The following is a 56,295-nucleotide window of genomic DNA, read 5'->3' as shown; positions in this document are numbered from 1 at the left end:
GTGCCGGCCTCGACGCTGTGGATCTCCTCCGGCAGCTTGGTCGCCCAGTCGGGCAGGGAGCCGTCCGCCTCACGCGGGACCTCCCAGCCGGCCTTGGCCAGCCAGCCGAGGTGGGTCTCCATGATCTGACCGATGTTCATACGACGCGGGACGCCGTGCGTGTTGAGGATGATGTCCACCGGCGTGCCGTCGGGCATGAACGGCATGTCCTCGGCGGGGAGGATCTTGCCGATGACGCCCTTGTTGCCGTGGCGGCCGGCGAGCTTGTCGCCGTCCTGGATCTTGCGCTTCTGCGCGACGTAGACGCGCACCAGCTCGTTGACACCGGGGGGCAGATCGTCGTCGTCGTCCCGCGAGAAGACGCGGACGCCGATGACCTTGCCGGACTCACCGTGGGGCACCTTGAGCGAGGTGTCGCGCACCTCGCGCGCCTTCTCACCGAAGATGGCGCGCAGCAGGCGCTCCTCCGGGGTCAGCTCGGTCTCACCCTTCGGCGTGACCTTGCCGACGAGGACGTCACCGTCACGGACCTCGGCGCCGATGCGCACGATGCCGCGGTCGTCGAGGTCCGCCAGGACCTCGTCGGAGACGTTGGGGATGTCCCGCGTGATCTCCTCGGCGCCCAGCTTGGTGTCGCGGGCGTCGATCTCGTGCTCCTCGATGTGGATGGACGTGAGCACGTCCTCCTCCACCAGGCGCTGCGAGAGGATGATCGCGTCCTCGTAGTTGTGGCCCTCCCACGGCATGATCGCGACGAGCAGGTTCTTGCCCAGCGCCATCTCGCCGTTCTCGGTGCAGGGGCCGTCGGCCAGGACCTGGCCGACCTCGACGCGGTCACCCTCGTCGACGATCGGACGCTGGTTGGAGCAGGTGCCCTGGTTCGAGCGCGCGAACTTCGACAGGCGGTAGGTCTGACGCCCGCCGTCGTCGTCCATCACGGTGATGAAGTCGGCCGAGACCTCCTCCACCATGCCCGGGGCGGTGTTGACGACCACGTCGCCGGCGTCCACGGCCGCGCGCAGCTCCATGCCGGTGCCGACGAGCGGCGCCTCGGAACGCACGAGCGGCACGGACTGCCGCTGCATGTTCGCGCCCATCAGGGCACGGTTGGCGTCATCGTGCTCGAGGAACGGGATCATCGCGGTGGCCACGGAGACCATCTGCCGCGGCGAGACGTCCATGTAGTCGACGTCGCCCGGCTCGACCATCTCGACATCACCGTGCTTCTTGCGCACGAGGATGCGGTCCTCGACGAAGCGGCCGTCGGCGTCGATCTCCGAGTTGGCCTGCGCGACGACGTAGCGGTCCTCCTCGTCGGCGGTGAGGTAGTCCACCTGATCGGTGACGACGCCCTCGTAGACGCGGCGGTACGGGGTCTCGATGAAGCCGAACGGGTTGACCCGCGCGTACACCGAGAGCGAACCGATCAGACCGATGTTCGGACCCTCGGGGGTCTCGATCGGGCACATGCGGCCGTAGTGCGAGGCGTGCACGTCACGGACCTCGAGCCCGGCGCGCTCACGCGACAGACCACCGGGGCCCAGCGCGGACAGACGACGCTTATGGGTCAGACCCGACAACGGGTTGTTCTGGTCCATGAACTGCGACATCTGGGAGGTTCCGAAGAACTCCTTGAGCGCCGCCGTGATGGGCCGGATGTTGATCAGCGACTGCGGGGTGATCGCCTCGGAGTCCTGCGTGGTCATGCGCTCGCGGACGACACGCTCCATGCGGGACAGGCCGACGCGGACCTGGTTCTGGATGAGCTCACCGACGGTACGCAGACGACGGTTGCCGAAGTGGTCGATGTCGTCGACCTCGACCGGCACCTCGCGGCCACCGGCCACCTGCATCGAGTCGTCGCCCGCGTGGAGGCGCACGAGGTACTCGATGGTGGCGGCGATGTCCTCGCGGGTGAGCGTCGTGGTGGCGTCACCCTCGGGGTCGGGCAGGCCGAGCTTGCGGTTGACCTTGTAACGACCGACGCGGGCCAGGTCGTAACGCTTCTCCTTGAAGAACAGGTTCTCCAGGAGCGCCTCCGCGGACTCGCGGGTCGGCGGCTCGCCCGGGCGCAGCTTGCGGTAGATCTCGAGCAGGGCCTGGTCGGTGTCCTCGACCGTGTCCTTCTCGAGCGTGGACATCATGATCTCGGAGAAGCCGTAACGCTCCTTGATCTCGGTGGTCGTCCACCCGAGGGCCTTGAGCAGGACGGTGACCGACTGGCGACGCTTGCGGTCGATGCGGACGCCGACGGTGTCGCGCTTGTCGACGTCGAACTCGAGCCACGCGCCACGCGACGGGATGACCTTGACGGAGTGGACGTCCCGCTCCGTGGACTTGTCACGCGAGCGATCGAAGTACACGCCCGGCGACCGGACGAGCTGGGAGACGACGACCCGCTCGGTGCCGTTGATGATGAACGTGCCCTTGTCGGTCATCATGGGGAAATCACCCATGAAGACCGTCTGGGACTTGATCTCACCGGTCTCGGTGTTCTCGAACTCGGCCGTGACGAACAGGGGCGCCTCGTAGGTGCGATCCTTTTCGCGGCAGTCCTCGAGGGACGCCTTGACCTCTTCGAAGTAGGGCTCCGAGAACGAGAGCGACATCGATCCGGAGAAGTCCTCGATCGGGGAGATCTCCTTGAGGATGGACTCCAGGCCTCCCTCGAGGTTCGTGGTACCGCGCGAGGCGGCCCTCTCTTGCCACTCCTCCGAGCCGATGAACCACTCGAACGACTCCGTCTGGAGGTCGAGCAGCCCCGGGACCGGCAACGGCTCGGAGAGTTTCGCGAACGAAACCCTCCGGGGCGCACCGGGAACGGTGGAGACTGACGTGGTCTGGCGGGAGACTGCCAAGATGGGTCCTTCCAGCACCTCACGTGATCACCACGGGCGGTGACCACAGATGTATCTGCGAGCGGTCCGCCGACGGGTATCCACCCAGGTCCGCCGCGATATCGAGGGCTCGGAAAGCACCCGGCGGAACCGGGAGTGAGCCGTCACGGACGGACGGGAGGGCAAATAGCAGCCAGCGCAACGACCTAATCTAGCGGAAGGCGGCGACAAAGTCCAGCCTGCAACGGAGTGTCCCCCGGAGGCTGGTCACATGCGTGGTCCGGCGTCCGTCTCTGCGCTGGTTGCCCTCGTGGCTCTCGCCTCATCGGCCCCCGGTCGGGACGTCGCACCCGGACCGTGTCGCACTCAACCTCTACGGCACTCGCCCGATGCCCCTAAAGGGTGACGGGTGAAAGCACTTTCGTCAAGGATCTGGCACGGTCGGTTGCCGGATCGGTTCCCGACCAGTCCTCGTCAGGAGGGCAGATCCGGGATCCTCGACAGTTTCCACACGCCGTCGATCTTGTCCAGACCGACGAGATAGGTGCCGCTGGTACTTCCCGCAGCCGCGCCGTCCCTGGTCATCGACACATCCTGGACCAGCAACACCTCGGCCTTGTCGCCCTGCAGGTAGGCGAGACCGGCCTCGCGGACCTCTGCGTCGACGCTCGTCGCGGACTGCTCGTAGCTGTCACGCAACGCGGGCCAGTTCTCGTCCAACTCGTTGACGAGCTTCGGGGTGAGGAATTCCCCCAGGGAGTCGTGATACTCGTCGAGGGTCTCGTGATCGATCGCCACGAGCCGCTGGACGTTGGTCGTCGCTGCCGAGAGGACCTCCTCGGTGGCCTCCCGGTCAACGAACGCCCTGTTGTCCACGTCGACCCCGGGTTCCGTCGCCAGGAACGCCCCGATGGCCCCGGCGGCCAGCCCCGTCGCGATGGCGGAGTACGCGATCGTGCGACCACCGGGCCGACGGCCGGCACGCCGTTCCCCGCGACCCGCCCCGGTTCCGTCGCCGCCCACCTCGTCGTCTCGTGCGTCCCACGACGTGGGGCCCGCGGCGTTCCCGCCCTCGGGTCGGGTCTGTCCGGCGTGTCCGGCCAGCCGCCTACGGGGCGCCGGATTGACCGACTTCTGGGTTCTCTTGATCGGTGGCATCAGCGACTGTCGTCCTTCGTCATCGTCCGGCGGAGGTGGTCGGCGCGGGGGTCGACTCCTCCTCGGTGGCCGGGTCGTCCTGTTCCTCCGGAGCGTCGAGCTCCTCCACGGACCGACCGGACTCGCCTACCGGGACCGTCACACCCACCTGGTTGACCGCGTCGGCCTTCCAGGTGCCGTCCTCTCGCGTCAGGTCCACGCGCATCGCCTGACGGCCTGTGATGTCGTCCTGGCCCTCCCGCTCGGAGTGGGCGGTGAACACCACGAGGACGGCCGCGTCGCCGGCCTCGAGATCCAGGGTCTCGACAGCGGTGTGCGAGACCGTCGCCGTGGTGACCGCCTTCTGCTCCACCACGCGCGTTCGCACGTCGTCGGCCCACTGCTCCTGCTCGGCGAGGAACTCACCGGCCGAGGCCTCCGCCAACTGCTCGAGCGATTCGTCGACGTTCCGGTGGTCGAAACTGAAGGCGTTGATTATCACCTGCGCGGCGACGTCGGATGCCGCCTCGCGCTCGGTCGCCACCTCCTGGGCCGCCCGCGCCTGGGTGTACCGCACCCCGAACACCACCAGCGTTGCCAGCCCCGCCACGAGGATACTCACCGCGAGGACCACCAGCCATCTCGGCACGGTCCCCGTCCCCCCGGGGCGGCGCGCATCCCCGTCCGTTACCTGCGAACCCATGGCGGCGACACTACCGGACCCACCGTCCGCCGAGTCGCCGCCCCGCCGCACGGTCACCGGGGGATCAACCCCTGCAACACCGCGAGCTGCGTGGCCGCCACGGACAGGTTGGCCCTGTCGGGGTCGATCTTGGGCTTGGCGTCCCAGGGCTGCGGCACGTCCGGGTGCGCGTACTCCACCCGGTCGGCACCGCGGACGGCGGTGGGGCTGCCGAAGGGCACGGTGCACTGCGCGTCGTAGTTGGGCGGGAAGTTCTGTTCCTGCCAGTCGAAGGACGGGTCCTGCGCCTTCATCTGGTCGATGATCTCCCACGTACCTTCGTATCCTTGCGTACACGCTGGTGGGTTGTTCGTCTCGAGGGACAGACCGAAGTGGATTGTCCCGTCCCCCGGGGCGACGGACATCCCGCCGGCGGCCAGTGCCGGCAACAGCTGCAGCAGCAACTTGAACGACGGCGCCAGTGGATCGATCGTCTTCATCGTGGCCGCCAGGTTCCGCACGGTTCCGGAGAGCGGGGCGCCGGAGTTCTCCACCAGATAGCGGGCCTCGTCGGCGAACTCCGGTCCCGTGGTGATCAGCCGTTCCAGGTCGGAGTCCGAGTCACGCAACGCCTCGGTGACCGTCCTGAGATCGCGGGAGAAACTGACGATCTCACCGGACTGGTCGGCCTGCGTCTCCAGGACGGTCGCCCCGTCGCGGATCAGCGTCTGCAACTGCGGCATGGTGCGGATACCGGACTCGGAAATCCGGATGAGGGAGTCCGAGAGTCGCTCCAGTTGGGGTCCCCGGCCCTGGAACGCCTTGCCGAGTTCATCGACGGTCACCTCGAGATCGTCCAAGGGGACCGATCGGGAAAGGTCGTCGACGGAGGCCAACAGGTTCTCGACGGGTACCGGCAACGCCTCACGTCCGGCGGAGACGACGTCCCCGTCCTCGAGATACGGCGCCGAGCTGCTGTTGGGTCGCAAGTCCACGTACTGCTCTCCGATGGCGGAGCGGTTGGCGACCACGGCCTCGGTGTCCGCCGGGACGTCGGGGGCGCTCGAGTCGAGGTCGAGCTCGACTCGCACACCGTCGTCGGTGAGCGAGAGCTCGCCCACCCGTCCGATCGCCGTGCCGCGGTAGTTGACGGCCGCGTTGGTGAACACCCCGCCGGTCTCGGGTAGGTCCAGATAGACCTGGTACTGGCCGATCCCGAACAGCGAAGGTAAGCGAACGTAGTTGGCACCTACATAGGTGATCCCGACCGCGGCGATCACACAGAAGGCGATGAGCTGGGTGCGGAGTGTCTTGCTCATCGGTTTCCTGGCTCTCCTGGTTCGGGCAGGTAGTTCTCGGAGAACTCCGAGACTCCTGGTGCGGGCTTGGGCACCACCGCCCGGTCCATGACCGGCGGGACCGGCAGGAGCGGCAGCACGATGGTCGTCCGCCGGTCCGGGCCGTTGTCGCCGACCCACGGGTTCTGCGGGTCCACGACGTAGGGCCCGCTCGTGGTGTTCGGACGGCGAACCACCGGTTCGCCCTGATTCGCCCCCAGATTCCGGAGCGTCTCAGAGATCGTCGCGTCCACGGAGAGAAAGATGTTGGCCGCGCCGCCGACGGTCGCCGGGATAGACGAGTCCGGGAACGGGAAGGTGGGGACGAAACCGATCAGTTCGATGAGCTCCGGAGTCGACTCGCCGAGGGACTGCAGCACAGGGCGCAGCGCCCGCAGGTCGGCGATGAGGTCCTCCCTGCTGGTGAGCAGGACTTCCGAGCCGACCTGGCCCAGTGTGTCGACCCGGCGCAGCATCTCCACGAACTGCGAGCGCTGCTCCTCGAGCACCGCCACCCCGGCGGGCAGCTCGTCGAGCGCCGCCTCGATCTGCTGGCGCTGATCGTTGGCACGCGACGTCATGAGGTTCACGCCCTCGAGGGCTTCGGTGATGCTGTCGCGCTGCCGGTTCAGGCCCCCGATGAGCTCCTCCGCCGATCGCAGGGTCCGGGTGAGATCCTCCTCGCGGCCGTCGGTGGCCTTGCGCAGTTCGGCCACGATCGGTTGCAGTTGGTCCACGCCGCCGCCGTTGAGCAACAGCGACAGCGCGCCGAGAACCTGCTCGATGTCGGTAGCCGTGCGGGTGTCCGAACTGGCGATGACGTCACCGCCGGACAGCTCTCCGGTGGGCGGCTCGTCCTCCGGCGGGCTGAGCTGCACGAACTTCTCGCCAAGGAGATTGGTCTGCTGGATCGAGGCCTCGACGTTGGCGGGGAGCTCCATGTCGCCGCGGAGGACGATGTCCACCTCTGCGGTCCACCCGTCCTCCGCCAGCGAGATACCGGACACGCGACCGGCGTCAAGACCATTGACCTTGACCGACGACTGCAGGACCAGGTCCAACACATCGTCGAAGCGGACGGCCACGTGCATGGGGTCCTCACCCAGGTCCGCGCCACCCGGCAGAGTGTAGTCCTCCAGATTCAACGAGCACCCCGCCGCGACGGCGGCCACGAGCGCGCTGGCACCGACCGCGCGGACGGCGCGACCGAGGATGGGCGTGGTCGGCCGGATCATCCCCGTCCCCCTTCCGAGGCGGGCGTCATCGGCCACCCGCGATTGCCCTGGACCGTCCCGGGAACCGGGACAGACTGATTCATCTCGCCAGCGAGGATGCCCAACGGCAGATCCGGGTTCGACGCTTGTAGATCGGCGTTGCGCTGCGGCGCGAGAGCCTCGCAGGCCTCGATATCTGCGCGCCGGAGGTTGTCGAGTTCGGCCAGCATCTGGTCCCCGGGGTTCAGGCGGCCAAGTGTCATGAGCTGGCACAGGACGCCGGCCGGGTCCTGCAACTCCGGGATGCCGAGACGTAAGGACAACAGCCCGGCCTCGGGGTCGTAGGCGCCGAGGAGGTTGGACAGAGCCAACGGAGCAGTCTTGAGGATCTCCTCGATGTCGCCCCTCTGGTCCGCGGTGATCTGACTGAGTCTCACCAAACGGTCCGCATTGCTGCGGATCACGTCCTGGTTGTCCCGCACGACACGCGCGACGTCCGCGAGGGCGTAGCTCAGTTCGGCGAGGGCGCCCTGGAGGTCCTCGCGCTGACCAGCGACAGTCTGGTTGAAGGTCGACATCTGGGAGTTGAACTGCCTCACCTGGGCATCGTTCTGCGCGAGCATCGTGACGAACGACTGCAGATTGACCACGGTCTCGCTGATGTCCTGACTCGAATCCGCCAGCGTCGTCGCGGCCTGCGACAACTCGTCGATCGACCGCCCGAGTGCGGCACCGTTGCCTCCGAGCGTGTCCGCGGACGCGGTGACGAACCGGTCGAGAGCGCCGTCCTTGTTGGCACCCTCCGGGCCGAGAGCATCGGTCAGTTCCTCCACCGAGGCGTAGAGCTTGTCCACCTCGACCGGTGTCGCGGTCCGCTCGAGGGGGATGTGCGCGCCCGATTCCATCTTGGGGCCGCCTGAGTAGGCGGGCAGTAGTTGGACGTTACGGTCAGGGACGACCGAGGGCGTCACCTGGACCGCCTTGGCGTCCGCCGGGACGTCCACGCCCCGGCGGACGTGGAACTCGACCTCGACGGTCTCCCCCATCGGGGTCACCTTGTCGACGGAACCCACCGTGACCCCCAGGATCCGGACATCGGAGCCCTCCGATATTCCGACGGCTGTCGGGAAGGTGGCGGTGATGCTGGTGCGTCCGAACCCCGTGACGGCGAGGAAAATCACAGTCACGGCGGCCACGACGACGACGAGCAGCAGCCCGACGAACGAGTACGGCATCTTCTTGTGCATCAGTTGATCCCACTCTGTCTGGCCGGCGCGCGGGCGCCGGGATAGAAGGGCGGCTCAGGAATACCCGGCGGGACGAGGTTGGTGACCACGGTGTCGAACCATCTGCCCGAGCCCAGAATGTTGGAGTACAGCCGATAGAAGGGCCCGAGGTTGTGGATGGATGCCCTCAGCTCTTCCTCGTGGTCGGTCAACACCGCCAGGGCGGAGTCGAGACTATCCAGGGTCGGCTTGAACTCGGCCTCGTTCTCCGCGACGAACCGGCGGAGTTCGATCGACAGTCCGCGCGTGGAGGCCAACACCAGCTTGAGACTCTCGGCGCGGTCGTTGAGTTCGCCCAACAACTGTCCGGTGCCGATGATCAGGCGCCGGAAGTCGTCATTACGGTCCGCCACGATCTGGGAGCTCGTACGCGTGGCCTCGAGTAGGTTCCGCAATTCGGCGTCCCGGCTGGACACGGTCTGCGACAGACGCGCCATGCCGTCGACCGCGCCCCGGAACTCCTCGGGCGACGCCTGCATCGCATCGGTGAGTGTGTCCAGGCTCGCTGCCAATTTGGCGTCATCGATCTCGTCGAGCGTCTCCGCTGCGGAGGAGAAAGCTGTGACCACGTCGTACGGGGCCACCGTCCGCTCAAGCGGGATCGGCTCCGACGTGTCGAGTTCCCCGGTTCCCGCCGGCGTGAGCGCGAGGTACTTCTGGCCGAGCACGGTCTTGAGCTGGATGCTCGCCCGGGTGTCGTCACCCAGCCAGGCGTCCTTGGCCCGGAAGCCCACGGCCACCTTGTCGCCTTCGAGCGCCACGTCGGTCACGACGCCAACCTTGACGCCGGCCACGCGGACCTCGCTACCGTCCGCTAGCCCGGCGGCCTCGGAAAAGTAGGCTGTGTATTTGGGTCCCGCCCCGACGATCGGTAGCGCGTCGAGTCTGAACGACACGGCGGTCAGGGCGAGGATCACCAGGACCCCGATCGCTCCGATGGTGGCGTTGCTGAACCTCGGCTCGTTCGCACTGCGCTTGCTCATGGGATTCCCCCTGCGTGGCACCGGGGCGCGACGTTCGTGTACACCGGCTGATTGATCGTGGGACCGCCGCTCGGAAGAAGGTTGGGCACGTTGGTGCCTGGGCCGTGCACCACGTCGAGTCCACAGAGATAGAACTGGAGCCAGGACCCGAACGAACCCATCCTGATGAGGTTGTCGGTCTTGCGCGGCAGGTTGATGAGAACCTCGCTGAGCGTGTCGCGGTTCGTCGTGATCTGGTCGGTGACCACCTTGAGGTGGTCGAGCGAATCCGTCACGGCGGGCCGCGTGGCGGTGACGATGTTCTCCGCCGACGAGGTCAGATCCGCCATCGAGTCGAGCGAACTGCCGATAGCGTCGCGCTCGTCGGCGAGTCCCTCGACGAGTTGCCTGGTGGTCACCACGAGCTGCTGGAACTGCACGTCCCGCTCGTTGATGGTCTCGAGGACCCGGGTGAGGTTGTCGATGACTTCGCCGATCACCTGATCCCGATCGGCCAGGTGGTTGGTCAGCTCACCAGTCTGGCGGACCAGGCTCGTCACGGTGCCGCCCTCCCCTTGCAGTACCCGCACCAGCGAGTCGGCGAGCGCGTTGACGTCCTCCGGCTGCAGGGTCGTGAAGAGCGGGCGGAAACCGTTGAACAGCGCCGTGAGATCGACCGCGGGCGAGGTCTTCTCGATTCCGATCGTGCTCCCTTCCTCCAGGGCCGATTGGACGGGTCCGGGCTCCCGGGAGATGTTCAGGTACCGCTGGCCGATCATGTTCCGGAACCGCAGTGCCAGGTGCACGTTGGCCGGCAGCGTGCGGTCGCCGGCCAGGGTGAAGTCCACCTTAGCCAGGTCGCGTTCGTGGATCTCCATCCCGGTGATGTTGCCCACCACGACGCCGGCTATCCGGACGTCGTCGCCCTCCTCCAGCATGGTCACGTCGGAGAAGATCGCAGAGTACTCCGTACCTTCCGCCCGGGTGCCGCCCCTGATGGTCACGGCGAGGACCGAACTGAGCAGCACTGTGACCACGATGAAGACCACCAGTTTGACGAATGACCCCAGCAGGCCGCCACGGAATAGGGCCTTCAGTTTGGCGTTCATCGGAAACCGACCTCCGTTCCGCGAAGCGCCGGGGCGCCGATCTGGCCGATCCAGGCAGGGATCTCCTGCGCGCCGCGCGAGGACGCGACCCCCAGGACGGTTCGGACGGTGTCGGTCTCCAGCGGCGAGCCGGCGTAGGCCATAGCCACCACGTCGGTGTCCTGACCCGCGGTCACGGTTGACGGAAACGGCATATTGGGCTGCTCGGGCACCGCCCGCCCGGGAGCCGGGGGAACCGAGCCACGGTTACGGAGTGCCGGAACCGGCCCGTCCCGGAGAAGCGGATTGGGCAGAGTCGGGATGAACGCGGGCCCCGGATTGCGGGTGGGGATCTGGTAGCTCCCGTCGGCGATCGCCCCGCCGGGGGCCCCACCGAAGTAGAACGGCTCCTGCGCCGGGTCGTAACAGCGGGGACCGCGGGTGTCGAAGAACCGCGGCTCGTCCTGGTTGGGCACGTAACGCCCTCTGGGATTGACGAGCTCGAGCGTCACCCGGATGGCGGGGTGCTCGGTGCCCACGCCCAGGATGGCATCGGACCGGTCCAGAAGTGTCATGAAATTCCCCACCGAGCACGGCAGTGCTGGCGAATACTCAGCCAGGTACTCCAGGGAGGTGCGCGAGTCCACCGCCAGGGAGATGAGGTCGTTGCGGTTAGCGGCGAGGAAACCGGTGAGGACCTCGGACGATTCGCTGATCCGCCGCAGTCCGTCGGCGATGTCGGGGCGGCGCTGGACCACCGTGTCGCCGGTGGTGCGCAGAGCGTCCAGAGCGTTGATGAGATCAGGCAGCGCCTCGGAATAGGTCTGGGAGAATGTCGCCAGATCCTCCAGCCCGGATTCCAGAGCGGGCAACTCCTGGTTGATGCCGTCGAACACCTGTCCGATCTCGACCAGGCTGGCGCCGATCTCGTCCCCACGGCCTGACAACGCCTGGTTGATCGCGCCGAGCGTGCCCGCCAGTTTCTCCGGCGGGACCGCCTCGAGAACGGGGAGTAGCCCGTCCAGGACGCGCCCCAACTCGATCGCGTTGCCGCGGGTGTCCTGCTCGATGGTCGCTCCCGGTTCGAGCGTCCCCACGGGCTGATCGGGGAACCCCAGGTCGACGAACCGCTCACCGAACAACGTCTTGGGGAGCAGGCGGCCACGGACGTTGGCCGGCAGTTGTTCGATGAGCGCCGGGTCGAACTCCATGTTGACCTGCACGCGGTCCCCGTCGGGTTCGACACCGGAGACGCGGCCCACGAGGACACCGCGCGCCTTGACGTCGGCGTCGTTCGGCAGCGCGAACGCCATGTCGTCGGTGTACAGGGTGACGCCGTCCGAGTCGGTGAAGGCGCGGTTGTAGATCGCGATGGTGGTCCCGACGAACGCCAGGACGATAATGATGAAAAGGGCGGCCAGCAACCGCTTGGAGAGTACGGAGAGCTCGTTCATCCCGCCACCCGCACCGTCGTGGTCGTGCCCCAAAGTGCCAGTCCGACGAAGAAGTTCAGGATCGCCACCACGACGATCGTGGTGCGGACAGCGCGCCCCACCGCCACGCCGACGCCGGCCGGGCCCCCGGACGCGGTGTAGCCGTAGTAGCAGTGGATCATCACCAGCACGAAGGCGAAGATGATCACCTTGATGAAGGAGTAGATCACGTCTTCCGGAGGCAGGAACAGATGGAAGTAGTGGTCGAACGACCCTGTGGACTGTCCTTGAATCATGGTGTTGACTCCCCGCGTGGCGAGGTATGACGAGAGCAGACCCACGACGTAGAGCGGAATGACGGCGATGAACCCGGCGATGACCCGAGTGGTGACGAGGTACGGCACGCTCGGAATCGCCATGACCTCCAAGGCGTCGATCTCCTCGGAGATCCGCATGGCACCGAGCTGGGCGGTGAAACCGCAGCCGACGGTGGCGGACAGGGCGAGCGACGCCACGACGGGCGCGACCTCACGGGTGTTGACGTAGGCGGACAGGAAGCCGGTGAGGACCGAGCTGCCGATTTGGTCGAGGGCTGCGTACCCCTGCAGGCCGACGACGACCCCGGTGAACCCGCTCATCATGACGATGACGCCGATGGTTCCGCCCAGGACCGCCAGTGTGCCGACTCCGAAGGTCACCTCCGCGATCAGACGCAGCACCTCGTGCCGGTAGTGGACGATCGTCTGGGGGATCCAGCGAATCGCGCGCAGGTGGAACGCGAGCTGGTCTCCCAGGGAGTCGAACGAGCTGATCGGGCCGCGGACGAGGGCTCTCAGCCGGGCCCTCGTGGGTCCGACATCAGTATGGATCGCCATTACGACCCCTTCGGGGGAACGATCTGCAGGTACATCGCCGTGAGGATGAGGTTGGCGAAGAACAGCAGGAGGAATGTGAGGACCACGCCCAGGTTGACGGCGTCGCCAACCCCCTTGGGTCCGCCCTTGGGATTCATGCCGCAGTACGAGGCGACGACGCCGGCGATCAGTCCGAAGATCAGCGCTTTGATCGAGGACATGATGAAATCGGGCAACTGGGCGAGGGCCCCGAAGGACATCAGATAGGCACCCGGGGTGCCGCCCTGCAACATGATGTTGAACACGTAACCACCGGAGATCCCGACGATGGAGACGAGCCCGTTCAGGAGCACCGCGACGAGCATCATGCCGAGCACCCGGGGGACGACGAGTCGTTGGATGGGGTCGATCCCCAGGACGCGCATCGCGTCGAGTTCCTCGCGGATGGAGCGGGCGCCCAGATCAGCGGCCACCGCCGACCCGGCGGCGCCCGCGATAAGCAGCGAGGTCACCAGCGGCGCGCCCTGCTGCACGACGGCGAGGACGCCGGTCGCTCCCGTATAGGCCTCAGCCCCGAGCTGCTGGACCAGCGAGCCCGTCTGCATCGCCACGACCGCCCCGAAGGGGATCGCGACCAGTGCCGACGGCAGGATCGTCACGGACGCGATGAACCACGACTGCTCGATGAACTCTCGGAACTGGAACGGCCTCCTGAAGACCCCTCTGAACACCTCGAGGAACAGTCGGAAGACCGCACCGGCGCCGCCCACCGCAGTCCGGACACCTCCGCCGACATCTGCTGGCGACACACCGGCCTTCACCGCGGGTTGCTGGTTCACGCCCTCCGCCATGCCTTTCCTCCGATCTCTCCGGCGTCCTCGGACCCATTAGGACCCGTAGTGGTCGTCGACAGCCGCTGACTGCCGCCACCCGCAGCGCCCGTGGTGGCGTCGACCGGCGCCGACGCTGTGACCCTACTGTTACCGTGGCCGCGGGCCGCCCACTCCTCGCGGATGGCGGTCTGGGCGCCCTCGGGGAGGGTGTCCAGCATCTCGGCCACACGCTTCTCACGGCGGATCTCACCCCGGCGCTCGGGGCCGCCCGGGGTGGGCTGCATCTGTGGCGGGACACCCGTGACCTCGTCGGCTCCCGGGGACCCGTCGTTGTGGCCGGCGTCCGCCTGTGCCTGCTCCTCGCGCATCTGCGCGTCGTCCTTCTCCTCGGACATCCCGATCGGTCCCAGCTTGGAACCGCGCAGGAACTGGCGGACCGAGGGCTCCTCGCTCGTGAGCAGCACCTCGCGGGGACCGAACATCACGAGCTTCTTGCGGTAGAGCATGCCCAGGTTGTCCGGGACGGTCCGGGCGAGGTTGATGTTGTGCGTCACGATGAGGATGGTGGCGTCGATTTGCGCGTTGATGTCGATGAGCGACTGCGCCAGGTACGTGGTGCGGACCGGATCGAGCCCCGAGTCCGGCTCGTCCACCAGGATGATCTCCGGGTCCAGGACCAGCGCACGGGCCAGGCCGGCGCGTTTGCGCATCCCTCCGGAGATCTCGGCGGGGAGCTTGCCCTCGGCCCCTGTGAGGCCGGTGAGCTCGAGCTTCTCCATGACGATGCTACGGATCTCGGACTCGGACTTGCGGGTGTGCTCACGCAACGGGAACGCCACGTTGTCGTAGAGGTCCATGGAGCCGAACAGCGCCCCGTCCTGGAACAGGACGCCGAAGAGCTTGCGGATCTCGTAGAGCTCCTTGACGGTGCACTGGAGGATGTCCGTGCCGTCGATGATGATCTTGCCGCGCTCTGGACGGAGCAGGCCGATCAACGACTTGAGGAAAACCGACTTTCCTGTGCCCGACGGACCCAGGAGCGCGCTGACCTCTCCCACGGGAAGGGTGAACGAGACGTCCTCCCAGATCGCCTGCGTTCCGAAGGACTTGGTCAGACCTTCGACGGATACCTCTGCGCCCACGACACCACTCCTCACTGCAGCCATCATCTGTGGCCACGGTCACTATAAACTACCGCTCCGGAGGCATGCTTTGTTACATCCCGTGGAAAAGTGTTTCGTTTTCGCGGCCAGAGGGCAGGCGGGCGTGAGGAAACGGGCGAGTGGAACGCAAATAGGACAGGGACGGCCCGGCGATATCGCCGGGCCGTCCCTGGTGAAGCGGTGGTGCGTCAGATCACTTGAGGGTGACCGTCGCGCCGGCCTCCTCGAGCTTGGTCTTGGCGGCCTCGGCGGCCTCCTTGTCGACCTTCTCGACGATCGCCTTGGGGGCGGACTCGACGAGATCCTTGGCCTCCTTGAGGCCCAGGCCCGACACGAGCTCGCGCACGACCTTGATGACGCCGATCTTCTTGTCGCCGGCCGACTCGAGGACGACGTCGAACTCGTCCTGCTCGGCGGCGGCCTCGCCACCGGCAGCCGGGGCGCCGGCAGCGGCGACGGCGACCGGAGCGGCCGCGGTGACCTCGAAGGTGTCTTCGAACAGCTTCACGAACTCGGAGAGCTCCAGAAGAGTCATCTCCTTGAAGGCCTCGAGCAGCTCGTCGTTGCTGAGCTTCGCCATGGTGGCGTCCTTTCTGTTGGTCCCGGTGCCGTCAGACGGCCCGGAAGCATGTGGGGTTAGTTTTTCTTGTCCTCGAGCGCCGCGAACAGACGTGCCAGCTGCGAAGCGGGCGCGTTGAACAGGCCGGCGGCCTTGGTCTGGTTACCCTTGAGGGCACCGGCCATCTTCGCGAGCAGGACCTCGCGGGACTCGAGATCGGCGATCTTGTCGAGTTCGGTGGCGGACAGCGGTGAGCCGTCCATGACACCGCCCTTGATGACGAGCGCCTTGTTGTCCTTGGCGAAGTTCTTGAGCGCCTTGGCGGCGTCCACGACCTCACCGGTGACGAACGCGATGGCGGTGGGACCGGACAGGAGGTCATCGAGACCCTCGACTCCGGCTTCCTCAGCCGCACGCTTGACCAGGGTGTTCTTGGCCACGGTGTACGTGGCCGCGTCACCCAGCGTCTTGCGCAGTTCGGTGACCTGCGGGACGGAGAGTCCGCGGTACTCGGTGACCACGGCGGTCGTGGAGTTCTGGAAGTGCTGCTTGATCTCCTCGACGGCCTGGACCTTTGCGGGCTTTGCCATGTTTCGCCTCCTTTCTGCATCATCTCGCCCGAGAAAACACGAACGCCCCGTGCGCAGGTGGCACGGGGCGTGGAGGAGCTGGCACGGGCCCCTGGGGACCCACGGCACATCCGACGCTGACCGGTGTTCTCCTGCGCGGGCCGTCCGGGCGCTCCCGGACCCTTCGACCACCCCCGGCGGGAGCGGCGACCTGCGGTCTTCGGTGAAACTTGATCAGGTGCCCGAGAGCAGAGCTCCCAGGCGTTCAAACTTCGGACCCAAGGATATAGGCGGCCGCCGTCGCATACCAAATCCGCCCGGGGGCGACGAATGGCGGGCCGGTCGGCTTTCTGACACATTGGTGCGGTGTCCCCAGCCCCGTCTCGCCTCGCCGTCGTCTACAACCCCACCAAGGTCGGAATCGACGAGGTCCGCCGCCTCGCCGAGGGGCGGGCGTCCAGGCACGGGTGGACGGATCCCGTCTTCTACGAGACCACCGAGGAGGACCCGGGCACCGGTCAGGCGGCACGGGCGGCCGCCGACGGTGTCGGACTGGTGATCGCGTGCGGCGGCGACGGCACCGTACGGTCGGTGGCGCAGGGCCTGCTCGGCACCTCGGTGCCGATGGGAGTCGTCCCCCTGGGAACCGGGAACCTGCTCGCCCGCAACCTCGGCGTCCCGTTGGACGATGTCGACCGTGCGTTGCGTGTCGCCATGAGCGGTCGGAGCCGCGCGATCGACCTCGGCGAGGTCCACTACACCGACGGCGACGGCGTGTCCCACGATGACGTGTTCCTCGTGATGCTCGGCGCCGGGATGGACGCCGACATGATCGCGGGCACCGACGACAAACTGAAGGCACGGGTGGGCTGGCTCGCGTACGTCGGCGCGTTCGCCAACACGCTGTTGCGCGGCCACCGGATCCGGGTCGAGTACGCCCTCGACGACGGATCGCCGATCCAGACCCGCGCGCGCACCCTCCTGGTGGCCAACTGCGGGATGCTGCAGGCGGGGATGGTGCTGTTGCCCGACGCCGTCATCGACGACGGACTCCTGGACGTTCTCGCTCTGCGCGCCAAGGGCCCTCTCGGGTGGGCGCAGGCGGGTGCGGTGCTGGCCCATCACACGTTCCAGCACCGGCTCAAGCCGATACTGCGGAGGAACTCCACCCAGGAGAGCGGGAAAGAAGAGCATCGGACCCGGCCACTGGATTTCCGCCAGGGCGTGGGGATCACCGCCCGCGTGTTGGAGAAACCGGCCGCGTTCCAGATCGACGGCGAGGACTGCGGCACCGTGACCGAGTTCTCGGCGCGGATCAAGCGGAGGGGGCTCACGGTCCGGGTGGCGGTCTGACCCGCGCTCCCCGACCTGCCCCCGGAGGTCAGGTCTCGGGCTTCACCAGCAGCGCCAGCACGTCGTGGATCTCCTCCACGGTGGGCACGGGCAGCGCTGAGCGCCCGTAGACGAACCCGATGCCGGCGTACACCAAGACGCCGGCGCGGATCCTCGCCCCCCGTTCGGAGAACCCGAGTTCGACGAACGCGTCGTGGACCACCCGCAGGATGCGTTGGTCCAGTTCGGCAACCGCCTCGGCGACGGTCTCGTCCGCCCTGGCCCATTCGCGGATCGCGGCCTCCCCCTCCCAGGCGCGGGATTCCACGAGCATCGCGCTCATGGTCTCCAGCCGTGCGTCGGGTGGCATCTCCTCCATGGTGACCAGACCACGGGCGGCGTCCATCTCCTGCGAGAAGTAGAGCCTGGCGATGGCGGCCATGAGCGCGTCGAAGTCGGCGAAATGCCAGTAGAAGCTGCCCTTCGTGACGCCGAAGTCGGCGCAGAGTCTGCTGATCTTGACCGCGGACCTGCCCTCGGTCATGAGCAGGTCCAGCCCGGCGCGGGCCCAGTCCTCCGCCGAGAGGCGCCCCGTGCGCGGACCGCTCGGCCGGGCGGACCATGTCGACCCCCGGGTCATCGGCCCGCGGCACCGTGTCGTGTCGTCATCGTCGTCACCCTACGTCGGACCGAGGGCCTCCATGACCAGAGCGCGCGAGTCCGGGTCGCGCCCGGGTTCGCCGTGCCACACGGGCCGGCTGCCCGCGAACGGCCGGACGACCCGCACCTCTGTGCCGGGCGGGGACTGTTCCAGCGGTGGGTGCACGAGCAGGTCGACCGTCGAGACGATGTCGGTGTAGACCACCCCGCGCGCCCAGAGGCCGTCCGCGTGGAGCCGGACGAGCAGGTCCGAGCCACGTACGGCCTCCCGAAACCCCTCGCAGATCGGGTCCATCCAGGCGGGTTCCCACGCGAGGATCGTGTCGTGGGTCCTCAGCCCGCGGCTGGGGTTCTCGACGTCGCCGACCCCCTTGGCCACCACCGCCAAGGCACCTGCGACGGCGCGGTGGCGATCCCGGGGACGGGCACGGCCGCGCCTGCATCCGCTTCGGCACTCGCGGATATCCAACCCCCGTGACCCCACGCGAAGCAGTGCCACGCCCACGGCTCTCACCCTCGGGAGTCGGCTCATGTCCCGTCGGGCCATCTCTCCCCCGGTCACTCGGTGATCCCCACCTCCGAACCATACCGTAGGGTACTGTGACTCGTGTCATAGCAGCGGGAGCTCTCATGGTCGGGTTCGGTGGCGGCGCTCGCGGGCCCGTGGTGACGATGCGAAGACTCCTCGGCACGGTGGCCGGTGTGGCGGGCATGGGACTCGTCGGCGCGTCCGCCACCCGCGCACAGGTCGGCCCGGGATCGCTTGGTCCGAGCCCGCTGTTGTTCCACTCCCCCGTCCTCGAGCCCTACGTGGACGAACTCCCGCGTCCGGACGTCCTGCCCGGAGAGTCCCTGGAACTGTCCGCGCGGACGGGCACCCACCGGTTCCACCGCGGCCTCCCCGGGACGATGACCTTGGGTTACGGCGCGGCCAGTTACCTGGGTCCGGTGATCGCACGCCGGAGTGCGGACGACGCTGACCTACCGCAATGAGATCTCAGTCCACCCACACGCCGCGGACATCGACACGAGCCTGCACGGACTGTCGGAGTCGGTGCGTACCCGGGTACCCACGTCGCTACACCTGCACGGCGGGGTCACCGAGCCCGCCAGCGATGGCCACCCGGAGCAGTCGTCCTTCCTCGGGCAGGGCCACCTCCACCACTTCGACAACCGGCAGGAGGCGGCCGGGCTCTGGCACCACGACCACGCCATGGCCATCACCCGCCTCAACGTCTACGGCGGTCTCGCGGGCGGCTACCTCCCACGCGACCGGTTCGACACCGGACGTCCCGACAATCCGTTGGGACTGCCCGCCGGCGAGTTCGAGATCCCGCTAGTCCTGCAGGAGAAGATCGTCCGCCCCGACGGCGCGGCGTCCATGCGCTCCACCCCGATCGTCCCGGAAGGCCATTGGGAAGGCGGGGCGGTGGGCGACGTCGGACTGGTCAACGGGGTGGGGCGGGTACGCCCAGGATGGTGTCGAGCAACGCTAGCGACCCCTCGAACGGTGTGCCGATGAGCAGCGCGGTGTCCAGGACCGGCAGCCGAAGGTCGAGGATGACCGTGCCGTTGGCGTAGTCCCCGCGCACCGCGTTGCGGTAGGTGTCCAGCGGGAACGGGAAGGTGGCCAGGTAGCGCAGTGACTCGGTGAGCGAGCCCCCGAATCCGCCAGTCCCTGCAGGACGGGGTCGAGGGACTCCAGACCGGCACGGAGGTCACCGCCGGAGGCCTCGACGACACGGCCCGCGGTCGCGGTGACGGTGTCCACCGCGCGGGTGGCCTCGACGAGCCGCTGCCGCCGCTGCGCGAGGACCTGGAGTGCGGGCCCGAGGTCGGCGACCCCGCCCTCCACCTCGTCGCTGCGGATCGCGAGTTCGGTCGAGAGCCTCTCCAGTGACTCCAACGCCACCACGATGTCCTCCTTCTGCGCCTCGAGCCCGGTGAGCAACTCGCTGAGGCGTCCCGCCACCGCCCGGACCTCGTCGGTGCGGCCGGTCATCGCGACGTCGAGTTCCCCGAAGACCTCCGCCGCCTGGGCCAGGCCGCTGCCGCCGAGGGCCGCCGCGAGCGTGGCCAGCGTCTGCTCCGTGGTGGGGTACCCGCCGCTGCGTTCCACCGGGACGAGGTCGCCGTCGGACAGCGTGCCCTCGGCGGGTTCGCCCGGAGGTGCCGACAGCTCGAGGTGGGACGCACCGAGGAGACTGCTCTGCCCCACCCGGGCCGTGGCGTTGCGCGGCAGGCGGACCTCCCCGTCGGGGTCGACCGTCACCTCGGCGAACCCCGGGCCGAGGCGGATGTCGGCGATGCGGCCAACCGTCACGTCGCCGACCCGGACACGGGCATTGCGGTCCAGGGTGGTGACGTCGGCGAGCTGCACCGTCACCGAGTAGCCGTCCGGCCCGCCCCCGGCCGTCCCGGGCAGCGGGAGACTGTTGGGCCCCTTCCAGTCGCAACCGCTCATCGTCGTCGTCGACACGACCAGCAGCGCCGCGCCCACGGCGCGCCGCCCGGTCACCGGACGCCCTCGGTGAGCAGGTCGGTCACGCCGACGCGACCGTCCGCCGGGCCGGCGGGGGTCGGGGACGCGTCGGCAGGGGTCGCGAGGGCGGGAGCCGGCCGCAGGTGGTCGTGGGTGTAGTCGAGCTGGTGCGGCAGCGCCCCGACGCCGCGGCTGGGATTGATCGCCACGGGCGGGTAGTCCACCGCCAGCGCGGTGAGCGTGGGGCCGAGCAGTCGCACGCACTCCTCGGAGGCGGTGTGCACGTCTGTCTCCTCTGCAGCGGCCAGGTCGGAGCAGATGAACTGCATCGGGTTCGCGAAGTCGGTCAGCGCGAGGGACGAGATCACCGCGTTCTGCGACGGCTGGTAGATCCCCTGCAGGTTCGACAGCGCGGTGGGTGCGACGTGCAGGATCTGGGCGATGTCGTCGCGCTGCTCGGCCAGCACCGTCAGCAGGTCGGTGGTCGTCCGGACGGTCTCGATGCCCACCTGCCGGTTGTCGCGGACGAAGTCGCGGACCTCGTCGACTGCCAGGTCGAGCTCGGTGAGCGCCGGGCCGATCTCCCCCCGGCCGCGCGACACCGAGACGGTCACCGCCGCCATCACCTCGTTGAAGGTGGTGATCTGCTCGCCGGAACCCTCCATCGCGGCGGTGAAGGCCTCGAGGTTGCGGACGGTGGCGAAGATGTCGTCGCGGCCGTCGGAGACGGTCTGCAGCGCCGCGCTGAGCTGACGGACCGTGTCGCGGACGTCGTCACCGCGATCGTCGAGCACCTCGTCCGCGGCGGCCACCGCGGGTAATCCGGTCGACCCCGATCGTGGCCCCCTCCGGTAGCGGGGCGGGCGTGCCGACGGCGACCGCGTGACCCAACCATACCCGAGGGCATTGTCATGCGGGTGAGCTAGGTCACTGTGTGCTCCGGGCTGCCGTACCGCGCGTGCGAACGCGAGGGAATCCGTGCCCGGGGCCGCTCGTTGCGATGGCGTCTCGCCCTCGCCGCAGCCCCATCTCCCCCACAGCCGCGCCCGAACATGGCGTCTCGCACGCCCCGAAGCGACGGCGAGACGCCATCGCGAGGAGCGGCTGCGTGGGGGGCGGGCATGCCGGCACGCGAGACGCCATCGGGAGGAGCGGCTGCGGACCGGTCGGCCGGCGGCCGGCCGCTCACGGCATGCCGGGAAATGCGGGAAGGCCCCGCGTCCGGATAACCGGTCGCGGGGCCTTCAGCCGAGCTGGTGGCGTCTCAGCCGAGCAGATCAGCTCGCTTCGGAGTCGGAACCCGCCTCGAGGAGCTTGGAGATCGCCGACGGATCGACCGGGATGCCGGGGCCGGTCGTCGTGGAGATGGTGACCTTCTGCATGTAGCGGCCCTTGGAGGAGGACGGCTTGAGGCGCATAACCTCGTCGACCGCGGCCTGGTAGTTCTCCGTGAGCTGCTCCGTGGAGAAGGAGGCCTTGCCCACGATGAAGTGCAGGTTGTTGGCCTTGTCGGTGCGGAAGGTGATCTTGCCGCCCTTGATGTCGCCCACGGCCTTGGTCACGTCCATCGTGACGGTGCCCGTCTTGGGGTTGGGCATGAGGCCACGCGGACCGAGCACGCGGGCCACACGGCCGACCTTGGCCATCTGGTCCGGGGTGGCGATCGCGGCGTCGAAGTCGAGCCAGCCGCCCTGGATGCGCTCGATGAGGTCGTCGGAGCCAACGACGTCGGCGCCGGCGGCCTCGGCCTCGGTGGCCTTCTCGCCCGCGGCGAAGACGATGACGCGGGCGGTCTTACCGGTACCGTGCGGAAGGTTCACGGTGCCACGGACCATCTGGTCCGCCTTGCGGGAGTCGACGCCAAGTCGCATGGCGACCTCGACGGTGGCATCCATCTTCGTCGAGCCGGTCTCCTTGGCCAGGGCCAGGGCGTCCAGAGGCGAGTACAGCTTGGTGCGGTCGACCTTCTCAGCTGCGGCCTTGAAGGCCTTGCTGTTCTTGCTCATGTCAGTTCCATTCCTGCCGCGTCTTCACGCGCGACGGTCGGGTGTGGTGCGGGCCTGAGCTGCCCTCCCACAGATGTTCGGGGGGTGGAGGTCAGGCCTCGACCGTGATGCCCATGGAACGGGCGGTGCCGACGATGATCTTCGCGGCCTGGTCGATGTCGCTGGCGTTGAGGTCCTCCATCTTGGTCTGCGCGATCTCGCGGACCTGGTCCATGGAGACCTTGCCGACCTTGGCGGAGTGCGGGGTGCCGGAGCCCTTCTGCAGGCCGGCGGCCTTGAGCAGGAGCTTGGCGGCCGGCGGCGTCTTCAGCTTGAAGTCGAACGACCGGTCCTCGTAGACCGTGATCTCGACCGGCACGACGTTTCCGCGCTGGTTCTCGGTGGCGGCGTTGTAGGCCTTGCAGAACTCCATGATGTTGACACCATGGGCACCCAGAGCCGGACCGACCGGCGGGGCCGGGTTGGCTGCGCCGGCCTGGATCTGGAGCTTGATGAGCCCTGAGACCTTCTTCTTCTTCGGAGGCATCGTCTTCCTCAGTCTTCCTGATTCTTCGACTGGATCTCGGCTCCGCGCTGTACACGCGGGAGGCCGACTGTCGTGTGCACCCGGTTCCCCACACGACCCCGGAAGGGCAGGCGGGAACACAGGCGCAACCTTGGAGAGTCTACGCGCGCGGCCGGTCGGAACCCTAATCGCCGACGACGGCCGGGCTGACAGACGAGCGACCCGCCCCACGCCGGGCGCGGAACGGGTCGTCGTGGGAGTTTCTCGGGTCAGTCGATCTTCTCGACCTGCGTGAAGCCGAGCTCGACCGGGGTCTCGCGACCGAAGATCGACACGAGGACCTTGAGCTTCTGCGCGGCCGGATCGACCTCGGAGATGGACGCGGGCAGCGTCGCGAACGGGCCGTCCATGACGGTGACCGACTCGCCGACCTCGAACTCCACCTCGACGGCCTGCGGGGCGAAGCCCTGGTCGTCGGCGGTGCCCGCGGCGGCGGACTTCTTCTCCGGCTTGGGGGCCAGGAACTTGGCCACGTCGCTCAGCGAGAGCGGGGTGGGCTTGCCGGCGGCGCCACCGGTCGCGCTGACGAACCCGGTCACGCCCGGGGTGTTGCGCACGACGCCCCACGACTCGTCGTCGAGTTCCATCCGCACCAGCACGTAGCCGGGTAGGACCTTGCGGTTGGCGACCTTCTTCTGGCCGTTCTTGACCTCGGTGAACTCCTCGACCGGGACCTCGACCTGGAAGATCTTGTCCTCGGCACCGAGGGTCACGGCGCGGGTCTCCAGGTTGGCCTTCACCTTGTTCTCGTACCCGGCGTAGGAGTGGATGACGAACCAGTCACCGGGAAGCTTCCGGAGCTGACGCTTGAAGGCGATGATCGGGTCGATCGTGGGCGCGGCCGCCTCGTCGGCCGCGGCCTCCTCGGCCGGAGCCCCCTCGGGCGCCTCGCCGGAAGTCTCGAGCGCCGACTCGGCGAGCTCGTCCTCCGCAACGGTCTCGTCGCCCTCGGGGACGGTCTCACCCTCGACATCCTCGTCGAGCTCGGTCTCGACCGCGTCGGTGGCGGCGTCCTGGTCCAGCTCGGCGCCAGCCGCGACGGTGTCGGCGGCGTCAGCCTCGGCGTCGGTGTCGATGGTGTCGGCGGGATCCGCAGCCGTGTCACCGAGCACCGCGTCCGCCTCGGTCGCGGCCTGCTCGGCGCCCTCGGCCTCGGGGCTCTGATCGATGTCGCTCACGGAAATGCGGTCCTCTCGAAGTTCGGCGGTCCGGATCTCGCCCCGGACCCCAGCGGCAGGTCTCTAGCGGTCGAAGACGAGCTCGACGAGCTTGCCCGCGCCGAAGTCGACGCCCGAGACCAGCGCGGTCATGAAGATGAGGAACAGGAACACCACGATGGTGTAGGTGACCATCTGGTTGCGCGTGGGCCAGATGACCTTGCGCAGCTCCTCGACGACCTGCCCGATGTACTGGAACGGATTCGTGCGGGCGGTCCGCGTGTCCTCCGGCTTGTCCGCGTCCGTACGGACCCGTCCGGCCACGGCGGTGTCGCCGCGCCCCGCCTTGCCGGTGGGGACGGCGGCAGCGGCGTCGGAATCGCGGACGCCGTTGACGTCGACGTCGTCGTCGCGATCCTGGCTCACGCGGCTACCTCCGGGTCGTCTGGTGTGCGGTAAGTGCAGGGGCGACAGGACTTGAACCTGCAACCTGCGGTTTTGGAGACCGCTGCTCTGCCAATTGAGCTACGCCCCTTCGGCCGGTCTCCCGGCCACCCGTGCCCTCCCGCGCCTGCGGGCCGCACGAACGCCTCGACTCTACAGTGTCGGCGACTGCCTGGCGGCAGCGCGGTCCGCGACCGCGTTCGGTCGGGCGTCCCAGTGTACGACAGGCGGCCGGTGGCCCGAAATCGCGCGGCGTCACCCCGCGAGCGAGACCGTGACGATCGCCTTGCCGAACACCTTCGCCCCGTCGCAGATCACCGCGAGGGCGACGTCGGCGGTCGACCCGTCGTCGGCCACCTTCTTCACCGTCCCCCCCACCTCGAGCCGCGCCGGCGCATCGACCGGGACGACCACGGGCCCGGCGAACCGGAACGAGGTCGCCAGCACGCGGTCGGCGCCCCCGGCCCACTCGGCCACGACCCCGATCGCCAGCGCGGAGGTGAGCATCCCGTGCGCCACCACCCCGGGCAGCCCGAGCGCCTGCGCCGCGTCATCGTCCAGGTGGATGGGGTTGTGGTCCCCCGACGCCTCGGCGTAGCGGCGCAGGTCGTCCCGCGAGATCGGCAGGGTCCGCGACGGAAGGACCTCCCCGGCGACCGCGGTCCTCGTCGTCGTCACGTCCTGCGCGGCCGCGCCTCGCGCGGCCGTGCCCTGCCCATGCACCTCCCGCCCGGTCATGCCTCCACCTCCGCGGTGAGCAGCGCACTGGTCAGGGTCTGGACGGGCTCGCCGGCGGCGTCGCGCAGCACGGTGTCGAACCCGATCATCCGCCCGCCGCGCGCCGACCGCACCCCGGTGACCGTGGCGGTGGCGGTGAGGACGTCGCCGACGCGGATCGGCCGGTGGTGCTCGCTGGACTGCGCGGTGTGGAGGGTGCGCGCGAGGTCGATGCGCAGGGCGGGGTGCTCCATCACCGCGCGTTGGACCGGCGCGGTCAGGGCGGCCGCGAGGGTGGCGGGGACCTGGCCGGTCGGCGCGCCCACCGCCTCGGCGAAGCGCGTCACCACCGTGTCGGTGACCGTGACCGGATCCCCGACGACGACGACGAGGTCATCAGCGTTGTCTGTGCTCACAGGCGCCGACGCTACCCGAGGGCGAGTCCGCCGAACCGCTGATACGACCCGTCCGCGCCTCCTACGGTGGGGGCAGTCGAGCAGGGAGTGCGATGTGAGCCACGACGAGCCGGCCCCGCGGGCCGGGCACGAGAAGGCTGGGCGATCGCCGGGCGGGCCCGGCGGAGACGCCCCCACACCGGTGGAGGGGCACGGCGGATCCCACGCCACGGCCGTCGCCGCCGCGCACGGCGTGCGGACGATGTTCACCCTCTCCGGGGCGCACGTGTTCCCCATGTACGACGCCGCGGAGAAGGAGGACCACGGCGTGGCACTGCTCGACGTGCGGCACGAGCAGACGGCCGCATTCGCCGCCGAGGCCACCGGCAAGCTCACCCGCTCGCCCGGCCTGGCCGTCCTCACCGCCGGTCCGGGGGTGACCAACGGCGTGTCCGCGCTGGCGCAGGCCTCGTTCTCCGGCGCCCCGATGGTGGTCCTCGGCGGGCGCGCGCCGGCCGGCCGCTGGGGCACCGGCAGCCTGCAGGAGTTCGACCACGTCCCGGTGGTGCGGTCGGTGACCGTGTCCGCCGAGACCGCCCGCGACACGGCCGATATCGCCGCCGCCACCCACCGCGCGTTCACCGCCGCCCGCACCGCGCACCGCGGGCCGGCGTTCCTCGACGTGCACATGGACCACTTCTTCGACCGGTGCGACTCCGTCCGGCCCGGACCGGGGCGGGCCGGCGACGGCTCCCCCGCCGCCGCGCCGGACCGCTCCCCCGACACCGACGCCGTCGACCGGATCGCCGACCTGCTCGTCGGCGCCGAGCGTCCCGTGCTGGTGCTGGGCTCCGACGTGTGGGCAGATCGCGGCGAAGACGCAGCGCTGCGGTGCGTCGAGTCGCTGGGCCTGCCCGTCATCCCCAACGGCATGGGCCGCGGGATCGTCCCGGCCGGGCACCGGCTACTGGTGACCAAGGCGCGCGGGACGGCGTTCGGCGCGGCCGACGTGGTGCTCGTCGTGGGCACGCCCCTGGACTTCCGGCTCGGCTACGGGGTGTTCGGCGGCAAGGAGGGCGCGACGCCGGCGAAAGTGGTGCACATCGCGGACTCCCCCGGGCAACTCGGCCACCACGCGTCACCGGCCGTGGCCACCGCGGGCGACCTGGGGCTCGTGCTGGACGCGGTCGTCGAGGCCGTACAGCGCCGATCGGGGGCGGCGCGCCCGGACTGGTCGACCTGGGCGACCACGCTGCGGGAGAAGGCCGATGCCACCCACGCCGCCGACCTGCAGCTCCTGGGCGCCTCGGCCGACCCCGTCCATCCCGCGCGGATCTACGGCGAGCTGCTGCCGCGCCTGGCCGAGGACGCCGTGGTGATCGGCGACGGCGGCGACTTCGTCTCCTATGCCGGCAAGTTCATCGAACCCGCCCGGCCGGGCAACTGGCTGGACCCCGGCCCGTTCGGGTGCCTCGGCGCGGGACTGGGCGCGGCCATCGCGGCCCGCATCGCCCGACCGTCCAGTCAGGTGGTCCTGCTGCTGGGCGACGGTGCTGCGGGGTTCTCCCTCATCGACGTGGACACCCTCGTCCGGCACCGACTGCCCGTGGTGATGGTGATGGGCAACAACGGGGCGTGGGGCCTGGAGAAGGGCCCCATGCAGATGCTCTACGGCTACGACGTGATCGCCGACCTCGCGCCGCGGACCCGCTACGACGAGGTGGTGAAGGCCCTCGGCGGGGCCGGCGAGATGGTCACCGATCCCGCGCAGATCGGCCCGGCGCTGGACCGGGCGTTCGCCAGCGGCGTGCCGTACCTGGTGAACGTGATAACCGATGTAGAGGCCATGTATCCCCGCTCGACATTTGGAGTCTGAACTGACGTGATCAACCCTGATTTCCCGCTGTGGCTACGGGCCTCCCACCTGATCAACTTCATCCTGATCGGCATGTTGCTCCGCTCGGGCTGGGAGATCCTGTCCTCGATGCCGCGACTGTGGTGGCGCAACGACTGCAAGCCCGGGACCGAGTGGTTGCGCTTCACCCGCCGGAAACTGCCACGGGAGGAGGGCGTGTACACCTCCCTGATGGACGAGAAATCCCTGTCACCGTTGATCGGCCTACCGGGTCGGGAGAACATCGGGCTGGGCCGGCACTGGCACGGGATCTCGGTGATGCTGTGGGTGCTCAACGGCCTGGTGTACGTGGTGCTGCTGTTCGCGACCGGACTGTGGCGCCGCATCATCCCCACCTCGTGGAGCGTGTTCGGCGAGGCGTGGGAGTCGATCCGGATGTACCTCGGGTTCCGGGCTCCGGCGATCGAACACTTCGACCCGTATGACGCCGCACAGATGCTGGCCTACACCGCCGTCATCTTCGTCCTCGCTCCGCTGCTCATCCTCACCGGCGTGGCCATGGCGCCGGCGGTGCGCTCGCGGTTCCCCTGGTACGTCAAGCTCTGGGGCGGCCACCAGGGCGCCCGGTCGCTGCACTTCATCCTCATGGTGCTCATCTCCGCGTTCATCGTCATGCATGTCGGGCTGGTGTTCCTGGTGCACGCCGAGCACAACGTCGTGCACATGGTGTTCGGCACCACCGACACGGCACGATCCGCCCAGGCCTTCACCATCACGATCGCCACCGTCGTGGCCGTGGTCCTGTTCTGGATCGCCCTGAGTTACTGGTCGCTGGCCGACCGCGCCCGGGCGCAGCGGTTCACCGCCGGGGTGTCCGAGATCGGCCGCCGCCTCTTCCTCAACCGGATGCGACCGCGGATGGGGCGGCAGAACACCTACACCGACGACGACATCTCCGAGTTCCACTGGACCAACGGCCTGCCGCCCACCGAGGACGAGTCGCCGGAGTGGGTCGAGGCTCGCGACGATGCCTGGCGCGGCTATTCCTTGACCATCGGCGACGACCTCTCGGGCGCCGAGAAGACCCTGGCCCTGGACGAGCTCACGGAGCTGCCGCGCACCTCTTATGTAGCGGTGCACACCTGCATGCAGGGCTGGTCCGCCACGTCCCGGTGGACCGGCGTACGACTGCGGGATCTGCTCGAGGTCCTCGGCCCCCAGCCGGAGGGAGCCCACTACGTGCTGATCGACTCCTACGGTCTGGCCCAGAAGATGTATGACAACCGGCCGCGGGAGCCGTTCTACGCGGTACTCGACCTCGACACGGTCTACGAGGACGACACGATTCTGGCCTACGAGCGCAACGGAACCCCTCTCGAGACGCACCTCGGCGCCCCCGCCCGCCTGCGGGTGGAGTCAAACCACGGCTACAAGCACGTCAAGTGGGTGCGCTCGATCCGGTGGATAGCCGACTACGCGGAGTACGGTGACGGCCGAGGCGGGACCCGCGAGGATTCCGCGCTGCAGGCGTTCAACGGAAGGATCTGACGTGTCCCACATCGTCTCGTGCCGCTTCGAGGTCAGCGGCGTCCGGAACGACAGGGACGTCAAGAAGGCCCTCCAGGCGCTCTACGACATCTTCGCCGAGCACGGACTGGGCCAGGCGACCTTCGAACTCACCGGGGCCGAACACGCGCAGCTGTACGTCAAACACCCGGACACGGTCCGCCCGGACCCGGCGATCATCGAGAAGGCCCTCGCCCGCGCGGGAGACTTCCGGGTGGTCTCTACCCATCTGCACTCCTCGAACTGAATCGCTGCACCGATGTCCCGAAACCCGGTTCGGCGCAACTGCGCACACCCGCACTCCTGCTCGGACGAGACCCGGCTGCGGGTACTAGCCGATGCCCCACTGACCCGGGAGCTCTCACCTGATGACCGGCGCGACCTCAACGGGCACCTGACCGCCTGGTCCTGGGCCGAGGGCGATCCGATGGTGCTCGCCGGGGATGAAATCCCCGGTTCGTATCTCGTCGTCTCCGGCCGCGCGCGGGTTACCCGGGACACCGCCGATGGCCGGGAGCTCACCGTGGACATCGCCGCCCCCGGAGACACCGTGGGGCCGTTGCACACGGAGGCTGCCGTCGCGACCGAGTCCGCCTGGGCGATGGAGACGACCTGTGCGCTCTTCCTGCCCGCTCACGCGCTGGCGGAGGTGGTCGGCGACCACCCGAGCCTCGCCCTGGGCCTGATCCGAATGCAACAGGATCGGCTCGCGCAGGCCCGGGAACAGGAGATCGGGCACACCACGCAGTCGGTGGAGCAGCGGGTCGGCTCGACGCTGCGGCACCTCGACCGCAAGCTCGGAAGCCTCCAGCGGGACGGCTCGAGTCTCCTCCAGGTCCGACTGCGCCGCGACGACATTGCGGGGATGGCCGGCACCACAGTGGAATCCGCCTCGCGCGCGATGGCGCGGATGAAGAAGGCGGGCGTCATCGACTCCGGCCGCGAATGGGTCTCGGTCCTCGACCGCGCCGCACTCGAGAGGCTGATCGCGGGCGATTAACTGGTCGGCGCCGCTTTCCCGTTGATTGATTGGCGTCAAGGAAGTCTTCTCCGGTTGCTCCTAGGTTCGGAGATGCACGTAAGGAACGTGCACCGTTCCCCCGAGGAACAGCAACCGTAGAGGAGCTGGGATCACCATGAGTGTCCGCGAACAGGTCAAGAGCATCGTTCTGCGTTCGGATGAATTCTCGTGCCCGTCGTGCATCGCGAAGATCGAGAACAAGTTGAACGGTCTGGACGGTGTCGAGTCCGCGGAGGTCAAGTTCGCCTCCGGACGAGTACTGGTCGACTACGACCCCGCGAAGGTCTCGGTACGTGATCTCGTCGCAGCGGTCGCCGAGGTCGGCTACGCGGTCAAGCCGTCGGCGTTCTGACGCGACGACACCGACCGCACGACGGCGACCGAAGGAGACAGGACAATGCTGAAATCATGGAAGACCTGGGGCGTGGTGGCGGCCTCCGGCCTGCTCATCGTCGCCTCGTGGCTCGTCGGCCGACTCACCTCGGCCGACGCGGTGGCGGACGGATTGATGATCATCGCCGCTCTCGTGGCCGGCTACCGGATCGCCGTCTCGGCGGTTCAGGCGCTTCGGATCCGGATGATCTCGATCGATCTGCTGGTCGTGGTCGCCGCCGTCGGGGCCATGTTCATCGACAACTACTGGGAGTCTGCGGCGGTCACTTTCCTCTTCGCCCTCGGCAAGGCCCTGGAGAAGGCGACTCTCAACCGCACTCGCCGGGCCCTGTCCGACCTCGTCGACTCGGCGCCCGAGACCGCCACCATCCTTCGTGACGGCGAGCCGGAGACCGTCGAGGTCTGGGAACTCGAACCCGGCGACCTCGTGCTGGTGCGCAACGGGGAGCAGGTCCCCGTCGACGGCCGGGTGCTCTCCGGCAACGGCGGCGTGGACGAGGCCACCATCACCGGCGAGTCCGTCCCGGCCGAGAAGTCCGAGGGCTCCGAGGTGTTCGCCGGCACCTGGCTACGGTCGGGAGTCCTGCGTATCGAGGCCGTCGGCATCGGTGCCGACACCACCCTCGCCCGGATCGTCCACCGGGTGGAGGACGCGCAGGACGACAAGGCCCGCACCCAGACCTTCATGGAACGGTTCTCGACCTGGTACACCCCCGCCGTGATGATCTCGGCGCTGGTGGTGGCCCTGATCCCCTGGTCGTTGGTCGCCACCATGGGCAACATCGAGCTCGCGCTCACCCTCCTGGTGATCGGCTGCCCCGGCGCCCTGGTGATCTCGATCCCCGTGTCGATCGTCGCCGGGATCGGCCGCTCCGCCAAGGACGGTGTTCTCATCAAGGGCGGCGAGTACCTCGAGAGTGCGGCCCGGGTCGACGCGGTCGTCGTCGACAAGACCGGCACCCTCACCAACGGTCGGCCGGTCCTGACCGACGTGGACGTGCTCGACGACGACTATTCGCGTGAGGACGTCCTGAGGCTGGCCGCCCGAGCCGAGACCGCGTCCGAGCATCCGCTCGCCGAGGCGATCATCTCGGGTGCCCGGGAGGCGGGACTGGAGATCGACCTGGTCGAAGCGGCCGAGCCCGTCGCCGGCAAGGGCATCCGCGCCGAGGTGGATGGCCGAGTGGTCGCGGTGGGCTCCGCGGATCTACTCGACCACCGGCCTGACAACGCACGGATCCTCGAACTCAACGACCAGGGCAGGACCGCGATGTTTGTCGGGGTCGACGGACGGGCGGTCGGGATCGTCACCGTCGCCGACACCATCCGTGACGACGCCCCGGCAGCGGTCAGGGCACTGCACGACGCAGGGATCAGGGTCGTCATGGCGACCGGCGATGCCCAGCGGGTGGCCCGTAATGTCGGCGCCGAACTCGGGGTCGACGAGATCCGTGCCGAGCTCATGCCGGAGGACAAGGTCGAGATCGTGCGCGAGCTGCAGTCCCGCGGCCACACCGTGGCCATGGTCGGTGACGGGGTCAACGACACCCCTGCATTGGCACTGGCCGACATCGGGGTGGCGATGGGAGCCGCCGGCTCGCCGGCCGCGATCGAAACCGCCGACATCGCGTTGATGGCGGACAGGCTCCCGCGGCTCCCGTACGCGCTCTCCCTGGCCAAGCGGACCGTCCGCACCATGCGACTCAACATCGCCATCGCCCTGGTGACCGTTGCCGCGCTTCTTGCCGGGCTGTTCCTCGGGGGCGTGACCATGTCGATCGGGATGCTGGTCCACGAGGTGTCCGTTCTCGCGGTGATCGCGATCGCGATGCTCCTCCTGCGGCCGACCCTCGAGAAGGACGGAACCGGGATCCCGGGACACGCGGGGGACCTCGTCCTCGGGACCGGAGCACGGGACGTGAGCCGGGTGTGATCAGACCCTGATGCCGTAGGAGTCGAGAAGACGACGAAGGCCGCCCGCGGCGAGCGGGCGGCCTTCGTGTTGAGAGTACCGGTGGGGGGACTCGATCCCCCGACCTCACGATTATGAGTCGTGCGCTCTAACCAGCTGAGCTACACCGGCATGCCCTGCCAGTCGGACGATCGAGCCGCCCCGCACAGTGCGAGCCCCCTGTCGGAATCGAACCGACGACCTTTTCCTTACCATGGAAACGCTCTGCCGACTGAGCTAAGGGGGCGGGCCGCGCTTCGCTGTTGGTCACCCAACCGCTTGGCGCGTAAGCCTTTAGCAGATTACACACACGGCCGAACGCGGCACAAATCGCCCGGTGGGGCGCTGTCCCGCCGGGCCCGCTGGCAGGATGGCCGGGTGCGCATCTCCGTGGTGATCCCCGTCCTCGACGACGCCCGCGAACTCGAGGGCGCCCTGGCCTCCCTCGCCACACAGACGCGGCTGCCCGACGAGGTCGTGGTGGTGGACAACGGGTGCTCGGACGACAGCGTCGCGGTGGCATTGGCCGCGGATGCGCGGATCGGGGTCCGGGTGGCCGTCGAGCCCGTGCGGGGCATCCCCGCAGCGGCCGCGGCAGGCTACGACTCCGCGACGGGCGACATCATCGCCCGACTCGACGCCGACTCCCGGCCCGGACCCGGGTGGCTCGCCCGGATCGAGGCCGCGTTCACCGCCGATCCCGAACTCGTGGCCATCTCCGGCCCAGGCGAGTTCATCGGCTTGGAGGGGTGGCGGGCCCGCGCCGCGAAGCTGCTCTACATGGACGCGTTCTTCGTCTCCGTCGGCGCCGCCATGGCCCACCCCGTCCTGTTCGGCTCGAACCTGGCGATGCGCCGCAGCGCCTGGGAGCGGGTGCGCGACGGGGTCAACCGCACCGACCCGGAACTGCACGACGACATCGACCTGTCGTTCCAGTTCGGCGCCGACGACCGCCTGTTGGTCGACCGTTCCCTGACCGTGGGGATCTCGGCCCGACCCTTCGACGACCCCGCGGCCATGCGGCGACGCTTCTCGCGGGCATTCCGGACGATCTTCCTCAACTGGCGGTCGAGCCCGCCGTCGCGGCGGTGGCTGGAGCGCGTCCAGCGCTGACCCGGCCCGGTCGGCCGAATCAGCCGGTGAGGCGGCGCGGGCTCACGCCCAGACGAGCACCGACCAGAGGATGAGCTGGGTGACGCAGAACCCGGCCAGCATATTGAGCACCAGGAAGCGCTTCCAGCCCTCGTTGGTCGCCTCGGCGGTGGCGTCGGTGACCCGCGTGTAGGCGGCCACCGTGGAGAGGTACGGCAGGATCGCGAACGCCGCCCCCGACGCCGGCCACGGCGCGGCGATCAGCAACACCAGCACCGCCGCGGCGTAGCAGGCCAGCGCGAACCACACGGCTGCCCGGGCACCGAGCACGGTGGCGACCGATTTCAGGCCGGCCTCGCGGTCGAAGCGCACGTCCTGCACGGCGCCGAACGCCTGGGACGCCGCGCCCCACAGCATGAACGCGATGAGGCACGCCCACACCCCGCCGCCGAGGTCCGCGCCGGCGATGGTCCACCCGACGATCGCCGGCGAGACGAAGTGGAACGCCGAGGTGACGGAGTCCACGAACGGGATCTCCTTGAACCGCAGTCCCTTGGCGCTGTAGGCGATCACCGCGAACGCACTCGCCGCCAGCCACAGCGACGACTCCAGCGTCCCGACCACGACGAGGTAGGCCAGGAACGGCACCGTCGTCACGGCCGAGGCCACGAGCGTCGCCGTGTGCCGCGACCGCTCGAGGACCGACCCCTCCACGCCGCCCTTGCGGGGGTTGCGCAGGTCCGACTCGTAGTCGAAGACGTCGTTGATCCCGTACATCGCGAGGTTGTACGGCACCAGGAAGAAGAGCGTGCCGATCACGCCCAGCAGGTCGAAACCGCCCGTGGCCAGGAAGTACGCCAGCGCGAACGGGGCGGCGGTGTTCACCCACGAGACCGGGCGGGACGACCAGAACAGGGTGGTGAGCAGACCTGGTGTCGCGGGCCGCTCGGGGGTGCGGACCTTGTCGTCGTCGTCCTCCCCCGGTTCCGGGGTGCCCGCCAGGGCCGCGTCCCCCCGGCCCGACACCGTCGGACTGCCCGCCACGGCACCGGCCCGCGGCCGGGCGGTGAGCACGAACCACACCGAGGGCATGAACACGGCCACGGCGACGGCATAGGCGAAGTCCTCGATGGGCGCCACGCCCAGGCGGATGCCGCTGGTCAGCGCGTCGTCGTAGGCCACGAGTCCGGCGGAGATCATGATGTTGTCGAAGATCGCCGTGAGGACGAGCAGCACCACGAGCGAGCCGCCGACCCCGATCAGCCAGCGTCGGCGGTCGGCCCCCCGCAGGCGCCACAGCGCGATGAGGGCGGCTGCGACCACCGGGATGGCCATGGTGGCGTTGATGGTCGAGTAGATGCTCACGGCCGCGCCCCCGCCCCGTCGTTCTGGGCGCCGCCGTTCTGGGCCCCGCCGTTCTGCGCGCCGTCGTTCTGGGCCCCGTTGTCTTGGGCGCCGCCGGACCGTGCGCCGCCGGACCGCGCGCCCCGCCGCCGCGAGATGTGCTCGACGGCCGTGACCACGCCCGTCGCGCACACCAGTGCGAGGTGCGACAGGAACGCGAGGAACACGACCTCCTCGAGCGGGATCTCCGGCGCGACCAGCAGGCCGGTCATGAAGTCGGTCTGGCCGCGGAAGAACACCCCGCTGCGCACCCCGAGGACGTCCCACGTGAGCAGCAACGCGACCGCCGCGGTCACGGCGAGTGCGGTCGCGGCCGGCGCGCGGAACGCCGCGAGCTTCCAACGGTGGTCGATGACGAGGATGCCGGCGAACGAGATGACCTGGACCGCCAGGTAGGCCAGCCCGATCACCGGTCGAACACCGTGCCCCGATCGAACACCGTGCCCCGATCGAACACCGTGCCCCCGCCGGGCTCCGCCACGGGCGCGGTGCCCGTGTCGCCGCGCACGTGCTTGAGGATCAGCTCGGCGCTGATGAGACACATCGGCAGCCCGATCCCGGGGATGGTCGAGGCGCCGGCGTAGTACAACCCGTCGACGTGCGTGCTGACGTTGCGGGTGCGGAAGAACGCGCTCTGCGCCAGGGTGTGCGCGGGCCCGAGGGCGGTGCCGCGCCACGCGCCGAGGTCGTCCTGGAGGTCGGCGGGGGCGATGGTGCGCCGCACGACGATCCGCTCGGCCAGGTCGTCGATCCCGGTCCAGTCGGCGATCTGGGCGATGGCCCGGTCGGCGGCCGCCTCGATCGTGGCGTCCCCCGCACCGTCGACGCCGCCGTGGCCCAGCGAGGGGTCCGCGGGGATGGGCACCAGGACGAAGAGGTTCTCGTGCCCCTCCGGCGCGATGCCCGCGTCCGGGTCGGTATCGGTGGCACTGGGGCGACAGACGTAGAGCGACGCCGGGTCGGGGATGTGCGGCTGCTCGCCGAAGATGGCGTCGAACCCCTCCTCCCACCGGTCGGTGAACAGCAGCGTGTGATGGGCCAGTTGCGGAAGCTCACCGCGCACACCGAGCAGCATGAGCAGTGCTCCGGGCCCGGGGGTACGCGAGTCCCAGTAGGACTGTGGGTAGGTGCGGAGGTGCTCGGGGAGCCACCGGGTCTCGAGGTGGTGGAGGTCCGCGGCCCCGACGACGAGGCCGGCCGGCAGCGTCCGCTCCGCCCCGGCCCGGTCGCGCACCCGGACGCCCCTGATCTGCGCCTTCGACCGGCGGGACCCGCGCGCGCGGGCGCCCTCGGATGTGGTGACCAGTTCGATCGCCTCGGTGCCCGTGTGGATGACCACACCCTGCTGCTCGGCGACCCTGCGGACCGCGGCGATCACCTCGGTGAACCCTCCGCGCGGGTAGAGGACACCGTCGGTGAGGTCGAGGTGGCTCATGAGGTGGTAGATCGACGGCGCCAGGTACGGCGAGGACCCGAGGAACACCGCGGGGTAGCCGAGGATCTGCTGGATGCGGCGGTCGCTGAACCGGCGGGCCACGAACGAGTGCAGCGGCTGGACGAGGCGGGCCACCAGCGAACCGGCCCGGGCCACCACGTCGGGGCGCACCAGGGCCGGGTACGAGGTGAAGTTGGTGTAGAGGAACCGCTTGAGCGCGAGGTCGTAGGTCGTCCGCGCCGAGTCGAGGTACCTGCCCAGCACGCGGCCGGCGCCGGGTTCGAGCGACTCGAACAAGGCGGTCGAGGCCGCGCGATCCGAGCGGATGTCGACCGACTCGGGGCGGTTCTCGAAGTACACGCGGTACCCGGGGTCCAGGCGCACCAGGTCCAGCTGCTCGTCGGCGGAGGTACCGCAGAGGCGGAAGAAGTGGTCGAACACTTCCGGCATGAGGTACCAGGAGGGGCCGGTGTCGAAGCGGAACCCGCCCGCCGACCAGCTGCCCGCGCGCCCGCCGACGGAGTCGGTGGCCTCGACGAGCGTGACGTCGCGCCCCTCGTGGGCCAATAGCGCAGCGGTCGCCAGGCCGGCGATGCCGCCGCCCACCACGACGACGGGCCCCTCCGGGGCGTGCCGGCGGCTCATCGGGCCACCGCCCCACCGCGCGCGGCACCGGGGCGGGCGCCGGACCGGCCGCGCCCGGCTGCAGCGCGGCCGATCACCGCGAGCTTCACCGGATCGGGCACCCGCACCCGGCCCGCGCTCACCCCGGATGCCCCGGCCGCCCGTAGGCGATCGTTGAGCTCGGCGAACAGGTCGTGGGCTGCGGCCACCGCCAGGCGGTCGCGGCCCGGGATCCGGTTGATCGCCGCCCGCGCGATGCGCAGGTCCGCGTCCACGTCGTCGGCCAACTCGCGTACGTCCTTCTCCGTCAGTGCCCGCGGGTCACGGCCCGGCAGGTAGTTGCGACCGAGTTCCGTGAAGTCTTCCCGGATGTCCCGGAGGAAGTTCACCTTCTGGAACGCCGCTCCGAGTGCGCGCGCTCCGGCGGCCATCTCGTCGTCGTCACCCAGTCCCCCACCGGCGAACGTCCGCAGGCACATCTCCCCGATGACCTCCGCCGACCCGTGGATGTACCGACGCAGCGACTCCTCGGTGTGTTCGGTGACGTCGATGTCGGCCTCCATCGAGTCGTAGAACGGATCCACCAGGCGCGCGTCGATCCCGAACCGACGCGCGGTGTCGGCGAAGGCGTGCGTCACCGGATCGGGGTCCAACCCGCGCTCGATGGCGCGGTGCGTCCGGCGGCGCGCCTCGGCGATGAGCTCGCGCGCGGCGACCGGGTCGTCCATCGCCCCGTCGACGACCTCGTCCCCGACCCGCGCCCACGCGTAGATCGCGGCGACGTGCGGGCGGGTGGCGGGTGCGAGCAGTCGGCAGGCCAGTGCGAACGACGTGGAGTACCGGCGCAGGATCACCTCGCTGCACCGGCGGGCGGCGTCGGTGAACTCCGCGTGGGGGCTCTGCTGGGTCATCGGGTCCTCTCCAGGGCGGTGGCCAGGTGGGGGCCGAGCGCGGCCCGGACGTCGTGCGGCACGGCCGGGGAGTCCAGCGCGGCGCGGGCGGCGGTGATGAGGTCCTCGGCGATGCCCACCGCGTGCTCGCGGGCGCCGCACTCGCGCAGCAGCTCGCGCGCGGTGTCGGGGTCGGGCGTGTGGCCGTTCCTCGTCGCGGGGTCGGCGGCCGGACGACCGAGGGCGGCGTCGATCCGCGGCCAGGCCTCGGTGGTGGCGGCGTGGGCCAGCAGGACGGTCGGTGCGCGCCGGAGCAGGTCGCCCTCGTTGGACTTGCCGGTCACGGCCGGATCCCCGAACACGCCCAGCACGTCGTCGATCACCTGGTAGGCGGTCCCCAGGTGGCGGCCGGCCTCACGCAGCGGGGGGATGACCTCGTCGGGCGCGCCGCCGAGCATCGCGCCCAGCACGAGGGGCAGGCACACGGAGTAGGCGGCGGTCTTGGCCGCGCCGATCGCCAGCGCGCGTTCCCGGTCGGCGGGCTCGCGCTCGACGCAGCCGTGGACGTCCGCGTACTCCCCGGCGATCGACGCGACGACCGCGCCCTGCACCTCGTCGAGCACACGGTGCAGCAGTGGCGCCGGCACGGGCAGGCGGGCGAAGTCGGCCATCGCGGCCACGAGCAGCAGGTCGCCGCCGAGCAGCCCGCCGACCTGTCCGAGGTGCCCCGCGGCCTCGGTCCCGATCCCCCCGGCGGTGGCCCGCGCGGTGGTGCGGCCCTGCAGGTTGGGCTGGCCGCGGCGCTGGTCGTCCCCGTCCGCCAGGTCGTCGTGGACCAGGAACGCCTCGTGCAGCAACTCCAGTGCCTGGCCCGCGGCGGCCCGCACGGCCTCGTCGGTGCCCCCGGAGGTGGTGTACACGGCGTCGAAGAGCGCTGAACGCATCCCCTTGCCGGAGCGGGTGGTCCGCCCGAGGTCATCGGCCCAGTCGTCCACTGCGGAACCCAGGCCCGCCGGCAGGTCGCCGGTCGTCATCCGATGTGCGGCGGTCATCGAAAGGAGTGTCATGTCCGGTGGTTCGGAGCCGGGGCCGTCGTGGATACGTCTCACCTCGATTCTTCTCGACGAGATGCGGCGTGACAGGTCGTGGGGTCGTGACACTGGGGACCGCGCGAGTTCACATTTTCACGGATTCCCGGGCGACAGGTCCCGAAATGCACGAAGACCCCCGCTTGTGGCAGGGGTCTCGCGTGCCAGATGATGGATTCGAACCAACGTAGGCTAAGCCGACGGATTTACAATCCGCTCCCTTTGGCCGCTCGGGCAATCTGGCGTGCACCTCAAGGGCGCTACGACACGATACAACGGCTGTGACCCCTGGTGCCAAATCGGGGTGCTCAGGGGTGGTGCGGCGGCGGCCTCCCGGGCCCGCCCGAGGCCGCCTCGAGCCCTGGCCGTGGCCGCCTCGGGCCCCGGCCGTGGCGGGTAGCCTGGCCGGGACATCCCCCAACGACAGGAGTACGTCAATGGCCTCGGAGTCCTCGTTCGACATCGTCTCGGAGTTCGACCGCCAGGAGGTGGACAACGCCCTGAACCAGGCCGCCAAGGAGCTGGGCACCCGCTACGACTTCCGCGGGACCGACGCGAGCATCGAGTGGAAGGGCGAGGACGCGGTGGAGATCGTCGCGAACTCCGAGGACCGTGTGCTGGCCGCCAAGGACGTCTTCGTGGAGAAGTTGGTGCGCCGCGGGCTGAGCATGAAGGCGCTCGCGGTGGGCGACCCGATGCCGTCGGGCAAGTCGTTCCGCCTGGTCGGCTCGCTCAAGCAGGGCATCGACAAGGAGAACGCCAAGAAGATCACCAAGCTCCTGCGCGACGAGGGCCCCAAGGGCGTCAAGGCGCAGATCCAGGGCGAGGAGATCCGTGTGTCGTCCAAGAAGCGCGACGACCTGCAGGAGTGCATCTCGCTGCTCAAGGGTGCCGACTTCGAGGTCGCGCTGCAGTTCACCAACTACCGCTGACCCGCCGACGGTGCCGTTCCGCATAGGCGGGGGTAGACGTCGGCTCCGCGCCGCCGCGCTGGTCGCCGCCGTGGGCCTGTCCTCGCTGGTGGGGTGCGCGTCCGGGGGCGACGACGACGAGGTCGCGCAGCAGCTGACCGTCTTCGCCGCCGCGTCGCTCAGCGGGGCGTTCACCGAGATCGCCGAGGAGTTCGAGGGGGCGCATCCCGGTGTGTCGATCCGACTGGGTTTCGACGGCTCCTCCGGCCTGGTGGACCAGCTGGCCGGCGGTGCCCCGGCGGACGTGTTCGCCTCCGCCGACGTCCGGACGATGGACCGCGCCGTCGCCGAGGGCCTGGTCGCCGGCGAGCCCACACCGCTGGCCACCAACGTGCTCACCCTCATCACCCCGCCCGGCAATCCGGCGGGGATCACCGGTCTCGACGACTCGCTGGACGGCGCACGACTCGTGGTGTGCGCGGCCGTCGTGCCGTGTGGTGCGGCGGCCCGCACGCTGGCGGACGCCGCGGGGATCGACCTGGCCCCGGTGAGCGAGGAGTCCACCGTCACCGACGTGCGCGGCAAGGTCACCTCCGGCGAGGCAGACGCGGGGATCGTCTACGCCACCGACGCCCGCGCCGTCGCCGACCGTGTCGAGCGGGTCCCGATCGCCGGTGCCGACGCGGTGCCGAACGTCTACCCGGTGGCCGTCCTCGACCGCGCCGCGGACTCCGAGATGGCCCGCCTTTTCGTCGACGCCGTCACCGGCCCCGAGGGTCGCGCGGTCCTCGCCGAGCACGGTTTCGGTCCGCCGTGACCCGGCCCCCGCTCCCCCGCTGGCTGCTCGCGGCCGCGGTGCTCGCCGTCCTGCTGGCGGCCCTGCCCCTGGCGGGCATGGCCGCGCGTGTCCCGTGGGCGCGGGTTCCCGAACTCCTCGCCTCGGAGGCCGCCCGCGACGCCCTGCTACTGAGCCTGCGCACGTGCGCGCTCTCCACGGTCCTGTGCATCCTGCTCGGCACCCCACTGGCGGTGGTGCTGTCCCGCAGCAGTGGGCCGATGGCGGCGCTGGCACGGACGGTCACCGCGCTGCCCATGGTCCTGCCCCCGGTCGTGGCCGGCCTGGCCCTGCTCATCACGCTCGGGCGCACCGGCGTCGTGGGACAGCACCTGTCCGTGCTGGGCATCGAGATCGGGTTCACGACCGCGGCCGTGGTGATCGCGCAGACGTTCGTGGCGATGCCGTTCCTGGTGGTGGCGCTCGAGGGCGCGCTGCGCTCGGTGGACTCCGGCCTCGAGCGGATCGCCGCCTCACTGGGCGCCTCCCCGACCCGGGTCCTGACGACCGTGACGTTGCCGCTGGTCCTGCCGGCCCTCGTCGCCGGCGCGACCATGTCGTTCGCCCGCGCTCTCGGGGAGTTCGGCGCCACCCTGACCTTCGCCGGTTCGCTGCAGGGCACCACGCGCACCCTGCCGCTGGAGATCTACCTCAGCCGGGAGGCGGACACCGAGACCGCCCTCGCCCTGGCCGTGGTGCTCATCGCGGTGGCCGCCGCGCTCATGGCGGTCTCCGCGCTCGTCGCCCGCAGGGCGGTGGTGGGCCGTGGCTGACCACCGCGACGCGTCGCGTCCCGCCGCGTCGCATCCCGCAGCGTCGCATCCCGCCGCCGAGCTGGACTGCCGGGTCGCCGCCCGCGACGTCGACCTCCACCTCAGCGTGCCCGCCGGCCGCCGGGTCGCGATCGTCGGGCCCAACGGGGCGGGTAAGTCCACGGCCCTGTCGCTGCTCGCCGGGCACCTGCGGCCCGACTCGGGCGAGGTCCGGCTCGACGGCCGCGTCGTCGGCTCGCCCCGCACCCACCTGCCCGCCCACCGCCGCCGCGTGGTGGCTCTCGAGCAGCGTCCCGGCCTGCTGCCCCACCTGTCGGCCGTGGACAACGTCGCGTACGGCCCACGCGCCCGTGGCGTCGGCAGGCGGGCCGCGCTCGACCGTGCCCGCACCGAGCTCGAGGCCGTGGGGTGCGGCGACCTCGCCGACCGCAGGCCGCACGAGTTGTCCGGCGGGCAGGCGCAGCGCGTCGCCCTGGCCCGGGCCCTCGCCGTGGATCCGGAGCTCGTCCTGCTCGATGAGCCCCTGGCCGCCCTCGACGTGGAGGTCGCCCCCGCGGTCCGGCGTCTCCTCGCTGATCGGCTCACCGGACGGGCCGTGGTCCTGGTGACCCATGATCCGCTGGACCTCTGGGCGTTGGCCGACGATGTCGTCGTCGTCGCCTCCGGCCGCGTCGCCCAGTCCGGCACGGTCGAGGAGGTCCTGGCCCGGCCCGCGTCCGACTTCGCCGCGCGCCTGGCCGGGGTCTCACTGGTCGAGGGGATCGTCGACGACGACGACGACCTGCGCACCCCCGGCGGCGACCTCGTCTCGGGGGTCCGCACGAGCGCGGCGGCGGGATGGCGGCCGGGGGCGCGGGCGGTGGCGACCGTCGACCCGCGGGCGGTGGCCGTCCACACCGACCCCGCACCCACCGGCTCCACTCAGGCCCCGACTTCGGCTCCGGCTCCCACGAGCCCCACGCAGCCATCCGCGCACGCGCCTGCGACGAGCCCGCGGAACTCCTGGCCCGCGCGGGTGGTCTCGCTCGTCCCCGCGGGGGCGTTGACGCGGGTGACGGCCGAGCTACGGGACGGTCAGCGCGTCGATGCCGAGATCACCAGCCGCTCGGTCGCCGAACTCGCGCTGGCCCCGGGTTCGCCCGTGATCCTCGTGGTCAAGGCTGCGCAGGTCGCGCTGTACCCGCGCCGCTGACCCCGGCGTCACTGAATCCCGCCCCTCGGCCACAGCCGCTCCTCGCGACGGCGTTTCGCCGTCACCGATGAGCACGCCAGACGCCATGGCAGCGAGCGGCTGTGATGGGGACTGGCAGGCGCGGGAGCGAGACGCCAGGCCCGGGGGCGGCTGCCGGGCCGTGCGGGAGCGAGACGCCAGGCCCGGGGGCGGCTGCCGGGCCGTTGGGGGAAGGTCAGCCGACGCGGTCGACGGTGAAGCGCACGAGCCGACGCAGCGCCTCGTTCGCCGGGCCGGCGGGCAGCACGTCGAGCTCGGTCATGGCGTCATCAACGTACTTCTCGAGCGTGGCCCGCGCGCGCCGCATACCGTCGGACGCGCGCAGCAACTCGAGGGCTTCCGCCACCTCGGCGTCGTCGGTCAGCGGCTCGGCGAGCAGGTCGCGCAGCCGCGCGCTGTCCGACGAACCCGCCTCCATGGCGTAGATCATCGGCAGGGTGTGGACGCCCTCGCGCAAGTCCGTACCGGGCGTCTTGCCCGACTCGGTGGACGGCGAGGCTATGTCGATGATGTCGTCGGCGATCTGGAACGCGATCCCCACGGCGTCACCGAGGCGGCGCAGGCTCCCGATCTGCTCGGCGGTCGCCCCCGAGTACTCGCCGCCGAACTGGGCGGCCGCGGCGATGAGCGAGCCGGTCTTCTCCCAGATCACCCGCAGGTAGTGCTCGGCGGCACCCTCGTCACGACTGCCGACGCCCGGGCCGACGGTCTCGCGCATCTGCCCGGTGACCAGTTCGGCGAACGTCTGGGCGATGAGCTGCACGGCCTCGGGTCCGAGGTCGGCCAGGAGCATCGAGGAGTGCGCGAAGAGGAAGTCTCCGGCGAGGATCGCGGTGGAGTTGTCCCAGCGGCTGTTGGCCGACTCGACACCGCGGCGCATGGCGGCCTCGTCCATGACGTCGTCGTGGTACAGCGTGGCCAGGTGGATCATCTCGCACACCACCGCGGCCTTGACCAGCCGCTCGCGGTCGGGCGCGGGGCCCAGCGAGCCCGAGAGCAGGGTGACGACGGGCCGGAACCGCTTGCCGCCGGCGGTGACGAGGTGCAGGGCGACCTCGGAGAGGAAGTCCTCGCCGGTCTGGAGTCGGCTGACGAGCAGCTTCTCGACCTCGTCGAGCCGTTCGCGCAGGTCGGCTGCGAGGTCGGCGTCGCCGACGTCCACGCCCGCCACCGTGTGGTCGGTCGCCGTCTCCGCGGTGCCGGTCACTGAATCGCTCGACATCCCCACTCGTCCTCGTCGCCTGGTGAAGGGTCGGCGTGGCCCGCCCTTCCCGACAGACTACGTTCCCGCGTCGCGGGCGGTGGCACCCCACCCCGCCCGAGGTCCCGGCGACCGCCGCACCCGCCGACCTGCCACCATGGAGCGCATGGAGTCAGGTATGGGTCTGCCCGCGTCGACGGACGTCCTCGTGGTGGGCTGCGGCCCGGCCGGTTCGGCGACCGCGACGTGGTTGGCGCGTGCAGGTCGCGAGGTCACCGTGCTCGACGCGGCGCGGTTCCCGCGCGACAAGACCTGCGGCGACGGGCTCACGCCGCGGGCGATGTTGGAGGTCGACCGGCTGGGTCTCGGCGGGTGGGCGCGGGATCGGATCACCATCCGCGGGCTCGAGTTGCGGGGCTTCGGCCACTCCCGGCGGGTGCCGTGGCCAGCCGGTGAACACGGTGGGACCGGGTCGGCGGTGCGACGGACGGTGTTCGATGACCGGCTACGGCAGGCGGCCGTAGAGGCGGGCGCCGTGGTGCATGACGCCGTGCGCGTGACCGACGTGGAGAGAGGCGACGACGGCGAGGTGACCGCCGTCCGGACCGAGGGCGGTCGCGTGGAGTGCCGAACCCTCGTGGTGGCCGATGGCGTGCGGTCGCCGGTGGGTCGTCTGCTCGGCCGGACCTGGCATCGCGACACGGTGTATGCCGTGGCCGCGCGATCCTATGTCCGGTCCGGGCGTCATGATCATCCGTGGATCGGCTCCGATCTCGAGCTCCGCGACGAGGCGGGCGCCATCCAGCCCGGCTACGGCTGGGTGTTCCCGCTCGGCGACGGCGAGGTCAACCTCGGGGTGGGTGCGCTGGCGACCTCGGCGCGGCCGGCGAACGTCGCGGTCAAGGAACTACTGCAGCACTACGCCCGTAGCGTCCGCGGCGACTGGGGCCTGGCCGGCGAGCCGAGGGCGGTGACGTCCGCGTTGTTGCCGATGGGCGGGGCGGTCTCGACGGTGGCCGGTCCCAACTGGGCGGCGGTCGGCGACGCCGCGGCGTGCGTGAACCCGCTCAACGGCGAGGGGATCGACTACGCGCTCGAGGGCGGCCGCCTGCTTGCGGAGTTAATCCTGGCGGGAGCGGGTGTCGGCCGAGGAGGCCCGGGCTCGAGAGTGGGCGCGGCCGGTTCGCACTCGCGCACCACTGCCGGTGACCTGACGCATGCGTGGCCCGCGGTGCTCCGCGAGACCTACGGCGAGTCGTTCGCGATCGCCCGGGACGCCGCGCGTCTGCTCACCTATCCGAAGTTCCTGCCGCTGGCGGGACCGGTCGGGATGCGTTCGCAGGCGCTGATGACCGCGGCGGTGCGGTGCATGTCCAACACGGTCGCCAATTCGGACCGCGATGTGGTGGCCCGCGGCTGGCGGGCAGCGGGGTCGATCGCCCGCAGGCTGGACCGTCGGCCCCTCTTCGCCGACTGACCCGCCGGGCCTCCGCCCCGGGCCTCCGTCCCGCCCGGATTACGCGTAGGGCCTCTGCCCCGCCCGGGTTACGCGTCGGGAATGGACCAGAGCGGCAGCGCAAGCGGCCGGAAAACGTACAAAGACGGCGCGCACCCCGGGAGGACGGCGCAGCGCGCCCGGGGTGGCGCCGCGTTCGCTGCGGCCGCGCCGGGGTCAGGCCGCGCCGGGGTCAGGCGGAGCCGGGGTCAGGCGGGGCGGCGCGCCAGGTGGATGGCCGCGATGCCGCCGGTGAGGTTGGTGACGCTGCCGCGCTCCCAGCCGCTGGCCTCGATGATCTGGAGCAGTGCGTGCTGGTCCGGCCAGTCGCGGATGGACTCGGCGAGGTAGACGTACGCGTCCGGGTTGGACGAGACGCTGGTGGCGATCTTCGGCAGCGCCCGCATGAGGTAGTTCATGTACAGCGCGCGGAAGGGCGGGAACACGGGCGTGGAGAACTCCACCACGGCCAGTCGCCCTCCGGGCCTGACGACGCGGGCCATCTCCCGCAGTCCGGCAGCGGTGTCCTGCACGTTGCGCAGCCCGAAGCTGATGGTGGCGGCGTCGAAGGAGTCGTCGGCGAACGGCAGCTTCATGGCGTCGCCCGCGACCTTGGGCACGTCCCGGCCGGCGCCCGCCCGCAGCATTCCCAGCGAGAAGTCCGCGGCCACGCACCACGCGCCGGACTTGGCGAGCTCGACGGTCGACACGGCGGTGCCTGCGGCCAGGTCGAGGATCCGCTCCCCGGGGCGCGGCGCGAGCAACGAGCGGGCCCGCCGCCGCCACACGTGGTCCATGCCCCCGGAGAGGACGGTGTTGGTCAGGTCGTAGCGCTTGGCGACACCGTCGAACATCGACGCGACGTCACGGGGCTGCTTGTCGAGATTGGCGCGGGACACGCCGTCGACGCTACCCGCCCCCGGCGCGCGTGGCCGATCAGGCCACCACACGTGGGGCTCGGCTCGTGCCCACACCACGCGCGTCCGTCCGGTCCACCACGATCGTGCGCGCGCGGACCCTGTCCATGCCACCCCTGCCCACGCCGACCCTGCCCGAATCGGACCGGGCGCCCGCCGCCGCGTAGTGGTCGAAGAGCTGGGCGCAGATCGCGTCCCAGGTCCGACCGAGGACGGTGGCGCGGGCGCCGGCGGCCAGTCGCTCGTGGTCGGCGAGCACCGCGTCCACGGCCGGCGACACCTCGGCGGCGTACCGGCGCGGGTCGAGCAGGACGCCGTTGACCCCGGTCTGCACGAGGTCGCGGGGCCCGCCCTGGTCCGGGCCGACGACGGGCACGCCGGACGCCTGCGCCTCCTGGATGGACTGGCAGAACGTCTCGAACTCACCGGGGTGGCAGAACACGTCCATCGTGGCGTAGGCCTGCCCGAGCTGGTCGCCGTGGAGTTCGCCGGTGAAGATCGCGTGGGGCATGGCGGCCTGGAGTGCGGGGCGGTCGGGGCCGTCTCCGACGACGACGAGGTGGAGATCTCCCCCCGGGCCCGACCGGTCGGCCAGCGACTGAAGGCGCTCGACGTGCTTCTCCGGGGCGAGCCTGCCGACGAATCCCACGACGGGCCGCCCCTGCGGGGACCACAGCGCGTGCAGGGCCGCACTGCGCCGGGAGGGCGAGAAGCGCTCGGTGTCGACGCCCCGCCCCCACCGGTACAGGCGCGGGATCCCGTGGGCCGCGAGATCCTCCATCGCGGCGGTCGACGGGGCGAGGGTGCGGTCGCAGCTCGCGTGGATCGCCCGGATCCAGGTCCAGGCCGCATCGGCGACGACACCGATCCCGTAGGCGTCGGCGAACCCGGCCACGTCGGTCTGGTAGACGGCCACCGAGGGCACGTCCAGGGCGCGGGCCGCGGCGGCACCGGCGGCACCGAGCACGAACGGCGACGCCAGGTGCACCACGTCGGGGCCGAAGTCGCGTAGGGCGCCGAACACGCTCGGGCTGGGTGCGCCGACCGGCAGCGACGACACCACCGGCACCCTCACCGCGGTGACCCGGTGGACGGGGTACCCCAGGTGGTGGTCGGGTCCGCTGGTGTCCGCCCCGGGCCCGCCGAGCAGCGGCGCGACCGCACTGACCAGCGGGTGCGCCCGAACGGCACCGGCGGCGCCCTGCCAGAAGCCGACCTGCCCGGACGGGGCCACCACCAGACAGTCATGCCCGTGCCGGCGCGCGTACTCCAGCACGCGCAGGACAGAGTTGGTGACGCCGTTGACGTTCGGCAGGAACGATTCGGTGACGATGGCTACGCGCACGACCCCACTGTCGCCGGGCCGGGACACGGGCCGGTGATCAGCGAGAAACGGTGCGTCGAACTCGTGGTGCCGCCCGGTGAACCCTCGGTGACGCGGCGGCGTAGGCGAGCGCCGCCAACGGGACGACCACCGCGGGCACGGACAGGGCGGGCACGACGGCGACGGTCCAGCTGCGTCCCGAGACCCGCACCAGATCGGGGTTCGCGCGCCGGAACTCGACCTGCACCCGCTGCCCCTCGACGAGCCCGGTCGGGTAGAACACGCCGGTCACCGGTCGGACGGTCCGGCCGCCACCGGCATCGAACTCCACGGCGGCCCGCCGATCGGTGACCTCGGTGACGAACGCGGTGGCGCTGCCCATGTCCCGGTCGATCCGCTGGTCGTTGATGAAGCACGCCAGCACGAGGAGCACGGCTGTGAGCAGTGAGAACACTCCCGCGGTCACGGCCACCACCCGCACGCCCCACCGGATACGGCGAGCGCGACGGATCTGCCGGGCAGAGACCGGGGCCGTCGCGGTCACCCGTCCGCCACGGCTTCCGAGCGCAGGGCCGCGTGGAGGTCGCGTAATCCCTGCCGGTCGGTCGCGACGCGCACCACCCGCAGTCCCTCGGGCACGACGTCGCGGTGCCCGTTCGGGAACGCGGGCTGCGCGAGCAGGGCCTCGAGTCCGGCCGGGTCGATGTCGGTGAAGGGCACCCCGGCGCCCGCACACAGGGCGCCCAGGTCGGCGCCGTGCGGGGTGCCGAAGACGCGCTCGAAGTCGGCGGCCAGGCGCGGGTCCCCCTGTTCGAGCAGGGAGAAGATGCCACCACCGTCGTCGTCGGCCACGACGATCGTCAGGTCGTCGGGGTGCCGCTCCCGCGGCCCGAGCAGCAGGCCGGACACGTCGTGCAGGAAGGTCAGGTCCCCCAGCAGCGCGACGGTCCGCCCCGGCGCCGACAACGCGACCCCGATCGCGGTGGAGACCGTGCCGTCGATCCCCGACGCCCCGCGGTTGGCGAACATCGCCACATCCGGATCGAGCGGGCCCACGAACGACAGGTCCCGCACCGCATTGGAGGCGCCCACCACGAGGTTGTCCCCGGCCCGGACGCCGCGGGCCACGGCACGCGCCACGTGCAGTCCCGTCGGCGCACCGGTCTCGAGATGCCGGTCCAGCAGCCGGTCCACGGCGGCGCGGGCACGGGCGTCGGCGCGGGCCGTGGTCTCGGTCCACTCGGGGTCCACGCCCCACCCGGTGAGGACGGAGTCGGCGAGCTCGGCGGCGCTACCGGTCGGGTTGGGCGAGCGCGGGCCGGCGTCGAGGATCACGAGGTCGACGTCCGGGTCCGCCAGCAGGCGCGTGACGGCGCGGTGCAGCGTCGGCCGGCCGGTGACCACCACCTGCTCGGGCCGCAGCGCCGGGATCGCCAGCGGGTGCACCGGGTGCAGCGGGACGGGGGCGCCTGGCTCGGCCACCGTCGGCACCGCCACCAGCCCCGACACCGGTGCCGCCCCGACCCCCGAGACGACCAACGTGGGGCGCGTGAGATCCACCGCCACGGCCGAATCGGCGGGCGCCGAGTCGACCCCCGCCCCCGCCCGCTGCACCCACGGACGACCGTCCGCACGCCCCTCCGGCAGACGACATGCCTCCGGGCCGCCGCCGACCTCGTCGTCGTCGTACCCCGGTGCGTCTCCCCCGAGAGTGAAATCCTCGTCACCCTCGCCCGGCACGAGCGGCTCGCGGAACGCGATGTCGACCTGCACCGGACCCGGGTCGGCCGCCGCGGTGGCGGTGAGGATGGCCCGGCCGATCGCGCTGCGCCAGTGCCGGTGCTCGGACTCGGGGTCCCCGGCCGCGCCGAGCTCGACGACCGCGCGCGCGTGCGGGCCGAACAATCCCACCTGGTCGATGGTCTGATTGGCGCCGGTACCGCGCAGCTCGGGCGGCCGGTTGGCCGTGAGCGCGAGGATCGGTACGCCCGAGTGGGCCGCCTCCACCATCGCCGGATGGAGGTTGGCCACCGCGGTGCCGGAGGTGACGACGACGGGGACCGGCCGCCTCGAGCCCAGCGCGAGCCCCAGCGCAGTGAACCCGGCGGCGCGCTCGTCGATCCGCACGTGCAGGGCGAGCCGGCCGGACCGCTCGGCGGCGGCCAACGCCAGGGCCAACGGGGCGCTGCGCGATCCCGGGCACAGGACCACGTCGGTGATCCCGTGGCGGATCAACTCGTCGACGAGGACACGGGCCTGTGCGGTGCTCGGGTTGCTCACGGTGGGGTTCATCGCCCCCCAGCCTAGTCGGGGGAGGTGCCCGGGTCGGCCGCATGCGCGAGCCGCCCGGCCAACCCCGCCAGCCGCTCCCGCAGCCCGTCCGGCGACTCCACGGCGAACGGGCCCGGTAACCGCGCGAGGTACCAGGCCAGCACGTCGAGGTCGGCGGCCCCGGTCTCCAGCCGGCAGGCCGGGCCGTCCGGGTGGTCCTCGGCGCGCAGCTCGGTGACCGTCCCGTAGGTGGGCGGGAACTGCTCGACCACCTCCGCCGCGGGTGCGAACACCACCACCCGCGCCAGGTGTTGGTACGGCGCCGCGGTCACCGCGTGCTGCACGTGCGCGGCCGGATCGGGCACGTCGGGGCGGGGGGTGAAGCGCCAGCGGCTGCGGTGGACGGCCCGGATGCGATCGAGCCGGAAGGTGCGCCAGTCCGCGCGGTCCAGGTCGTAGGACAGCAGGTACCAGCGCCGGCCCAGCACGACGATCCGGTACGGCTCCACCCGACGCTCGGTGTCGCGGCCCGCCCGGTCGCGGTACTCCAGTCGCACCTGCTCGGTGCCCCGGACCGCGTGGCCCAGGTCGATGAGTAGCTCCGGCTCCACCGGGGTGTCCGAGCCGGGGACCGCGACCATCGACTCGGCGACATCGGCGACCCGCTCGCGCAACCGGCCGGGCATGACCTGGTCCAGTTTGGTCAGGGCGCGCAGCGCGTGTTCGCCGACGCCCGCCACGGCGCCGCCCGCGGCCAGCCGCAGGGCGATCGCCACCGCCACGGCCTCGCGGTCGTCGAGCAACAGCGGCGGCAGGCGCCGGCCCGAGCCCAACCTGTACCCACCACCCGCGCCACGCTCCGATTCCACCGGATACCCCAGGTCACGGAGCCGGTCGACATCACGGCGGATCGACCGCGTGGTCACCCCCAGCTCGGCCGCCAGCTCGTCGCCCGTCCACACCGACCGCCGCTGCAGCAGGTCGAGCAGGCCCAGCACGCGCTGGGTGGTGGGCATCCTGTCCTCGGTCATGCCAGCAGTGTCCCACCCTCAGCTGACCGATCCTGTCCGGATGGGCTGACACGCTGGGCGGACACCACCACCGTCAGGAGACCACCGTGACCCCCACGACCCGCCCCATCGACTGGACAGCCCAGCTCGTCGACCAACTCGACTTCCACTGGAACGGCCAACTGCGGCCTCGCCTGGGGGGCATGACCGACGACGAATACCACTTCTTCCCCGCCGCCGACGAGCGCACCTGGGACGTCCGACCCCGTGGGACCGGCACCGCGCCCATGCAGGGCGGCGAGGGCGAGTACACCATCGACTTCGAGTTCCCGGAGCCGGTTCCCGCCCCGCTGACGACCATCGCGTGGCGGATCGGCCACGTCGTCGTCGGCGTCCTCGGCGCCCGGTGGCACTCCCACTTCGGCGGACCGCCCCACGACTACATGACCCACACCTACGCCGGCGACGCCGCGGGCGGACTCGCCCAACTCGATCGCACCTACGCGGGCTGGATGGAGGGCGTGCGGGCGCTCGACGCCGAGGCCCTGGCCGCCCCCGTGGGCGAGGCCGAGGGCCCGTGGGCCGAGTACTCCATGGCCGCCCTGGTCCTGCACATCAACCGTGAGGTCATCCACCATGGCGCCGAGATGTGCCTGCTCCGCGACGTGTACGCCCACACCCGCTGACACGGCGGCGCCGCCGTCGTCCCCGACCGACGCCGTCGTCCTGCTGCCCGCCACGAACACCCGACACACGAGGAGTCGTCATGCCCCTGTTCCCCGCCACCCGCGACACCGAGCGAGAGAACCTGCTCGAATGGATCGACGCCGCGCTCGTCAACGCCCGGTCGATCGTCCACGGCCTCACCGGCGACCAGCTGCGCGCCTGCCCCCTGCCCACCAGCGAACTGACGCTGGGCTGGCTCATCCTGCACATCGGCGAGGTCGGCGAGAGCTGGACGGCCCGCGCCGCCGCCGCGCCCGACGCGCCCGCAACGGGCGGTCGCTGCCGGAGGCGTTCGCCTGGGCCGAGACCGTCAACCGGGTCGACCCCGACGCCACCGCCGAGGAGATCCTCGCCGAATTCGACCGGCGGCACTCCGCCGCCCTCGACAACCTCCGGACGTGCGACCTCGACGCCCCGGTGCCGGTACCCGCCGAGATGCCGTGGTTCCCGCCCGGCCAGCCGCCGTTCAACGGACGCTGGGCGGCGATGCACGCGCTGAACGAGATCGCCCGCCACTCCGGACACGCCGACATCCTGCGCGAGGCGATCGACAGCCGGACGATGTACGAGCTGATCGCCGAGGACCAGGGCATCGACATGTCCTACATCGGAGCCTGGTTCGCCGCGCACCCGGAGGTGCCGGCCCCGCAGTGGTGACCGGCGCAGTGGTGACCGACGCAGTGGTGACCGACGCAGTGGTGAACGGCGAAGTGGTGGCCGGCGGCGGGGTGGCCGGCCCTCGGTGGCCGGCGGCGGGCTCAGTCCTCGTCGTACCAGCCGTCGAACGTGGTGAACTGGCCCTCGATCATCCCGGCGACCGCTCCCGGTTCGGGGATGAGTTCGGCGTCGGTGGCGATGCCCACGGAGACCGTGCCGTCGTAGCTGAAGATGCAGATCCCCAACGCCTGGTCGCCGCTCATCGGCACCCACCCGAGCATCCCCGACACCGGCTTGCCGGCCAGCGAGACGGTGGAGACGGGCCCGGGCACCGAGGTCAGCTGGCCGACGGTCTTGTTGGCGAACAGGTCGATCACCGCGTGCGCCACCGGGCCGGGCGTGACGGCCACGGTGAGCATGGTGGCGAAGTTGACGTGCGGCTCGAGGGAATAGCGCACCCGCGTCATCGACGTGGTGATCGCCTCGATGAGCTCGTCGGTGTCGTCGACCCACAACGGGAGTCTCATGAGGATGAGCGTGATGTGGTTACCCAGTTCCTCCGGCAACTCGTCACCGACCGGGGAGACCGCCATCGGCACCATGAGATTGATGTCGGAGACCCGCCGGTCGCCCTGGGTGTCGAGGTACTCGGTGAGCGCCTTGGACACGGCGGCCAGCATCACGGTGGTGACGGTCGTGTCGTGCACCTTCGCCACCCGCTTGACCGCCGCCAGGTCGAGCCCCGCGATCCAGGAGACCTTCTTCTCCGCGTGCGCCTTTCCGCTCCAGGACAGTTCGGGGGATCGCGGCTCGAACAGCAGCCGGAAGACGCCCCGGTAGGTGTTGGCGGTCCGGTTCTCCGCGTTGATGTTGTCCGTCAACGACTCCACGACGCGCGTCGGGACCCGCGTCAGCGTCCGACCGGGTGCCGCGACGTCCCGCGCCAGGCGGGCCAGCGTCAGCGGGAACCGGAGTGTGGCGCCGGTCACGCCCCGGGCGATCCCCCACGAGTCCTTGGCCAGTCCGGCACCCGCGCCGGTGACCGCCCCGAGGATGCCGCCGCCGGAGGGCGCGAAATCCCGGCCGACGCTGGGCAGGGACGAGTCGTCCTCGTGTTCGCACAGACCCAGCACGAGCTGGGTGAGCCGGATCCCGTCGACGACGCCGTGCTGGACGCGGAACAGGATCAGCGCCCCCTCCTGCTCGCCCTCGTGCCCGTGGTAGCCCTCGATGAACTCGGCCCGCCACAACGGTTGCCCCTTCGGCAACTGCACCGCCATCTGCTCGGCGATGTAGGCCTCGGCCTCGGCGCGACCGCCCGGCTCGGGAAGCCGGCTGCGCACGAGGTGGTTCGAGATGTCGTAGTCGGGGTCGTCGACCCAGTACCAGCGGCGGCCCCGGCGGACCGGGATGCGGTGGAACACCGGGTGGGCCTCGACCATCCGCGTCTGGATGGCCCGGGTGACCTCGTCCCAGTCGGGGATCTCGGCGAACCACACCAGACAGTTGATGTACATGAGGTTGTCCGGGCGGTCCATGAGCAGCCACAGCTGGTCGCGCAGGGGGATCCGGATCCCGTCGTTCGCCGCCATAGCCCCGGCTCCTCTCGCTCGCCGACCAGTCAACGCCGACCGCTCACTCTTGCACCCGTCGATTCGTCCCCACGCTAGAGCAGCGTCGACATGCCCCACCGGGCTATGACCGAAACGGCAACGCAGACGGCGGCACAATGGGCGGATGCGCATCGTTCACACCCCGGATGATCCCCCGGCCAAGGGCATGTACGCCCTGCTCACCGCGTCGATCACACCGCGCCCGATCGCGTGGGTGTCGACGATCTCGGCCGACGGGGTGCCCAACCTCGCGCCGTATTCGTTCTTCACCGTCGCCTGCGCCGACCCGGCGATCCTGTCCGTGACCTCGATCGGGCGAAAGGACACCTATCGCAACGTCGTGGGGACGGGCGAGTTCGTGGTGAACATCGGCACCGAGTCGCTGATGGAGGTCATGAACGCCACCTCGGCGCCCGTCGGCCCGGAGGTCGACGAGTTCGAGATGCAGGGGCTGACCGCCGACCCCTCGGACGTCGTCGCGCCGCCACGGGTCGCCGAGGCGCCGATCGCGTTCGAGTGCGTGCGCCATGACGTGATCGACCTGGGCACCAGCGCGATGCTGCTCGGACGCGTGGTGAGCGTGACGATCGATGACGAGATGCTCGCCGACGACGGTCTGCCCGACTTCGGATCCCTGCTGCCGCCGTCGCGGTTGGGCCGCCACCAGTGGGGGTACGCCCCGCGCACGCGCGAACTGCCCCGGCCGAGGAGGTGAGTGGGTCCCGGAGGTGACCGGTCCCGCGTCCGGCCGCGCCTCCAGCAGCAGCCCGTGCGTCGGCCGCCCTTGCGGCGCCCGCCCCAGTCGCACTAGCCCTGTCGCAGTAGCTCTGCCGCAGCTGCCCCTGTTGCAGCCGCCCCTGACCATGGCGTCTCGCGTGCACCGCGGTGTGGGCGGGACGCCATGGTGGCACGCGGCTGGGCCGCGCGGCTGGGGCGCGGGCGGTGCATAGCCGGTCAAGTAGCCGGCAGTCCGTCAAGTAGACGACAGTCCGTCGAGCTCTTTCCGACGCGCCTGCACACGACCGCCCGTGCCCCGGAATCCACAACCCCGGCCGTCTCCACAGGCCGAGCCGGAAGCGGCCCCCGCTGCGGCGATCCCCGCCTCCCCCAGCGCAATACTGCTTGGACATGAGCACCGATCACTCCCGCCCAGTCGTCATGTCCGCAGCCGAACTCCTCGCGCGCGGGTACAGCCGCCGAGCACGAGAACACGCCGAACGAACGGGTCAGCTCTACCGCGTTCGCCACGGCGTCTACGCACTCACATCGGACGTCCCCACCGGCCCCGACCAGGCCGAGGCCATACTCGAGATGCGCTCGCGGGCCGCGGCGGGGAGCATCAGCCCGGGGACTGCGATGTCCCACACGTCGGCCCTCGTGTTGCACGGCCTCCCCGTCCACGGAATGGATACCCTGCGGGTCACCACCACCAGGCACCGCCCCGGGAGCGGGAGCAGGCGCAGGAAGAACACGATCTGCCACAATCTCGATCTCGCCGACGTCGTGACCGAGGTGGACGGGATCCCGGTGACGACCCCGGCGCGGACGATCGTCGACGTCGCGCGGTCGAGTCCCTTCACCGGCGCGGTGTGTGCGGCGGACGAGGCGTTGCGTCGCAATCTGTGCAGCTCGGGCGACCTGGCGTCAGAGCTCGAGGCAGCTGCCGGCAGGGTCGGCATCGCGAGGGCCCGGGCGGTGGTGGCGTTCGCCGATCCGGGCGCCCAGTCTGTCCTCGAATCGGTCAGCAGGGTCACCATCAGCCGCGCCGGTCTGCCGATGCCGCAACTCCAGCGGGAGTTCATCTTCCCGGACGGGACCTCGACCTTCGTAGACATGTACTGGGAAGAATGGGGGCTCGTCGGCGAGGCCGACGGGTCGGGGAAGTACGGGATCGACGACGGCGAGGGGTCCGTCCGCCAGAAGCTGCGCGACGAGAAGAAGCGGCAGAACATCATCGAAGCACTGGGCAACATCTTCCGGCGTTGGCAGTGGGAGGACTATCTGCGCGGCAGGATCGTGCCCATCATCCGCGAGGCGATGAGGATCCAGAATTCCCTCGGACGGGGCCCGGGCCGCGCAGCGTGACCTCGGGCCAGCGCCCGGCGCCCCCGCCCCCACCGATGGCGTCTCGCTCCCGGGCAAGGCGTCTCGCTTCCGGACCTGGCGTCTCGCGCCCGGCGCGGCGTCGAAATCCCCCGCCAGCCGCTCCTGGATCTGGCGTCGTGCTCCTGCCGTTGTCCGCGATGGGCGTCCCCGCGCCTGGCCATGGCGTCTCGCCCTCCCCGCGGTGCGTGCGAGAC

The 56,295-nt window shown here is 70.4% G+C and carries 55 protein-coding genes, 4 tRNA genes and 1 pseudogene (1 of these 60 cut by a window edge); 20 read left to right on the top strand and 40 right to left on the bottom strand.

What is annotated here, in order from left to right:
- The 14 genes from Q2K20_RS03965 to rplJ all read right to left on the bottom strand — a co-directional run.
- Window positions 1-2,876, bottom strand: partial view of a DNA-directed RNA polymerase subunit beta gene (locus tag Q2K20_RS03965; protein WP_069389561.1) — the 5' portion only. It extends 631 nt beyond the left edge of the window; 2,876 of the gene's 3,507 nt are visible here — the first part of the coding sequence; the start codon lies at window positions 2,874-2,876; its stop codon lies off the left edge, out of view.
- Window positions 2,877-3,311: 435 nt separating this feature from the next.
- Window positions 3,312-3,995, bottom strand: coding sequence for a hypothetical protein (locus Q2K20_RS03960; protein WP_069389562.1), 684 nt, complete (start codon window positions 3,993-3,995; stop codon window positions 3,312-3,314).
- 19 nt (window positions 3,996-4,014) lie between these two features.
- The gene (locus Q2K20_RS03955) at window positions 4,015-4,677 is read right to left on the bottom strand and encodes a hypothetical protein (RefSeq protein WP_063971933.1); all 663 of its coding nucleotides are present in this window, start codon (window positions 4,675-4,677) and stop codon (window positions 4,015-4,017) included.
- A 53-nt stretch (window positions 4,678-4,730) separates the two neighbouring features.
- Window positions 4,731-5,975 (bottom strand): MCE family protein, encoded by a 1,245-nt coding sequence (locus Q2K20_RS03950; RefSeq protein WP_063971835.1) that lies wholly within the window; start codon window positions 5,973-5,975, stop codon window positions 4,731-4,733.
- On the bottom strand, window positions 5,972-7,228 hold the full coding sequence (locus Q2K20_RS03945; RefSeq protein WP_063971834.1) for an MCE family protein: 1,257 nt from the start codon (window positions 7,226-7,228) through the stop codon (window positions 5,972-5,974). Before Q2K20_RS03945 ends, Q2K20_RS03950 begins: the two co-directional genes overlap by 4 nt.
- Window positions 7,225-8,454 carry an MCE family protein gene (locus tag Q2K20_RS03940; RefSeq protein WP_069389563.1) on the bottom strand — a complete coding sequence of 410 codons (1,230 nt, stop codon included), beginning with the start codon at window positions 8,452-8,454 and terminating at the stop codon, window positions 7,225-7,227. Before Q2K20_RS03940 ends, Q2K20_RS03945 begins: the two co-directional genes overlap by 4 nt.
- Window positions 8,454-9,476, bottom strand: a complete 1,023-nt coding sequence (locus tag Q2K20_RS03935; RefSeq protein WP_063971832.1) for an MCE family protein — start codon at window positions 9,474-9,476, stop codon at window positions 8,454-8,456. The genes Q2K20_RS03940 and Q2K20_RS03935 overlap by 1 nt, the downstream gene beginning before the upstream one ends.
- Window positions 9,473-10,564 carry an MCE family protein gene (locus tag Q2K20_RS03930; RefSeq protein ID WP_063971831.1) on the bottom strand — a complete coding sequence of 364 codons (1,092 nt, stop codon included), beginning with the start codon at window positions 10,562-10,564 and terminating at the stop codon, window positions 9,473-9,475. Before Q2K20_RS03930 ends, Q2K20_RS03935 begins: the two co-directional genes overlap by 4 nt.
- Window positions 10,561-11,997: an MCE family protein gene (locus tag Q2K20_RS03925; protein ID WP_069389564.1), complete on the bottom strand. Its 1,437-nt coding sequence runs from the start codon at window positions 11,995-11,997 to the stop codon at window positions 10,561-10,563. Before Q2K20_RS03925 ends, Q2K20_RS03930 begins: the two co-directional genes overlap by 4 nt.
- Window positions 11,994-12,851, bottom strand: a complete 858-nt coding sequence (locus tag Q2K20_RS03920; protein WP_069389565.1) for an MlaE family ABC transporter permease — start codon at window positions 12,849-12,851, stop codon at window positions 11,994-11,996. Before Q2K20_RS03920 ends, Q2K20_RS03925 begins: the two co-directional genes overlap by 4 nt.
- Window positions 12,851-13,681, bottom strand: a complete 831-nt coding sequence (locus Q2K20_RS03915; protein ID WP_069389566.1) for an MlaE family ABC transporter permease — start codon at window positions 13,679-13,681, stop codon at window positions 12,851-12,853. Before Q2K20_RS03915 ends, Q2K20_RS03920 begins: the two co-directional genes overlap by 1 nt.
- The gene (locus tag Q2K20_RS03910) at window positions 13,666-14,805 is read right to left on the bottom strand and encodes an ABC transporter ATP-binding protein (RefSeq protein ID WP_069389567.1); all 1,140 of its coding nucleotides are present in this window, start codon (window positions 14,803-14,805) and stop codon (window positions 13,666-13,668) included. The genes Q2K20_RS03915 and Q2K20_RS03910 overlap by 16 nt, the downstream gene beginning before the upstream one ends.
- A gap of 214 nt (window positions 14,806-15,019) precedes the next feature.
- Complete coding sequence (gene rplL / locus Q2K20_RS03905; protein WP_007631805.1) at window positions 15,020-15,406, bottom strand: 50S ribosomal protein L7/L12; 387 nt, start codon at window positions 15,404-15,406, stop codon at window positions 15,020-15,022.
- Window positions 15,407-15,462: 56 nt separating this feature from the next.
- The gene (gene rplJ, locus Q2K20_RS03900; protein WP_007631803.1) at window positions 15,463-15,975 is read right to left on the bottom strand and encodes a 50S ribosomal protein L10; all 513 of its coding nucleotides are present in this window, start codon (window positions 15,973-15,975) and stop codon (window positions 15,463-15,465) included.
- A gap of 345 nt (window positions 15,976-16,320) precedes the next feature.
- Between rplJ and Q2K20_RS03895 the strand changes: the two genes are divergently transcribed.
- Window positions 16,321-17,307, top strand: coding sequence for a diacylglycerol/lipid kinase family protein (locus Q2K20_RS03895; protein WP_069389568.1), 987 nt, complete (start codon window positions 16,321-16,323; stop codon window positions 17,305-17,307).
- A 28-nt stretch (window positions 17,308-17,335) separates the two neighbouring features.
- Here the strand turns inward: Q2K20_RS03895 and Q2K20_RS03890 are convergent, their stop codons facing one another.
- Both Q2K20_RS03890 and Q2K20_RS03885 read right to left on the bottom strand, forming a co-directional pair.
- Complete coding sequence (locus Q2K20_RS03890; protein ID WP_007631800.1) at window positions 17,336-17,926, bottom strand: TetR/AcrR family transcriptional regulator; 591 nt, start codon at window positions 17,924-17,926, stop codon at window positions 17,336-17,338.
- 39 nt (window positions 17,927-17,965) lie between these two features.
- On the bottom strand, window positions 17,966-18,328 hold the full coding sequence (locus Q2K20_RS03885; protein ID WP_069389569.1) for a hypothetical protein: 363 nt from the start codon (window positions 18,326-18,328) through the stop codon (window positions 17,966-17,968).
- A 218-nt stretch (window positions 18,329-18,546) separates the two neighbouring features.
- On the opposite strand from Q2K20_RS03885, the gene Q2K20_RS03880 reads away from it, so the two are divergent.
- Both Q2K20_RS03880 and Q2K20_RS03875 read left to right on the top strand, forming a co-directional pair.
- Window positions 18,547-18,939: a hypothetical protein gene (locus Q2K20_RS03880; protein WP_146776252.1), complete on the top strand. Its 393-nt coding sequence runs from the start codon at window positions 18,547-18,549 to the stop codon at window positions 18,937-18,939.
- A complete protein-coding gene (locus Q2K20_RS03875) occupies window positions 18,911-19,468 on the top strand; it encodes a hypothetical protein (protein WP_063971826.1) in 558 nt (185 codons plus the stop codon). Before Q2K20_RS03880 ends, Q2K20_RS03875 begins: the two co-directional genes overlap by 29 nt.
- On the opposite strand, the gene Q2K20_RS03870 is transcribed toward Q2K20_RS03875, so the two are convergent.
- The 9 genes from Q2K20_RS03870 to hadA all read right to left on the bottom strand — a co-directional run bounded on the left by Q2K20_RS03870 (window position 19,439) and on the right by hadA (window position 25,733).
- The gene (locus Q2K20_RS03870; RefSeq protein WP_067716814.1) at window positions 19,439-20,464 is read right to left on the bottom strand and encodes an MCE family protein; all 1,026 of its coding nucleotides are present in this window, start codon (window positions 20,462-20,464) and stop codon (window positions 19,439-19,441) included. The two genes, Q2K20_RS03875 and Q2K20_RS03870, sit on opposite strands and share 30 nt — an antisense overlap.
- Complete coding sequence (locus Q2K20_RS03865; protein WP_007631787.1) at window positions 20,461-21,240, bottom strand: MCE family protein; 780 nt, start codon at window positions 21,238-21,240, stop codon at window positions 20,461-20,463. The genes Q2K20_RS03870 and Q2K20_RS03865 overlap by 4 nt, the downstream gene beginning before the upstream one ends.
- Before the next feature lie 465 nt (window positions 21,241-21,705).
- Window positions 21,706-22,434: a 50S ribosomal protein L1 gene (gene rplA, locus Q2K20_RS03860; protein ID WP_007631785.1), complete on the bottom strand. Its 729-nt coding sequence runs from the start codon at window positions 22,432-22,434 to the stop codon at window positions 21,706-21,708.
- 91 nt (window positions 22,435-22,525) lie between these two features.
- Window positions 22,526-22,960, bottom strand: coding sequence for a 50S ribosomal protein L11 (gene rplK, locus Q2K20_RS03855; RefSeq protein ID WP_007631783.1), 435 nt, complete (start codon window positions 22,958-22,960; stop codon window positions 22,526-22,528).
- 248 nt (window positions 22,961-23,208) lie between these two features.
- The gene (gene nusG, locus Q2K20_RS03850) at window positions 23,209-24,177 is read right to left on the bottom strand and encodes a transcription termination/antitermination protein NusG (protein WP_172815721.1); all 969 of its coding nucleotides are present in this window, start codon (window positions 24,175-24,177) and stop codon (window positions 23,209-23,211) included.
- A gap of 63 nt (window positions 24,178-24,240) precedes the next feature.
- Window positions 24,241-24,582: a preprotein translocase subunit SecE gene (gene secE, locus Q2K20_RS03845; RefSeq protein ID WP_082923934.1), complete on the bottom strand. Its 342-nt coding sequence runs from the start codon at window positions 24,580-24,582 to the stop codon at window positions 24,241-24,243.
- A gap of 36 nt (window positions 24,583-24,618) precedes the next feature.
- Window positions 24,619-24,691 (bottom strand) — tRNA-Trp (locus Q2K20_RS03840).
- A gap of 164 nt (window positions 24,692-24,855) precedes the next feature.
- Window positions 24,856-25,338: a MaoC/PaaZ C-terminal domain-containing protein gene (locus tag Q2K20_RS03835; RefSeq protein ID WP_082923935.1), complete on the bottom strand. Its 483-nt coding sequence runs from the start codon at window positions 25,336-25,338 to the stop codon at window positions 24,856-24,858.
- Window positions 25,335-25,733 carry a (3R)-hydroxyacyl-ACP dehydratase subunit HadA gene (gene hadA, locus Q2K20_RS03830; protein WP_132063040.1) on the bottom strand — a complete coding sequence of 133 codons (399 nt, stop codon included), beginning with the start codon at window positions 25,731-25,733 and terminating at the stop codon, window positions 25,335-25,337. Before hadA ends, Q2K20_RS03835 begins: the two co-directional genes overlap by 4 nt.
- Window positions 25,734-25,914: 181 nt before the next feature.
- Between hadA and Q2K20_RS03825 the strand changes: the two genes are divergently transcribed.
- From Q2K20_RS03825 to Q2K20_RS03800, 6 genes are all read left to right on the top strand, one after another.
- On the top strand, window positions 25,915-27,588 hold the full coding sequence (locus tag Q2K20_RS03825; RefSeq protein ID WP_410494220.1) for an acetolactate synthase: 1,674 nt from the start codon (window positions 25,915-25,917) through the stop codon (window positions 27,586-27,588).
- Window positions 27,589-27,594: 6 nt separating this feature from the next.
- Window positions 27,595-29,115: a molybdopterin-dependent oxidoreductase gene (locus Q2K20_RS03820; RefSeq protein WP_067716827.1), complete on the top strand. Its 1,521-nt coding sequence runs from the start codon at window positions 27,595-27,597 to the stop codon at window positions 29,113-29,115.
- A gap of 1 nt (window position 29,116) precedes the next feature.
- Window positions 29,117-29,380 carry a hypothetical protein gene (locus Q2K20_RS03815; protein WP_067716829.1) on the top strand — a complete coding sequence of 88 codons (264 nt, stop codon included), beginning with the start codon at window positions 29,117-29,119 and terminating at the stop codon, window positions 29,378-29,380.
- 12 nt (window positions 29,381-29,392) lie between these two features.
- On the top strand, window positions 29,393-30,133 hold the full coding sequence (locus Q2K20_RS03810) for a Crp/Fnr family transcriptional regulator (protein ID WP_082923936.1): 741 nt from the start codon (window positions 29,393-29,395) through the stop codon (window positions 30,131-30,133).
- Between the two features lie 136 nt (window positions 30,134-30,269).
- Window positions 30,270-30,506, top strand: a complete 237-nt coding sequence (locus Q2K20_RS03805) for a heavy-metal-associated domain-containing protein (RefSeq protein WP_067716832.1) — start codon at window positions 30,270-30,272, stop codon at window positions 30,504-30,506.
- A 48-nt stretch (window positions 30,507-30,554) separates the two neighbouring features.
- Complete coding sequence (locus tag Q2K20_RS03800) at window positions 30,555-32,480, top strand: heavy metal translocating P-type ATPase (RefSeq protein WP_227022234.1); 1,926 nt, start codon at window positions 30,555-30,557, stop codon at window positions 32,478-32,480.
- 76 nt (window positions 32,481-32,556) lie between these two features.
- On the opposite strand, the gene Q2K20_RS03795 is transcribed toward Q2K20_RS03800, so the two are convergent.
- Both Q2K20_RS03795 and Q2K20_RS03790 read right to left on the bottom strand, forming a co-directional pair.
- Window positions 32,557-32,630 (bottom strand) — tRNA-Met (locus tag Q2K20_RS03795).
- Window positions 32,631-32,672: 42 nt separating this feature from the next.
- Window positions 32,673-32,745, bottom strand: a tRNA-Thr gene (locus Q2K20_RS03790).
- A 131-nt stretch (window positions 32,746-32,876) separates the two neighbouring features.
- On the opposite strand from Q2K20_RS03790, the gene Q2K20_RS03785 reads away from it, so the two are divergent.
- The gene (locus tag Q2K20_RS03785; protein WP_067716838.1) at window positions 32,877-33,611 is read left to right on the top strand and encodes a glycosyltransferase family 2 protein; all 735 of its coding nucleotides are present in this window, start codon (window positions 32,877-32,879) and stop codon (window positions 33,609-33,611) included.
- A gap of 42 nt (window positions 33,612-33,653) precedes the next feature.
- Here Q2K20_RS03785 and Q2K20_RS03780 read toward each other — a convergent pair whose 3' ends face one another.
- From Q2K20_RS03780 to Q2K20_RS03755, 6 genes are all read right to left on the bottom strand, one after another.
- Complete coding sequence (locus Q2K20_RS03780; protein ID WP_313312399.1) at window positions 33,654-34,955, bottom strand: prenyltransferase; 1,302 nt, start codon at window positions 34,953-34,955, stop codon at window positions 33,654-33,656.
- Entirely contained in the window at window positions 34,952-35,404 is a 453-nt protein-coding gene (locus Q2K20_RS03775; protein WP_241504443.1) for a lycopene cyclase domain-containing protein, read from the bottom strand. Before Q2K20_RS03775 ends, Q2K20_RS03780 begins: the two co-directional genes overlap by 4 nt.
- Window positions 35,401-37,074, bottom strand: a complete 1,674-nt coding sequence (gene crtI, locus Q2K20_RS03770; RefSeq protein WP_269501981.1) for a phytoene desaturase family protein — start codon at window positions 37,072-37,074, stop codon at window positions 35,401-35,403. Before crtI ends, Q2K20_RS03775 begins: the two co-directional genes overlap by 4 nt.
- Window positions 37,071-37,964 carry a phytoene/squalene synthase family protein gene (locus Q2K20_RS03765; RefSeq protein ID WP_096907005.1) on the bottom strand — a complete coding sequence of 298 codons (894 nt, stop codon included), beginning with the start codon at window positions 37,962-37,964 and terminating at the stop codon, window positions 37,071-37,073. The genes crtI and Q2K20_RS03765 overlap by 4 nt, the downstream gene beginning before the upstream one ends.
- A complete protein-coding gene (locus tag Q2K20_RS03760) occupies window positions 37,961-38,995 on the bottom strand; it encodes a polyprenyl synthetase family protein (RefSeq protein ID WP_227022218.1) in 1,035 nt (344 codons plus the stop codon). Before Q2K20_RS03760 ends, Q2K20_RS03765 begins: the two co-directional genes overlap by 4 nt.
- Window positions 38,996-39,193: 198 nt before the next feature.
- Window positions 39,194-39,275, bottom strand: a tRNA-Tyr gene (locus Q2K20_RS03755).
- Between the two features lie 193 nt (window positions 39,276-39,468).
- Here Q2K20_RS03755 and Q2K20_RS03750 point away from each other — a divergent pair.
- From Q2K20_RS03750 to Q2K20_RS03735, 4 genes are read left to right on the top strand one after another with little or no spacing between them, the layout of a single operon-like run.
- Window positions 39,469-39,963: a YajQ family cyclic di-GMP-binding protein gene (locus Q2K20_RS03750; RefSeq protein ID WP_269501983.1), complete on the top strand. Its 495-nt coding sequence runs from the start codon at window positions 39,469-39,471 to the stop codon at window positions 39,961-39,963.
- A gap of 10 nt (window positions 39,964-39,973) precedes the next feature.
- Entirely contained in the window at window positions 39,974-40,759 is a 786-nt protein-coding gene (gene modA, locus Q2K20_RS03745; RefSeq protein WP_269501984.1) for a molybdate ABC transporter substrate-binding protein, read from the top strand.
- Window positions 40,756-41,550: an ABC transporter permease gene (locus tag Q2K20_RS03740; protein WP_372509965.1), complete on the top strand. Its 795-nt coding sequence runs from the start codon at window positions 40,756-40,758 to the stop codon at window positions 41,548-41,550. Before modA ends, Q2K20_RS03740 begins: the two co-directional genes overlap by 4 nt.
- On the top strand, window positions 41,543-42,742 hold the full coding sequence (locus Q2K20_RS03735) for an ABC transporter ATP-binding protein (protein WP_269501985.1): 1,200 nt from the start codon (window positions 41,543-41,545) through the stop codon (window positions 42,740-42,742). Before Q2K20_RS03740 ends, Q2K20_RS03735 begins: the two co-directional genes overlap by 8 nt.
- Before the next feature lie 214 nt (window positions 42,743-42,956).
- On the opposite strand, the gene Q2K20_RS03730 is transcribed toward Q2K20_RS03735, so the two are convergent.
- Complete coding sequence (locus Q2K20_RS03730) at window positions 42,957-44,003, bottom strand: polyprenyl synthetase family protein (protein ID WP_067716856.1); 1,047 nt, start codon at window positions 44,001-44,003, stop codon at window positions 42,957-42,959.
- Between the two features lie 136 nt (window positions 44,004-44,139).
- Here Q2K20_RS03730 and Q2K20_RS03725 point away from each other — a divergent pair, with 136 nt between their 5' ends.
- A complete protein-coding gene (locus Q2K20_RS03725; RefSeq protein ID WP_372509964.1) occupies window positions 44,140-45,459 on the top strand; it encodes a geranylgeranyl reductase family protein in 1,320 nt (439 codons plus the stop codon).
- Between the two features lie 227 nt (window positions 45,460-45,686).
- On the opposite strand, the gene Q2K20_RS03720 is transcribed toward Q2K20_RS03725, so the two are convergent.
- Genes Q2K20_RS03720 through Q2K20_RS03700 form a run of 5 tightly spaced genes read right to left on the bottom strand, consistent with a single transcriptional unit; the run spans window position 45,687 to window position 51,020 of the window.
- Complete coding sequence (locus Q2K20_RS03720; protein ID WP_269501989.1) at window positions 45,687-46,376, bottom strand: demethylmenaquinone methyltransferase; 690 nt, start codon at window positions 46,374-46,376, stop codon at window positions 45,687-45,689.
- A 37-nt stretch (window positions 46,377-46,413) separates the two neighbouring features.
- Complete coding sequence (locus Q2K20_RS03715; RefSeq protein WP_372509963.1) at window positions 46,414-47,739, bottom strand: glycosyltransferase family 4 protein; 1,326 nt, start codon at window positions 47,737-47,739, stop codon at window positions 46,414-46,416.
- 37 nt (window positions 47,740-47,776) lie between these two features.
- Complete coding sequence (locus Q2K20_RS03710; RefSeq protein ID WP_120284180.1) at window positions 47,777-48,262, bottom strand: DUF3592 domain-containing protein; 486 nt, start codon at window positions 48,260-48,262, stop codon at window positions 47,777-47,779.
- On the bottom strand, window positions 48,259-50,010 hold the full coding sequence (menD, locus tag Q2K20_RS03705) for a 2-succinyl-5-enolpyruvyl-6-hydroxy-3-cyclohexene-1-carboxylic-acid synthase (protein ID WP_269501995.1): 1,752 nt from the start codon (window positions 50,008-50,010) through the stop codon (window positions 48,259-48,261). Before menD ends, Q2K20_RS03710 begins: the two co-directional genes overlap by 4 nt.
- 11 nt (window positions 50,011-50,021) lie before the next feature.
- Window positions 50,022-51,020, bottom strand: coding sequence for a helix-turn-helix transcriptional regulator (locus Q2K20_RS03700; RefSeq protein ID WP_119193409.1), 999 nt, complete (start codon window positions 51,018-51,020; stop codon window positions 50,022-50,024).
- Window positions 51,021-51,127: 107 nt separating this feature from the next.
- Here Q2K20_RS03700 and Q2K20_RS03695 point away from each other — a divergent pair, with 107 nt between their 5' ends.
- The 3 genes and pseudogenes from Q2K20_RS03695 to Q2K20_RS03685 all read left to right on the top strand — a co-directional run bounded on the left by Q2K20_RS03695 (window position 51,128) and on the right by Q2K20_RS03685 (window position 52,382).
- A complete protein-coding gene (locus tag Q2K20_RS03695) occupies window positions 51,128-51,685 on the top strand; it encodes a DinB family protein (RefSeq protein ID WP_067717037.1) in 558 nt (185 codons plus the stop codon).
- Window positions 51,686-51,765: 80 nt separating this feature from the next.
- Window positions 51,766-51,933 (top strand): annotated as a pseudogene (locus tag Q2K20_RS03690) (hypothetical protein); the annotation flags it as partial.
- Window positions 51,885-52,382, top strand: coding sequence for a DUF664 domain-containing protein (locus Q2K20_RS03685; protein WP_317176937.1), 498 nt, complete (start codon window positions 51,885-51,887; stop codon window positions 52,380-52,382). The pseudogene Q2K20_RS03690 and the gene Q2K20_RS03685, both read left to right, overlap by 49 nt.
- A gap of 101 nt (window positions 52,383-52,483) precedes the next feature.
- On the opposite strand, the gene Q2K20_RS03680 is transcribed toward Q2K20_RS03685, so the two are convergent.
- Window positions 52,484-53,974 (bottom strand): WS/DGAT domain-containing protein, encoded by a 1,491-nt coding sequence (locus Q2K20_RS03680; protein ID WP_269501999.1) that lies wholly within the window; start codon window positions 53,972-53,974, stop codon window positions 52,484-52,486.
- A gap of 145 nt (window positions 53,975-54,119) precedes the next feature.
- On the opposite strand from Q2K20_RS03680, the gene Q2K20_RS03675 reads away from it, so the two are divergent.
- Window positions 54,120-54,710, top strand: coding sequence for a flavin reductase family protein (locus tag Q2K20_RS03675; protein ID WP_069389108.1), 591 nt, complete (start codon window positions 54,120-54,122; stop codon window positions 54,708-54,710).
- Between the two features lie 413 nt (window positions 54,711-55,123).
- Window positions 55,124-56,080: a type IV toxin-antitoxin system AbiEi family antitoxin gene (locus tag Q2K20_RS03670; RefSeq protein ID WP_269502002.1), complete on the top strand. Its 957-nt coding sequence runs from the start codon at window positions 55,124-55,126 to the stop codon at window positions 56,078-56,080.
- The last annotated feature ends 215 nt before the right edge of the window (window positions 56,081-56,295 follow it).

The organism is Dietzia sp. IN118 (genome assembly GCF_032905965.1).
GTDB classification, from domain to species: Bacteria; Actinomycetota; Actinomycetes; order Mycobacteriales; family Mycobacteriaceae; genus Dietzia; species Dietzia kunjamensis.
The sequence above is the reverse complement of the archived record's forward strand: the minus strand, read 5'-3'. Positions and strand labels throughout refer to the sequence as shown.

Coding starts and splice junctions, on each gene's coding strand:
- Q2K20_RS03810 (WP_082923936.1), top strand. CDS start 29,393: ATGTCCCGAAACCCGGTTCGGCGCAACTGCGCACACCCGCACTCCTGC.
- rplA (WP_007631785.1), bottom strand. CDS start 22,434: ATGAGCAAGAACAGCAAGGCCTTCAAGGCCGCAGCTGAGAAGGTCGAC.
- Q2K20_RS03935 (WP_063971832.1), bottom strand. CDS start 9,476: ATGAGCAAGCGCAGTGCGAACGAGCCGAGGTTCAGCAACGCCACCATC.
- Q2K20_RS03805 (WP_067716832.1), top strand. CDS start 30,270: ATGAGTGTCCGCGAACAGGTCAAGAGCATCGTTCTGCGTTCGGATGAA.
- Q2K20_RS03750 (WP_269501983.1), top strand. CDS start 39,469: ATGGCCTCGGAGTCCTCGTTCGACATCGTCTCGGAGTTCGACCGCCAG.
- Q2K20_RS03835 (WP_082923935.1), bottom strand. CDS start 25,338: ATGACCGGGCGGGAGGTGCATGGGCAGGGCACGGCCGCGCGAGGCGCG.
- Q2K20_RS03920 (WP_069389565.1), bottom strand. CDS start 12,851: ATGGCGATCCATACTGATGTCGGACCCACGAGGGCCCGGCTGAGAGCC.
- Q2K20_RS03915 (WP_069389566.1), bottom strand. CDS start 13,681: ATGGCGGAGGGCGTGAACCAGCAACCCGCGGTGAAGGCCGGTGTGTCG.
- rplK (WP_007631783.1), bottom strand. CDS start 22,960: ATGCCTCCGAAGAAGAAGAAGGTCTCAGGGCTCATCAAGCTCCAGATC.
- Q2K20_RS03890 (WP_007631800.1), bottom strand. CDS start 17,926: ATGACCCGGGGGTCGACATGGTCCGCCCGGCCGAGCGGTCCGCGCACG.
- Q2K20_RS03730 (WP_067716856.1), bottom strand. CDS start 44,003: ATGTCGAGCGATTCAGTGACCGGCACCGCGGAGACGGCGACCGACCAC.
- Q2K20_RS03675 (WP_069389108.1), top strand. CDS start 54,120: ATGCGCATCGTTCACACCCCGGATGATCCCCCGGCCAAGGGCATGTAC.
- Q2K20_RS03955 (WP_063971933.1), bottom strand. CDS start 4,677: ATGGGTTCGCAGGTAACGGACGGGGATGCGCGCCGCCCCGGGGGGACG.
- Q2K20_RS03725 (WP_372509964.1), top strand. CDS start 44,140: ATGGAGCGCATGGAGTCAGGTATGGGTCTGCCCGCGTCGACGGACGTC.
- rplJ (WP_007631803.1), bottom strand. CDS start 15,975: ATGGCAAAGCCCGCAAAGGTCCAGGCCGTCGAGGAGATCAAGCAGCAC.
- Q2K20_RS03760 (WP_227022218.1), bottom strand. CDS start 38,995: ATGACCGCCGCACATCGGATGACGACCGGCGACCTGCCGGCGGGCCTG.
- Q2K20_RS03680 (WP_269501999.1), bottom strand. CDS start 53,974: ATGGCGGCGAACGACGGGATCCGGATCCCCCTGCGCGACCAGCTGTGG.
- Q2K20_RS03960 (WP_069389562.1), bottom strand. CDS start 3,995: ATGCCACCGATCAAGAGAACCCAGAAGTCGGTCAATCCGGCGCCCCGT.
- Q2K20_RS03950 (WP_063971835.1), bottom strand. CDS start 5,975: ATGAGCAAGACACTCCGCACCCAGCTCATCGCCTTCTGTGTGATCGCC.
- Q2K20_RS03670 (WP_269502002.1), top strand. CDS start 55,124: ATGAGCACCGATCACTCCCGCCCAGTCGTCATGTCCGCAGCCGAACTC.
- Q2K20_RS03930 (WP_063971831.1), bottom strand. CDS start 10,564: ATGAACGCCAAACTGAAGGCCCTATTCCGTGGCGGCCTGCTGGGGTCA.
- Q2K20_RS03700 (WP_119193409.1), bottom strand. CDS start 51,020: ATGACCGAGGACAGGATGCCCACCACCCAGCGCGTGCTGGGCCTGCTC.
- menD (WP_269501995.1), bottom strand. CDS start 50,010: ATGAACCCCACCGTGAGCAACCCGAGCACCGCACAGGCCCGTGTCCTC.
- Q2K20_RS03945 (WP_063971834.1), bottom strand. CDS start 7,228: ATGATCCGGCCGACCACGCCCATCCTCGGTCGCGCCGTCCGCGCGGTC.
- Q2K20_RS03765 (WP_096907005.1), bottom strand. CDS start 37,964: ATGACCCAGCAGAGCCCCCACGCGGAGTTCACCGACGCCGCCCGCCGG.
- crtI (WP_269501981.1), bottom strand. CDS start 37,074: ATGAGCCGCCGGCACGCCCCGGAGGGGCCCGTCGTCGTGGTGGGCGGC.
- Q2K20_RS03940 (WP_069389563.1), bottom strand. CDS start 8,454: ATGCACAAGAAGATGCCGTACTCGTTCGTCGGGCTGCTGCTCGTCGTC.
- Q2K20_RS03925 (WP_069389564.1), bottom strand. CDS start 11,997: ATGAACGAGCTCTCCGTACTCTCCAAGCGGTTGCTGGCCGCCCTTTTC.
- rplL (WP_007631805.1), bottom strand. CDS start 15,406: ATGGCGAAGCTCAGCAACGACGAGCTGCTCGAGGCCTTCAAGGAGATG.